The following is a 43,788-nucleotide window of genomic DNA, read 5'->3' as shown; positions in this document are numbered from 1 at the left end:
TATATTTCTTTAGCAGCTTGGCGTGACCATCAGTAAATGCTGTGCCGCAAGCTGCAACGGTGTTTGGCATGCCGCCCTGGTGAAAGCTGATCACATCGTAATAGCCCTCAACTAAAACCGCAAACTTACTGTCCCGGATGGCTTTGCCTGCCTGGTAAAGCCCGTATAAAATATTTTCCTTTTTGTAAACTAAGCTGTCGCGACTGTTAATGTACTTGGGGTTATCCTTTTTGCCATCTTCCATCTTACGGCCGCCAAAGCCAACTATCTCGCCCCGCTCGTTGTGATCGGGAACATGATGCGGTCGCGGTTGATATCATAATTGCCGTTAGCTCCCTTTTTTACAAGGCCCAACTCCTCGGCCGGCACAAACATACCGCGCTCAATCAAGCCGTCAGTTAGCAGCCGGCCTTTAGCCGGAGCATAACCCAACTGGAAATCAATTATACTATCGTTAGTGAGCAAGCGGTTACCCAGCAGCTCCTGGATCACCGGCGAAAAGGGCTCAACCGGCCAGCTTCCGCAGTTGAGCTCAAATAGCGCTTTTTGGTATTTGCCGGCAGCCCACTTATTTATGGTTCGGTAATCAACCTTTTTTGCCTTTTGCTCTTCGGGCTCCTCGTTTTTGGTTTTTGTTTCCTCCAGCGTGATCCCGAACCAATCGGCCAGGTATTTAACTGCAGGGATAAATTCCATGCGTTCTTTATCCATCACAAACTTAATGGCATCAGCGCCGCCGGCGCCGCAGCCAAAACACTTGTAAATGTTTTTAGCCGGGTTAACCATAAAGCTGCCGGATTTCTCATCATGGAACGGACAGCAGCCGTTATAATTAGCCCCCTTTTTTTTCAGGTCATCCACGTATTTTTTTGCAACCTCTACCAGGTCAATGTCGCGGATCTCCTGGATTGAATTTTCTGTGATCATATTAACCCCTCCTGTTTATCAGACATCTGCTTAAATGCCTGTATCCGCTTTTGCTCATTGGTATTTAGGTCAACCTCATTGAATTTTATCGGCACGTTATTGAACCGACTCGTATACTGCCAAAAGGCACGTTGGGCGTCTTTAAATTGTTTTTTCTGTGTTTTAGTCATGGCTTGATGCTATTTTGCATAAAAATCTATTCTGCCGAACGTTCTATGCCTAAAAGTATATTTGTCCGCTTTAGAGGCTAAAGCGTTTGTAGAGGCTTTAATTGCCGTTTCCGAGCCTACGTATTTTTCCAACTGGCCGGCGCCCACCCCAAAGCGCACTCTTATAATGAAAGCGCCTACACTTTTTAACTTCGGTTGAAATACTATCCGAAAGTTTTTGTTGATCAATTTGCGCTGCATCTTTGCCATTACACTTCCATTTTATCCAGGCATTGCTGGCAGTTAATAACTCCGTTATCTCCATCAACCGGGGTGTGCTCACAAATACTGCAGTAATAAATTTGAGGCTTCCTGCCTATAGTGTTTTGCGCTATTTGCTTATTTATTGTCTGCAAAATACCTTCAGCTTGTATAGTTTGCTGAAACCGGGGGCTAAAAATTAAGATCTCAATTTCCCTGAGCTCGTTCTGTGAGCACGCTTCAAGAAACTTCTCAGGCGTGATCACTATATTGTTTTGTTGCTGGATGGTTGGCATGGCTTTATGGTGCTTTGTTTAAATAACCGGTAATTCTTTTCAACTCTCTTTTTGTGCCGGTACGTTTTTACATCAATTGATACGCCTATGGACACAAGGATTATAAATGCTATTCCGATAATGATCATGGTACCAGGTTTAAAATATGCTTGCTACTTTACGCTCAACCAGGTGTTTTTTTATGGCATCCGGGATGCTGCGGCCATGCTTTACATAAATGGTTGTTTTGCTATTGATCATCACACCTGTTTTGCCAGGGATGGCCAATAAGCCCGAAGTGATAAGCGGGTAATTGGCAAACTCAAACTGCATAGCCTCTTCATCACCCGGCTCAACCTGTTTTTTATTCTGCAGCTGCTGCAGGCGCTCCTGATCATCCTTAATCTCCTTAAGCTTTTTTTGTGCTGCAGCTAATTTTTCAGCCTTTTGATTTGCCCGGAAGATCCTGTCCTGCTCCGCCAGGATCCGCTCCGCTGATTTCTTGCTGTTCCGGGCCTCCTGGTTAATAGCTAAATCTTCCGGCAGCATTTTTTTACGGCCCAAATTGGGGTTTACCCGCTTCGCCGGGCGCTGCATGTGCGCTGTCATTACGCCTATGCACATCGTTTCTGCGGCTTCAACGCGGTGAGTCTGCATTGTGTCAAGCTGACTTTCTACCGGGTAATAGATCTTTTCCGAAGGGCTTAATAATTGTGAGTACTCGTTCATATATTGTTTAAATTGTTTAGCTTACTTACAGGTTTTTTTAAAAGACTGCTTACCCTCGCGGTTCGCAGCCTTAACCTAAACCTTATCACAAAGACAAATTGAAATCGCCTTGTACCACCAAAACCCCGCGTTTTATGGCGGGGCAGTGGATAATACCGGCAGCGCTGACCGGACCTAAACCTTATCACGAATTTGCCGGCACAGGGTTGTAACCAGGCGAAGTGTATAAAGAACTATGCGTAATACCGGCAGGGGTTGCCGGGCCTCAAATCAGCCTTCTTTATTTGCTGATATAAAGAACTATCCCCCTATATTTTTAATAGGTAAATGCCCTATCTAATTCAAATTCCAATTCAGTATCAAGCCGGCCAATCTCCCGCCTCAGCATCCCATCGCTGAGCGATCCGTAATTGATCATTAGCTTTATAAAATAGTCCTGCCCCTTTTTTCGCTCTATCATCGCTACCTGGTGTAACCGGGTGTAAATGTTGGATACCTCAGGTTCAATACCTGCTGCACCTCTTTACGCCTGATCAGCAGACCGTTTATCCGTACCCATTCCGCGCTCAGCATGCTCGTGGCACTCCTTTCATTGACTGGCAAAATGTTACGATTGGAATAATCTCCTTAGCATATTTTTTATAGTAATCGGAGTCTTCCTTAGGCGCCAGTAGCTTGATTACGCGCTGGTTTAATAGAATTAATTCGCACATGTAGTCCAATGAAGCTTTTCGGTCTTCGTTAAACACCCGGGCAAATGCCTCAGCTAATTCCGCCCTCGCCTCCTCATTAACATGTTTAAAAACATTTGCACGGGCATTTAGCCAGGTTATGAAAGTCTCACAGATATATAACCGGTTGTAGAAATATATCGCGCGAATAGCCTCGCTTTTATCGGCTACGGTTACCGTGACCTGCTTAAAGCTCTTCGGGCCAGTAAGTACCAGTTGCAGGGGGAATTGGCTAAGTGGTAGGTCTTTTGCTAACATCATAACCTGGCAATTAACAGAAGTGTAAAAATTTGCACACAAATGCGCAGATTGCGTACAATTAAGGCAATACCATCGTTAATTGTATTGGCTATGTGGTTACTTTGTACAGTGACAGTTATAGTCATATTTTTTTCAATTAATTAGTAAAGCAAAAAGGCAGTTCAGAACTTGGCGGTGACGGACTGCTTTTTTTTTGGTTAAAGGTTATATAAGGTTCTTTTTAAATGCCAGTAAGATCAATTCAGATTTATTCATTACGCCCGATTTGGCGTAGATATGCTTTAGATGAACTTTTACGGTTTCCTCGCTGATCCCAAGCGTGTAGGCTATTTCTTTATTTTGTAAGCCCCGTGCAGCCAGGGTAAACACTTTTATTTCGCTTGCAGTCAGATAGTCGCCGTTAGGGCCAACAACCAAGGCATCGCAAAGCCTACCCTCAACCGGGCATTCACCACCGCGCTTGGGGCACGGCCACCACTCATTATGCAGAAACTCTCCGTTTACGACGTCTGCCTTGCCGTCGAAGGCTCCTGAACAGCAGCTGGTGTATTTTTCTAATTGTTCATTATCTGTTTCGTAGCCTAAATAAACAAGGGCTTCTGCTTTTACTGCATGCTTAGCTATATCCTTCCGGATGATGTTTTTAATATTTTCAGCCGCATCCTTCACCCTGGCAGCTACTCCCTTTGTAATAAAATAGCTTTTTTCCTGATCAGTAGGATCGTTAAAAAACTCTATCCGTGTGTCGGATGGCAACAGGCCGGCAGGTAGTATGCGGATCATAATGAGGCTATCGTTTGTTTTTTTACAGATAGAGCTTGCTTATATTCTGCCGCAGTTTCAATGGCGGCAAAAATCACAGCCTCATTATTTGATCTCCCGGATAAAATATTTCTTAAACTGCCCGGTTTAAGATTGAATTTTTTCGCCACTTCCTTCCGTAGATGGGTGGGTAATTCAGTTCTTAATTTTTCTAATTCTTCTTTAGTAAATGGCATAACACTATTGAGTTATTTTATAAATGCGCTATTAGTGACACTTTTGCATGCAAATAATGACACAATAGTATGCAAATAATGACATTACATGCAAATATATTCTCCAAAACAAGCAGTATTATTCATAAAGATTTGATTATAAGTGCATTAATTTTCAAATATTAGTGCAAGGATGGAGCACGTAGGAAAACTATTGCAGGAAAAGCTGAAAGAACCGGGTATGCCGAGCGCAAAAGACTTTGCAGCGTTGATGGCAATGTCTGTTCGCACACTTTATAATGTATTTAATCAAAGTTCAGATTTAACATTCCCTCAGGTTGTCAAAGCGTCTGAAATTTTAAAGTATGATCTTATCGGCCATTACTTGAAAGCGGATGATAAGCTTTGGATTTTACACGAAACTGAAGGGGCTTATCGCAAAAAGAAAAAAACACTTACAATTAGTTTGCAATTACAGGTGGCTTTTGATGATGTGGCTATGTTGCCCGATGTACTGAAAGATTTGAATGATGTGGCTCAAAAAAGAGGGTTTACAATATTAAAATAGTGCTCAAATTGCAGTTTGAGTTCCAACAATTATATATAACTAACTGAGTGATAAGGCTAAAAATTATTTCGTCGGGAGCACCCTACTGGACAAGTGAAAAAGAGCATCACTTGTCCAGTTTTTCCTAATACCTAATTTGCTGTTAATCAATAAATAGCGTCCATCACTTCGTTCCTTCGCGTAGTTCGAACCTCAAACCCGTCAAATACCATATTTTCGGGGTAGAGTGAACTAATTACAGCGTTCCGCTTCACTATGTTCTCGCTATTATAGCTGATTATCAGCTGCTTTGAGTTCGTAATACATCTCGTCACCATCTCATCCACATTTTTTACTGCAAAAGCAAGGTCGGGAAGCCTGGCCTCCAGCACTGTAATCCTGTTTTCACAATCCCGCTTAACCGCCTGAAAATCAGCGCCGGTAATTCACCCGATAACAAAAAATCCCTCGCCTGCTCAATCTTTCCATTTAGCTCCCGGATCTCCTGGAGAATATTTTTCCGGCTATAATCGCCGTTATTGGCCTTTAGCCGGAACGCTTTACGCAGCACTTCCTCATAAAAAGGCTCATAACCATCCCTGACAAAAAACTTATTGACGGTCTGCTGAAATACCCCGTTGACCTTTTCCGCATTAAACCGGCATTTGCAGCTGCCCGAACAATGGTAATAATGATAATAGGCCCGGCAGCCTTTGGACATACTGCCAGATAACCTTCTTCCGCACTTCGGGCAAATCAAGAACCCCCGCAATGGCAACGCATTTACGGACACCCTGGGCGGGGTTACCCCGACAGACACCCGCCTTTTTTCCTTGCCATCTAAAAAATCCTGCACCTGGTAAAACAACGTTTCCCCGATCAGTGCCTCAGGCTGGCCATCACCAGGTCAGCAGCTTCATCCTGGTAGGCGGGAACAATGATCTTTCCGCAATACACCGGGTTGCGCAGCAAACGCCAGAAATTATTAAAACCGCAGGTTATTCCTTGTTCCTGCGCCATCCGGTAGACCTGCCTAATCGCGTAGGTTCTCGTGGCCAGCCGTTTAAAGGCGTCTTTCATAATGGTCGCCTGCGGCACATTGGGGGCGATATATGCGTTTGCAGGATCCCGTAGTTCCTTTTGATGATCTTAAATATTTTCGGCAGGTTATCATGCGCTTTTTGTGCATCTCTGAAAGCCTTTTCCCGGTTAAACTGGTTGCGGCAGCCATCATTGCAAAAACGTTTATCCGTCCTGCCAAATAGTTCTTTGCCGCAGTTTTCACAATGTGTTATCGCTTCTGATTTTAAAACAGGCATTTACCGGCTATTTTTTAACGTACTGGCCAACTGTATGATAAACGGTATTACCGGGTAATTGTTCTTTTTACCGGGTAATCGGTTAGCCCTTTTCAGTTTTGCTGCGGACAAAATCATTAAACCATGAAAGAAGATGTGATCGCAACAGAAAGCTTTAGCCATTATGGCAAAACCTATTTTTTTGATTACCTGCGCGCTGCGAATGGAACGGACTATATCCGCATCGCCCGGAGTGACAGGCAGCCGGATGACCACTTTGAAAAACAGTGCGTGGTTATCTTTGAGGAGAATTTCCCCCTCCTGCTGGAAGCGATGTCCTCTTTGTTCCGGACAGCGGGTACCAAAGAGCGGCAGGTATTAAACCCGAACGTACAGCTGACAGGGAACGCACGACGGGTATCAAAAGCTGGGACCCGGAATGCCGCCCACGTGAAAAGCTATTGCTACAGGGCCGGGATGCCATGGCCGATGCGGAACTGATTGCTATGCTGATTGGCGGCGGTTCCCCCAAGCAGACGGCCGTTAACCTGGCAGCGCAAATTTTAAGGAGCATCGATTTTAACCTGTCGCGGCTATCCAAACTGAGCATCGAAGAGCTTTGCCGCTTTAAAGGGATGGGCCATGCCAAATCGTCGTCCATCATTTCCGCCATGGAACTGGCGGTGCGGCTGGCTAAGGATCAGCCCCAATTTTATTTAAAAGCAGTCAACCATTAAATCTATGATGCCATGTTGTATATCATGCCCCTGATCCGGCGCCTGCCCGGCATTTTTAGTATTTTAAAAGTATCACTGCTGGCATGGAGGGAAACCGGCATCGGCCTTTGGCCTATTAACGACTGGCACGAAGACCGGCTGACCCGGTACCTGGGCGAGTTGTACGAAGCCACGCAAAAACAATTGGCAGAGCAGCTCCGGCGCGAAGTTACCCTGCCCTTATGGAATGCCTGTTTACCCGCAGATGTATCCGGCGGCCCGGACCTGAGCCTGCTGTTCAGCCTGCTGTTGAATACATTTCCACCGGATCGCTGCTGTGAGGAAAGCGTTTTGCTGGAACAAATCCAATGGGCGCTCATCGCCCTGGTTTATCCTGAGGAACCCGGTGAGCTGACCGTAGAGGAAGTTTTGGAACGCGCTTAAAGCCAGCAGTTCCAGCCGCATCGCTGTCGCTCTGCCGCTTTACTGCATTGGAAAAGACCGGGCGCAGCCGTCTGCCTCGCTGCGCTTCGGAGCCGCCCGCACCCGGACTTTTTGCGGCCACCTGTAAGCCATCTATAACCGCTGTTCAACTTTTCCCTCAATTCTCCAATGGCTTTTTCGTAGCAAAGTTCTGATAAGCCGGGACATCCCGTCAAGGCCGGGCTCCAATGTCATTAAGTTAAGGTACAAATAACTGATAATCAACTACTTAGCTTGTTTTTTTTCAATATATTTTGTATATTTAATTCATAATCAAATAGTTAAAGTGCAAAAAAAAACCTCATTTTTAATCGTAGAAAAATTGAGGAAAACAATTTTCAGCCGGGAGCTGGCTGTTAAATTTAAAATGGAGGAAAAAGACTTTACCAGGAACAGGAAGCGGCCATTCAGTGCTACTTTGCTATTTATGTTCAATTTGTTGAGAAAGAGCCTGGCTATTGAAATAGACGGCTTTGTACGCTATTTAAACGACCATTTTTCCTCCAGCAATACAAAGCACTTTACCTCAAGTGCGTTTGTTCAAAACAGGAAAAAGATTAGTCCGGCGGTGTTCAATCATCTGTCGGAAGTGATCATTGAGAATTTCTACACTGCCGATAACGATTCATTAATTCTTTTAAATGGCTTTAGAATACTTGCTGTTGATGGTTCCAGGATTATGCTTCCTTTCACTGACGAATTAAAAAAGTGTTATGGAACAACAAAAAATCAGTTTGGGGGCACTATTGTACAAGGAAGGGCATCTGTTTTATATGATGTTTTAACCGGGTTGCCCGCAACAAACTGCTGTTTTTTATTTTCCTCGGTTTCCGTTTTCAGATGCATGACAAAGCGCTACCACTGGAACAACGTGGGAGCTGGTACTGCTTTCAAGCTCAAACAGTGTTCTTGCAGCGGCGTCTACTTGTCCGTTTTCAGCGGTACCAACCAGTACGCGGCAGACGTGCGCTGCATCTCCCACTTTTCAATAAAAACAGAAATCAGCTATCCTGAGGAAACCGTGATTAATACAGGCAACGTATTGAATACAGCCAACGGACGGTTCACTGCTCTTACAAGTGGCTTCTGTATGTTCTATGGAGCTACACAATTTGACAATGGCCTGGTTGCGGGTAATCCAGTTTTGGAACTGTTACTTTGTATTTGGTAAAGAACTTTGCGGGATCTGGTACAGTACTCACTCAAACCATTGCATCCAATCCGGGAACTGGTTACAAAAGTAGGATTCTAAGGAGGCTCTTTTATATGGATTACACGGTTCCTTTTACAAATATTTAAATCACCAGAAATTGATATGCCATATTGTTTGTTGACTTTAAAGGTTGACTAATTATCAAAAAAAAAATCAGGAGGGGCTCCCCCCGCCTGATCTAATTTTCATCAACTCAATTCAATTTATTGTTTATCCCACCAGATCCTGGTCAGGAAATCGTCAGGCCCTTGCCGGCTTATTGCCGCAGCATAGGATGCCGCATTAAGATTTTGTTCACTTATGGGGTAAAGCATTCTTCTGAAAATTTTACCTCCCGTAGCATTGCCAACATAATTATTAGGTACCAGGGCAGGGTAGCCTGTGCGCCGGTAAGTAGCGAAGACCTCCTCTGCGTCCGGAAATATTCCAACCCAAAACTGTGTGTATATCTGTTGCATATTTTGGTCGAGCGTACCGGCCGTATTAAATTTATGGTGCGCTATATAAGTATTGATCTGGTTATCGGTTATCGCCCCGGCGTTGCCGCCAATTATAGCCCATTGGCGCATTGAAGCGGAGATGCCGTTTTCGTACGCCGCTGAAGCGGATGAGCCACTATACCAACCCCGTGAAGCAGCCTCAGCCAACAGAAAATAGCTTTCGGCAGCGGTAAATATAAGGCGGGGAGAATTTAATAGCAATATAGTCTTGGGGTTAGGTTCCGAATATGTTACAAAATCGGCGGGTTTTGTATTCAGCCCGGCCGACATTCCTTTTTGTATAGCAAAAGTAGTGTCAGCAACGCCATTATTGTACACAATAGATATTACGCCCAGGCGGGGATCTTTATTTGTTTTAAGGTAGTTTATAAACACATCCTGGTATTTACCGCCTTCTGTATTTGTAGCGCCATCCTGCGCTATATAATCGCTGTTCCAAAGGTTATTGGCAAGCGGATTGATGTTAATATCCTGGCCGGAACCTACATAAGGTACTTTGGCTATATCGGCATCATCTAAAATAACTCCGCCTGCAATAGCTTTTGTTGCCCATGTCTGTGCACCGGCAAGGTCAACCTTTGTCATGCGCATGGCTAATCTCAACATCAGGGAATAAGCAAATTTCTTCCACTTAACGGTATTGCCGCTATAGATGAGGTCGGCATCGCCAAATGTGGTCGATTTGCCGGCATCAAGGCTGATTGCCGCCTGGTCAAGCTCTTTAAGCAGATCGGCATAGATGTCTTTTTGCGGGTCATAAACAGGTTTATATATTGCGCTGTTATAACCTTGCCCGGCCTGTGAGTAAGGAATATCGCCGTACAGATCGGTAAGCCTGCTAAAGCAATATGCCCGCCAAATACGCGCTTCGGCAACAAGGTTGCTTTGCGTTGGATCAGTACCAACTCCCTTAATAACCTCTACCAGCTCGTTGATCTGGTTTGGATAGGCGCTACTAAATTCCCCCGCCGACGCCTGGCTTTGGGCTAATATGTATTTTGAGCCAAAACCTGCTACGTCATTAAAGCTGGTTGTGTATTGCATGGTACCAAGTAAAAGGTTCAGCATGCCCGAAACACCATCGTATTCGGCCTTGGTGAATATATACCCCGGAACCGGTTTGGGCGAACTGTTTGGATCTGTATTAAACTTGTCAAAGTTTTTAGTACATGATTGTATTGTAATAATGCCAAATATTATCAGCACACAATAAATATTTTTTTTCATCGTATTCAAATTTAAATATTAGAATTTAACAGAAAGGTTTACACCAAGTGAACGGGTGCGTGGTAAACCGATTGATTCAAAGCCCTGATCATTGCTGTTGGTGAAACTTTGTTCCGGATCAAAATTATCCGTCTTTTTGTATATCGTCCACAGGTTACGTGATACCAATGAAATACTTGCCGACTGAATATGAACCGCCTTTAAATCAAACACAGGCAGGTTGTATGATAAAATAACCTGGCGCAGCTTAACAAAGCTTCCATCATGTAAAAACAGGTCTGAATAGATTTTATAATTATCATAGTACGTACGCAAACCGCTGACAGGAACGGTACGGGTGTATGGAGCCCCGGTTTGGTCAACACCATTTAATAACAATCCGTTTTCGCGGCCTGGCAGGGTCATTTTGGTTAAACCAAGGCGTGTGGCATACACCTCTGCTTCTGAAAATACTTTGTTGCCAAATTTCCCGTCGAGCAGGAAGCTAAGTGAAAATCTTTTGTACCTGAATTCGTTGGTTAAGCCCATTGTTACCGGTGCAACGCTTTTTCCGAGAGGAACATAACCCGTGGCTACCGGCAATCCGGTAGTCTTGTTAAAAATTACCTGCCCGCCTGCATTTTTTTTCATTTGCGTGGCATATATTGTACCAAATGGCAGGCCTTCAGTATTATTTAGCAAGCCGTAGTTGTTTACAGTTGCGGCAAGCTGTATGGTAGATAGTCCGGGTGCAAGCCTCACCACTTTATTATCATTATAAGCTACGTTATAACTCACATTCCAGCTAAATCCTTTTGATTTAACAGGTGATCCGTTCAACATCACTTCAATACCTTTATTATCCATCTCGCCGACATTTAGTATAACATTATTATAGCCGGATGTTGATGATATAGCGGTGTTCACAATGTCATTAGTAGTTTTACGGTTATATACGGTAATATCCAAACCTAACCTGTTCTGCAGCATCTGCAATTCAATGCCCGCTTCAGATGTTGTAGAAGTGTAGGGTTTAAGATGGCTATTGGTAATATCATTGCTGGCCACATTTTGTAATGGCTGACCGGCACTGAGGATGCTTAGATAAGCAAGGTTAATTTTATATGCATCCGGTGCCCCGCCACCTACCTGGGCCCATGAAGCTCTCAGCTTGGCTAAGTTAAAGAATTCAGGTAGTTTAACAGCGTCAGACAAGATGAAACTACCACCCACGCTGGGATAAAAAATGCTGTTGTTTTGTGGGCTAAGTGTTGAAAACCAATCTTTACGACCTGTAAATGACAAGAATAGTAAACTTTTATAATCAAAATCGGCCGACCCAAATATTGAATTAGTTACTATCTTGGCATCATACGGTGTGGTTTTTATTTTTGCAAGGTTAGTTGTACTGTAAAAGAAAGGTATTGTAAATTGCGATCCGTCAGTGGTTTGTTGGTTTGTAACATTTTGACGGCCGTTAACCCCTCCTAAAATTGATACGTTTACATCTTTTACAATTTTTGTTTTGTAAGTGGCCGTAACCAGCTCATTTGTTTCAGAAACATCTGATTGAATTCCCTGGTATTGGCCGGTTATCATGTACAGCGTACCGGAGGGCAATATGTTTGAATAGGTATAATTATAAAAGTCGCGGCTTAATGTAGCTTTAAAAGTAAGGTCTTTTATCGGGGTGTATAAAACTGAGCCTTGTCCTATAAAACGATCTTTAACATCATCCTCTTTAAATTTATTGATCACAAAGTAACCGTTTGAAGCAATGGAAGCATCATTCCAAACTATTTCCTTGCCACTGGCATCGTAGCCCGGGTTCAACCAACGTATGTCTACTGTATTAGCAACTTCAAGAGGTGTCCAATTGGGATTGCCTAACGCGTCGCCGGCGCCGGTGCGGTTATGCCCGGTTTCAATGTTATATTGAGCAAGGGCCTCAATAGATATTTTGCTGCTTAGTTTAGCGTTTAACGCAAGATTAAATGTTTTCCGGTCATAAGTAGTTCCGGGTAAAATACCTTTACTGTTAAGATCAGCTAACGAAAACCGGTAAGTAATACCCTCGTTGCCACCTACAAATGCAAGGCTGTTGGTATAAGTGGTGCCTGTTTGATAATAGTTTTTTAAATTATCTTTTTGAGCTGAATATGGATGCGTTTTACCGTCAACAGCCACATAGTCTGTTGCCCCGTCGATTTTGGCGCCCCATGACCGCCTGCCGGTAGCCTGTGCATTAGCTAAAGTCATAGGTTTAACACCAGCATCTCCCTGGCCGTATTCATACTGATAATCAGGAAAAACAGCCACATTATCATATGTTGCGGTAGAGTTAAATTCAATTCCTACGCCTTTTTGGGCACGGCCTTTTTTGGTGGTGATAAGAATTACGCCGTTTGCAGCACGTGAGCCATATAAGGCAGCAGCGGTACCGCCTTTCAGCACACTGATTGATTCAATATCGTCCGGGTTAATAGCAGCGATACCATCGCCACGGTCAACGTTATTGGTTGTTCCGTTTACAGTTGGCGCGCCGCCAGGTACGCTGTTATCAATGGGCATACCGTTTACCACGTATAATGGCTGGTTGTCACCAGCAAGGCCGCCGTTACCCCTGATAACTATCCGGCTTGAGCCACCGGGCCCGGTTGATAAGCCCGCGGCATTTACCCCCGCGACCTTACCCGATAAGCCGTTCGCCACGTTGTTTTCACGGGCCTGGGTAAATTCACTTCCCTTTACTTCAGTTACAGAATAACCGAGTGATTTTCTTTGCTTACTTATACCAAGAGCGGTAACTACAACTTCATTGAGCGTGCTGGTATTTTTCTTCAATTTTATTTGAACAGCAAGCGTCGGATTAGAAACAGTAAACTCCTGCCGGTCATAACCAATATAAGCTACTTCAAGAGTAACAGGACCATTTGCATATTTATCAGGTACACTTAGCTTAAAATTACCTGACACGTCAGTAGCCGCACCTATTTTAGGATCGGCTTTAAGAAAAACGGAAGCATTAATAATCGGCTCATTATCAGTAGCATCAATAACCTTTCCTGTAATAATAGCTACAGCCTTATTATCAGAAGTCTCTTTTATAGAAAAAATAGAGATCTGGTTATCATTGATTTTACGGTATTCGAGCTGAAAAACTGATAACAGTTGTTTCAGGTTATCGTCAAGATTAAATTGCCAGGCGTTGTTCGCCAAACTTGCCGGCACAAATTTATTGTCCAGCAGTCCTTCGTGGTAAGCAATTTGAATTTTAAATTGCTTCTTCAGGTTGTCGAGCGCATCCTTTAACGTTACCTTGTTTTCAACGACCTGTTGTACCGTAAGGTTCCGGGCTTTTAAATGGACGCTATTGCTGGCGAATGAAGTTTGGCCAAAGCCGTAAACCGACCGGCCAAGCAAAGCCAACAAGAAACAGCAACATTTCAAAAAAGCTGATAAGTCAAGTTTTTGCATAATTAAGTTGTTTAAAGGTTAGTTTGTTAGTTTTCTGTGATGGTAATATTTTTATCAGCGTGCGTAATTTTTACTGACAATGTGGTCGAGATGGTTTCCAGAAGTTCATCAACATTTGATACACTTATCTCCCCCTCAATTTTCAGATCGGCAAGTTTTGGGTCCGGGATCTCAATGTGATAGCCATAATCATCGGTCATTACCTCGCTGATCTGCGACAGAGTGGCATTATTAAATAAAAGCTGGTGGCTGGTCCATCCGGTAAGTTTTTCAGGCACAGCAAGCTTTTTCTGCGCAACCACGTGTTTCTGTGCATATTCCACATAATCGCCCTTTTTCATAACAAGCAATTGCTTACTACTTGATGCCTTGTCGAGGTATTCTAAACGGATCTTACCGCTTATCAGGCCAACGTTAGTTTTATTATGCCGGGCACGCACGTTAAATGAGGTACCCAATACTTCTATGCTTACGTCATTACAATGAACAATAAATCTTTCGGTAGCTTTTATATGGGCCGGGTTTTTGTTAATGTGCCTAACGTTAAAAAAACCTTCTCCGCTAATCCAAACTTCCCTTGGATTTTTATTCCAGTTATTCACATAACTCAATTTAGAGTTTCCGTTTAAAACTACTATTGAATTATCGGGCAGGGTGACAGTGAGCACTTCGCCAAAGGCGGTGGTAATATCTGTTTTTGCGTTATGTTTAAACGTCCATAATGCAATGGCCACCGATGAAATCAATATTACTGCGGCAGCAACGCGCATGAACGTATTTAACCTGAATATTTTTTGTTTTGCAGCAGGCTGAGATTGAAGAGAAGCCTCAATATTTCCCCAAACTTTTTGCTGGTTAGCTCCATTTGTAAAAACATCCTGCTTGCGGTAGGCGCGTATAATTTTTGAAGCCTCATCAATAGCTTCCTCTTGCGCCGGATACGTGGCCACAACCGAGCGCCAAAAATTTATATCAGTTTCTGATGGATTAATTACAAAACGAACAAAATCGTCGTCATCTAAAAAATCAGGAACGGTGTAAGTATGATATTTCGCAATCTCCATGCTATATAAGTTTCTTATTTAAAAACTATATACATGGGTAACCTTAATTATCCCTTTGAAAATGAAAAAAAATTATTTTGTGTGAATACTTGTGCCTAAACAGGAGTAAAGGCTTAAAAAAATAACAAGTTTGGATGTTTTCAATACAGCCTCCAGATTATTAAAGGCCTTATAAATAAGCTTATATGCCGAACTGGTATTTATTTCCATAATATCGGCAATTTCTTCATAACCTAAACCTTCATAAAAGCGGAGGAAAATAATCTCCTGCTGCCTGGCCGGCAGATCTTTAATAACCGATCTTAATTTAAATTGCAGTTCGCGTTCTTCTTCGTTAGCGATGATCTGATGATCAAATGAAATTTCAAAAAAAAAATTGTATTCGGGCTTATCATCCAGGTCAACAAACCGCGACTGCCATTGTATTTTGCGAAAAATTATGTTTCGTAGTGACTTATACAGATAATTTTTTACCACTACGGGGTTACCCAAAGTAGCCTTGTTTGTCCATAATTTAATAAACAAATCATGTACAGCATCCTCAATAATATTTGCGTCCCTGGTAAATTTATAGCCGTAATTATTGAGCATTTTAAAGTAATCATTGTATAACTTAGTGTATGCCTCCCAATCCCCCGCCTTAAAGGCAAGCCATATTGCAGTGTTATCTTCGTTAAAACTCACAATACTTTTTTGCATAATTTGTTAACCCTATATACTTTTTAAAAAAATCAAAAAAGTATGTTTTATCAAATATAACAATGATTTTACATAAACTTCAAATTGTACGAACTGTGTGTTGTAATAGGATCAGTATTTCACTATGAAATATTTATTCTCCTTTGAGCGGCTTGCGGTGCCAGTAATTAGCCAGTAACGATCCGGTAGTATTCATAAGAGGGCCAAATACCGCAGGTGCCAGGCCAACAGTAGCAATTTTACCCATTGCTTTTGCTAGTCCTGATGCCAGCCCGGCGTTTTGCATCCCTACTTCAATAGCCATTGTGCGGCAATCCCGTTCAGACATTTTAAATAAACGGCCCGACCAGTAACCCAATATGTATCCCATTAAATTATGGATCAGCACCAGTAAAACTAACAAACCGCCAATATTTAACAGGCTATCCCTGCCAGCAGCGGTAATAATTACGATAATAAACGCTATCCCGAACATTGATACCAGTGGCATAAGTGTTTCCAGCCATAACGCCCGCTTAAGTAGATATTTATTAAAAAGAATACCTGCCCCAATGGGTATGATCACTATTTTTACAATATCCCACATCATGCTTAGGGCATCGATCTTAATAAATTCCCCACCAAGCAGCTTCATGAGCAATGGCGTAAAAATGGGAGCCAGCATAGTAGAAACTGCAGTTATTGTAACCGATAATGCCAGGTTGGCTTTTGCCAGGTACGACATTACATTGGAGGCCATACCATTGGGTGAGCAGCCTACCAGAATTATGCCGGCAGCAATTTCAGGCGGGAAACCACTTAATTTGGCTAATGTAAAACCAAGCAGCGGCATAATTATAAAATGGCTGCCAACACCTATAAACACTCCCTTGGGCATTTTGATAACCCCGGCAAAATCGCCAAGACCCATTGATGTGCCCATTCCAAACATAATAAGCTGTAAAAGCGGGGTAATAAGCCCGGCCAATTTAAAGCCCTTAACTTCAACAAAATATTGCGGATAATATAAGGCGGTTGTTACCGCTGCAAAAATGATAAGCGTGTACGAAAAGCCTTTTGTGAGTTCTGCTCCACGAACTGCAATGGATAACATTACAAAAAAGGCTATGATAAAAGGGCCGGCAAAGGCAATCCCATCGTGGCAAATGCGCCAAACAGCAGCAAGCAGGCAAAGTGCTGCAATACCTGCAACAATTTTATAAATACCGATATTTTTCAAAACTTAAATTTAGGTTATGGTTTATTACCAGGTGCGTTTTTCCATAAAGGCATCTAACTGTGCCCTTGTTATTTTCACTTCATTGGGATTTTGGTCAAGCCATTTCATGAAAGCTTCCTTGATCTTGTCGGTCCATTGGCTGTCAATTTCACCGGTGGCAAATGTGCCTGCTTTGAGCATAGCATGTCCGAACTTGTCTTTCAGGTCAATAAATTCCGCCGTAGCTATCACTTTTTCGGCTAAATGGGCCGGGATAAAAAGCACACCTTCTTTTTCAGATATAACAAGATCGCCCGGCAATACTACCGCACGGCCAATGCGGATAGGCGTATTAAGCCCCATCAATACCATTTCCTCCAGATAAGAAGGATCAAAATCGCGCACAAAAGCATTAAACCCCTTGATCTCCTTTAATCCGCTCAGATCTCGTGCAGAGCCGTCAAAGATCACTCCATTACCTGATTTGCTGAAAATCGAGTTTCCAAGGTTATCTCCTATCAAAGTTCCGCCCCTGATCTTCCCGAAACCATCAGCTACATAAACATCTCCTTTGGTCAAAACATCTATCGGCCACGAATTGGTATTCCCCTTTCTCCCCTGTTTTGCGCCCCGGTCCTTAATGTTTTTTTCAATATCGGGACGGCTTGGCATAAACATAGCGGTAACAGCACGGCCAACAACGGGTATGGTATCATTCACCAACTTCCACCCGCCTTCAAACTGGTTATTATATCCCTCGTTTCTCAACACTGTCCAGGCTTCCTCTATGCCAATCTTTTTTGCTCTTTCAATCAGGGCGTCCGGAATTTTCGGCCTGCCATCAGGGAAACGCTCGCCTTTCCATTCGGATGTGTAAAAAACCAACTCATCCTTCGAGATGGTTTGCGCTTTAGCTTCCTTGTAGCTGCCTATGCTTGTAATAAGCGCTAAGGTTAAAAGTTTATAATATTTCATGGTTTTTATTAAAAACAAAATATACTTGATTTAATGGTCTTCGCCCTTTAATGCTGCCTGTTTGCTTCTGGCAACATTTTTAGGCGGATAAACAGGTGTTGCTATTCCGTTAAGATCATATACAATTTTTCCTGCCCTTACAGTAAGTTCGCACTCCAGTTTCTTATTGGTTTCCATCTTATAACCGGTATAGTCATATAAACCAAATTTACCTTCACGAACACTTAATATAGCCACATCAGCACCAGATCCTACCGATAGGTTCCCCAGTTCCTCGCGTTTTATTTCCTTCGCCGGGTTTGAAGTGCTGGCTTGGATTACATCATGCAGTGACATCCCCATTGCTAAAAATTTAGTCATACAGATAAGCATATCCTTCATGGCATCGTTCATACTGCCAACGTGAATATCTGTGCTGATAGAATTAGGAAAGAAACCTTCTTTCATCGCGGGCAATGCCTGCGAATAAGCAAAACTGATCCCTCCATAACCTACGTCAAAAATAATCCCGCGTTTCCTGGCTTCAAAAACAAAGGGTTTTACCTTGTTGGTTTGCAGGTCTACCAAATACTCCCGGCTGCCCAGCTGGCCAAAACAATGGGTAAAAATATCGCCCGGGCGCAGGTGTTTCATAAACAGCTCTTCAATTGATAGCGGCGGATTGCTCCCGCCAAAATCAATCATAACCGGGATCCCACCTCCAAGTGTGCCCGCTTCTACGGCACGGTCAGCTGGTGTCCAGTCATGCCCTTCGAAATGAGCCAGTTTAATACCTACCACAATGTCCTTGTATCTTTTGGCAACCAGGGCAGTCATCTTTGGGTCCATGTCGTTTACGTTCTGTTCGTAACCCCCGCGCATGCCTTCGCCAACAATATTTAAAAGCGCCAATACCCGCGTTTTTGAAACATCAATAGTTTGCGCTTTAAATGTTGGGAAAGTCCGCCAGCCCGAGCTGCCGGCATCCACAACAGTGGTCACGCCGTTTCTAAACGTAAAGCCATCAGGAGCTATACCAAGGTTTCCGTCTTCATACTGGTGATCCGGCTGGGTACCATAAAAATCATGTGTGTGGATATCTATTAATCCTGGTGTAACATACATCCCCTTTGCATCAACTACCTGGATCCCTTGTTTTGGGTCGATGTCTTTTGAGATAAGGGCTATTTTACCATTACTAACAGCGATGTCCAGATCTGCGTCGATGTTATTTTTAGGATCGATGATGTGACCACCTTTGATCACAATATCATACGACTGTGCCATAGCCAACCGGCAGAGCATGCCCGAAAGGATTATTAATAAGAAGTAGGTTTTTAGCATTTTGAGATTAATGGTTAATACACGATCAAATATTATGGTTTACAATTCCGGCTTACCAATAGTAAGTACAAAAATTTATCAGGTAGCTTGTTGCAATATAGATTTTACTCTTCCTGCTACAACATCAACCTGGTCCGGCCGCAAAAGTACTACGCCAATAGTCAGGTGTTCATCCCTGCCGTTTGCAACAATACTTGGCGTGCCATCTTTCAGGGCTTTTACTACCTCTTTAGGTTTAATTTTAATTTTACTTTGATCCCAGGTTACGTTCAGGCTCGGGAAAGCATTGGCCGGTCCCGGGTCAACTGAAAGCTCGGTTTTAACACTCGGTAAACTTTCCAGCTGCGAGCCAATAGTTTTGGTGCGCTGGATCCAGTCTTCCCATTCTTTCTTATGATCCCTTTCCAGGTAAGCTTTCAGGGCGGCGTACATGCCAAACATTTCTTCCTTATTTACCTTCATTGGCCTGCCTATGGGCGCTTCGTTAGGGCTATGATTAAGGCGGGCAGCAGTGATCAGGTCCTTACGACCAAAAAGCAGGCCCGCGCTTTGAGGTCCGCGAATCATTTTACCGCCCGAAAAAGTCACAAGGTCAAAACCTATTTTCTGAAACTTAAACAGATTTTCAACAGGCGGCACGTCTGCAGCGGCATCTAAAAGCGTTGGGATATTATGCTTTTTGGCAACAGCCACAAAATCGCTGTGCGAAATACTGCTCTTTTCTGCCGCATTAAAAAACAACGCCATTACTGTTTTTTCATTAATAGCCTTCTCCATTTCCTCCGCACCTTCTACCTCAATAATTTTGGCGCCGGTTGTAGTTACAGCCTGGTCAAAAAGATAACGGTGTGTTTTTTGCATGATCACCTCGGGCCGCGGGCCGGGCAGGTTTGGCAATAGTTTGATCTTTTCAGGGTCTGTACCTGTTATGGCGGCCGCGGTGCTCAGCAATATAGCACATGCTGCGCCCGAAGTAACCATAGCTGATTCCACCTGCAGCATTTCGGCAATTTTAGCGCCTATTTTATCCTGCACTTCGTACATGTTGGCAAAATCGTGCGAGGTTGAATTAATAGCCTCCAATACTTCCGGGAGCATTAACGAACCTGATAAAAAAGTCATGGTTACCGATGCATTAATTACCGGTGTAACGCCGAGCTCTTTAAACAGGTCGCGCGCCGGCGCCACCGGCCGGGTAGGTGTGGTTTCTCCAATTGAAGCTGCCTTGCTCACCAGGCCGCTTGCCAATGGCAATAGGGTAAGGCCTTTTAGTATATCTCTGCGTTTCATTTTAATTTGTTTATATGTAAGCAATACAATCCATTTCTACCAATGAGTTGCCCGGTACACCACCTTTGGCCACGGCAACTGTGGTACGTACCGGTGGGTTTTTGCCAAAGCGGCCTTTATAAACCTCGTTCATACCCTGGTAGTCTGCAATATCATTCAGAAATACGCCTACTTTAAGCACTTTTTCCATTGACGAACCGGCCTTTATCAACTCTTTTTCCAGCTCTTTCAATACAATTTCGGTGTGCGCCTTAATTTCAAATGGTTCAACATGCGCGCCCTTACCGGCTATAAAAACCATATTACCAAGTTTGGTTGAACCGGAAAATAAAGGTACATCCTGCAATGTTGTTACATTGTTAACTACCTTTTCATCAGCAGGCGCCGCTATTGCATCCTTGCTTATTCCGAATATGGATAATCCAACTGCTGAGGCCAGCATTTTCTTTAAAATTGATCTTCTTTTTTCCATGATGTTTTAGTTTTAGTTTGTATGATGTTTTCTTGTTATTCCTGGTTATTTTGAGTTGGCGGGGGGACTTTTTGAATTTAACGTAAGAATGTATTTTACAATCTTATTAGCGTCGGCCAGGGGAATCGCCGGATGAGGAGCCATAGGGACAGCGCCCCATACACCGCTGCCGCCATTAATTACTTTTTGCGAGAGCATATTTACCGTGTTTTGGTCCTGCGGATATTTTTCTGCAACGGCTGTATATGCGGGCCCAACCAATTTTCTGCTATTTTATGGCATGCCAGACAGTCAGACTTAGCAATAAGCGCCTTACCGTCTTCAATTTCAGGCACTGTGGCAAACGGTGGCGGCGGTATTACTTTAGCTGGTGCGGCTGTCACCTTCTTTTTTACGACAGCTTTTTTCTTTACCTGGGCTGATACATTGCTGAAGCATGCAGTAAACGCAATGCATAAAGCAGCTATTAGTATTTTTTTGATCTTCATATTATCATTTCTGTTCTTTAGCCATCTTCCATTCGCGGCCCGGGTCATCTACCCTGAAAGTTTCAAGATTGCCCTGGTCCTGTAAAGTAATGTATACGGTCCTGCCATCCGGCCCGCCAAAGGCAACATTGGTTGGCCGCTTACCGGTGAGTGTTATTTCTTCCAGGATCTTTCCTTCAGGCGATACTTTGGCCACTGTTCCTTTACCAAACCGCGCCTGGTAAATATTGCCTTTTATGTCGCATCGTAATCCATCCATTCCAAAATCAGTAAATTCTATCACCAGCCTTTTATGGCTTATTTTACCTTTGGATGAAAGATCATAAGCCCAAATTTTTCGCTTTTCATTTACATATAAGGTATGATTATCAGGGCTTACATCAATCCCGTTAACGGTTGCCATGGTGTCTAAAAGTGTCACTTTTCCATCCGTGTCAATGCGCCAGATCTTACCTGTTCCGGCCTTCCAGTTTGGGTCGCTGGCATAAAGTCTGTTTTTATTGTCAATGGCAATATCATTTGGCTGGCTCATTCCATCCTCATGCGCAAAAACACTTTGCTGTTTGGTAGCCATATCAACCTTAATAATATTGTGCCCGGTATAATCTGCAATAAACATATTGCCATGACTGTCAAACCTGATCCCGTTACCAACGCTTCCTTTTGGCAATTCAATAAATATGCTGGCTTTTCCATCTGGCGTCATTTTACCAATGGTACCATCATGATCAAAATTAACAGCATAAACATTGCCGTCTTTATCAACTGCGGGCCCTTCTACCCCGGTAGTGAAGCTTTTAACAGGTGTAAACAGCGACGACTTAAAAAGTGCACTATCTGCGGATTGCGCATTTGAATTTATTGCAATAAACATTGCAGGTAGTAATAACCGCCCGGATTTAAAGGCCGAATAAAAAATTGATTTAGTCATGTGTTTGTTTTGGTGTCATTTTTCTAACGGCACTAACTTGTGCCGGGGTCACAATTTCAGGAATATTAGCAAAGTTCGATTTGATATAAGTGAGCACTTCAGCTATTTGCTCGTCAGTCAAAAAGCTGCCGTGTGCCGGCATTACTTCGTTATACGACTGGCCTTTTACCTGTACCGGCCCTTTAAGGCCATTAAGCACTACGTTTATCAGCCTGTTTGTATTATAATTTACCCATTCTGACTGCGCCAAAGGGGGGAAACGATTTCCATCGCCCTTGCCATCGCTTTGATGACATGCCACACAATAAGTACTGTATACCGCCGATGTTGCCGGTAAATCTTTAAACAGGTTATCTTTGATCTCGTCGGGTGTTTTAATGTTAGATGCCGTCAGCTTGCGATTCTCCATTGCTGCCAGCTGGGGTGTCCCGAAGCTTTTTTTATCGCCCCGGTACATAATGCGCCAGATCTTCCCTTTTTCGGTATCGCTTACATACAGCGAGCCATCAGGCCCTTCAGCCAAACCCATCGGGCGATATACAACATTACTTACATTTACAATAGGGTCAATGCCGGCAAAGCCATCTGCAAATACCTCCCAGGGACCCGAAGGTTTGCCGTCTTTAAACGGAACAAATGCAATAATATAGCCTGCCTGCGGATAAGGGGCGCGGTCTGTAGAACCATGAAAGGCAACAAAAGCGCCATTTTTATAACGGGCCGGGAATTGTTTCCCTTTATAAAACAAGAGGTCATTGGGTGCAAAATGAGCCGGAAAGGCTACTATTGGCTTAGCTAGTTTTGTGCCGTCGCCTTCTTTTGTGCCGTCGCCGCCAAACTCGGGGTTAAGCAGCTTTTTATCTTTGATCTGGTCGTAGTAATAATAAGGCCAGCCGCCGTCAAGGCCTTTATTTACTTTAAAAAACTCTTCTGCAGGCTGCATCGCGCTTTGCCAAGGCGAATAAAGGTCGGGCCAAAGCATCCGGAGATCATCGCGGCCATGGCTTACCGTATAAAGCAATTTACTTTTTGGGTCCCAATCCAGGGCGACGAGGCTTCTTAATCCTGTTGCATATCTTACCCCATCAGATTGATGCTGGTTAGTTTTATTGGCGTCAAACATCCAGATCCCGCCATGGTCTTTTAACCAGGGGTTGCTTTTATCAGGCGAACCCGGATCGCCAACACCGGGAGAACCCGGTAAGCGATTTTTTTCCTGACCTGCATTTGATCCGGCACCCCAGCCTACAAAGATGTGCCCTTTATTATCAAATGTAATCGGCTTGGTCTGGTGTTCGTGATAGGGCGGGTTATCGATAACAATAGTATCCATTTTACTATCCGGAGCTAATTGCCCGCGTTTAAGCTTCATCCTGTACACCATCAACTCTGAGCTGAAATACAGGTAGCCGTCGTGGATGCGCATGGCAGTTCCGTAAGTATGACCGTCATATTTACCAAAGGGGGTTATGATATCAGCTTTACCATCGCCGTTGGTATCCCTGAGCGCAATATTGCCATAGCCTCCATTTGTACGATGATTCCTTGCTTTTACATAAATATCGCCGTTTGAATTAACAGCAATATGCCTCGCCTGCCCCTTTAAGCTATCAATAACAACTAAGGCCTTAAAACCGTCGGGCAAAAAAAGGCCGCCATTGTTTGCATCAGCAGCTAACCTGGTATTATTCAGCGAAAAACCCATCACGATAACCAATATCCCGGCAATAATAAATTTCAATGAATGCGAATGAAAATAACGTAAGGCCTTAGTAATAGCTTTTCGGGTGTTATTTGTAATCTTCATTTAGGTAAAATTTATATATAACAATAATTGGTCTAACGGAAATGGAATGTTTGTTTTAATACTTTCAACCTGTTAAGTTAAATATACTAACAGATTCATACTTTTTAATAAATATTAAAAACGAAGCCAGGCAACATGCATGCTCATGCTATTACGCTGACCGTATATGTCGGATTTACCGGTGGCAGACATAATATTTGCTATTGGTTTATACAGGCGCTTTATTTAATATTTAAATGTGAATACTAATAACCAAGAAACGATAATTCCAAATTGCGGCAGCAATGTAGTAGGAAATATTTGCTTTCTTTTAAGTCAAATACCCTACAACAGCACTACAGATAACCTATATACATGGGTGTCCTTAAATTATCCCTTTGAAAACAAAAAAAATATTTTGTGTGAATACTTGTGCTAAACAGGGGGTAAAGACTAAAAAAATAAAATTTTTTTTCTTTACTTGGAGTGCCAGTTGCCGGGCTGGGCATTTGCTTCTTTGTCCTGGAATTTCGGCGCTCAGGCGGGGACATATTCATCATATGCAAAGACAAACAACAAGCCTTCAAAAAGATCGCTACCTGGTGTAATGATGTAGCAGCCGAAGAGATTGATGCTTTTAAAACGGTTGCAACATCTGTAAAAACGCATTGTGACACTATCTTGAATTTCTTCGATAACAGGAGTATCAATGCATCCGCAATGTCATTCAACGCTAAGGTCAAAGCTTTTAGAGCTACTTTGAGAAGCAAAAGAAGTATTATGTTCTTTTGTTCAGGGTGCTTAAATGGCTTATTCCCAGACTTTTAACCTCATTTTTATTTGTGCCCTGCGCCGATGCTATCCATCTTATTGTATGTTTTAAATCCTGCCTTTACCGTAAGGGAAGTTGTATTACCAAATCAAAAAAAGATGATGGAACTTGGAATTTAAAAATCAGAGTTACCCACAAAAGAAAAACAAATTACATCAGCACTCAGCATTTTGTAGTGTCAAACAATTAAGAACGGATTTTACTATTAAAGATCCGATCGTGTTGAAGGCTATCAACCCTTTTCTGGATGATTATCGAACTAAGATAACCGACCTGAAATTAAAGCTTAATCAATATGATGTAAACAACTTGATCAATTTTCTAACAGATCAAGGAATTAAATCCGCTGAAGAGATTAATATTATCGAATTTGATTGGAACAAATTGGCGTTTAAAAGCCTTGAACGTGGGACGGATTAAATGGTCAAGTTAACCGGAATATACAGTTTGATGACATAAAAAAGTTATTGGACACTTAACGCTCCGCAAGGAACCCGCCTGGAATTTGGGCGACCTAATATAGACGCAACCGGCTATCCGAAAATGGCTTGACAGCGATCCGTCAGGAAAGTAATACACACTTAGCCATACCGATAAATTTTATTGATCTACCTTGATTTAGATACCTCAGATATTACCGTCCAGCTTTTAGCGTATTGGACAATATCATGCTTCCGGCATTAAAGCTGAAGAAAAAAAGCCGGCCGGAGATTGAGGAAAAGGCTTATCACCATCTCCAATTGCTGGGAATGCAGGACCAGGCGCTAAAACCGGCCAGCCGTTTATCCGGCGGGCAGCAACAGCGGGTAGCTATTGCACGAGCATTAATTAATGATCCGTCAATCATTATGCGTGATGAGCCTACCGGTAACCTGGACTCGAAGAATACAGGAATGGTGTTTGATATTTTTAAACAACTATCTGTTGATAATGGCTAGACGATCATTGCGGTTACACACGATGAGGATTTTGCTATGAGAAGTGACCGGGTAATTGAATTAAATGATGGGCAATGCATACCTGGACTTATGGAATGAATTATAGTTACGGCGTTGCGGGTGGCTGTTATGGACTGTCCGTTTATGGCAGACAATTCAAAAGCCGTCCGGAGGCACTTTCGTGTGCACTAAATGAACTTAAGATTATGATGACTAAAAAGATAGGTAGTACTGATACGACCAATGACAAACAGCCGGTAATTTTAGCGACTTTGCGGGATATTGAAAAGGAACTGGTAGGTGCGGTGCAACTAACACTATTTTAGCGAGGATATATTTTTATTAAAAGATATTCTTATTTACCGGCCTTAGCCAGGTTACTACCCCTTTACCCGCGTTGGGAATCAGGGAAATATGTGTCATTGAACTGCCCGGTGCAGTAAATGAGACGGTTTTTTCATTTTCAGTATCGGTTTTTACTATGGACTATGGTCTATCGATCATGGACTAAAACCTATACACCAATAAGTTGGTAAACCACCCCTTTAGGGTGATAGGTGACGTGTAAATAATATGTATTTTTATAAAAAAACCAAGCCAAGGGAATCGACTTAACCGTGGCTTTTTTGCGAAACTGAATTTCAATTTTTAAATGTGCATTATAAACGTTGTGCCGCTTGTTTATTATTAACGCTGAATTTCTTTTCTGCAGCTGCTCAAAAAGCGGAGCAGCATTATCTTCATCATTCAGATACCGTTAATAATGTAGTGAGGTTATGGAAGGCATCCGGCAATACAAAGCTGGTTGTTTTATTACCGCCTTACGGAGGCGATCAGAATTATTACAATTCTTCAAAATTACCGTCGCTGCTCAATGTAAACAACATCGATTTTGCTGTAATTCATCCCGGCAATGTCGGATACACCAGGGATGACGATATTAAACGGCTTGATTCTTTAATTGCCTTAATCGTTAAAAAATATCATTATAGTCCTGATGGTATAATAATCGGGGGATTTTCGGCAGGCGGGTATGGGGCAATGAAATATGTGCTGAAAAAACAAAAGGGCGAATTAAATTTAAGCTACGCGCCAAAAGCGGTTTTTTCTGTCGATGCTCCTTTAGACATGGAACGATGGTATACGTCGTTAAACCTTGTCAGGCAGCGCGTCGACACGGCCAACATGATGTATGGCGAGGCGAATTACCTGGTCGGGATGTTTAATGAGCTTTATGGGAGCCCGCCGGCTCAAAATGTGGATATATACCGGAAAAATTCGGTTGTTTCTGTTTTTTTACCCGATGGCGGAAATGCCATATATTTCAAAAACATTCCCGTGCGGCTATATACCGAACCCGATATCAATTGGTATATCGATCATTTGAACCTGGATTACCTGCTGATCAATGCCATTGATCAGGCAGCGCTTGTAAGCATTTTGAAACTGCAGGGCAATAAAAATGTCTCGCTGGTAACCACTACCGGCAAGGGCTACCGACCCGAACTGAATAATATACGGATGCCGCATTCCTGGCAAATTGTTGACGAAAATGAGCTGGTTAACTGGATTGTGAGATATATAAAGTAACTATAACTCTCCGAGCCAGGAATACCTTTCTTCCAAAGTGGATACGGTCACTGTCCGCCTGCTCGGGTCGGTGGGCCTGGTGAGTGCCGAGACTACCGTGGTAGGCAAAGCGAACGGGCAGATCAGTACGATCCGTACCTGTTACCTGGATGTGTATGAAAAAAGAAAAAGGTGCTGGTATGCCGTGGCTTCGCAGGTGGCTTTGCTGAGCGAGAAATAACTTTACCTAAGCATAAAATTATTTAACTATCAGCCATGAAAAAGACCTTTTACCTTATTGTATTACTGGCGCTGACCCTGGGCACCGCCCGGGCACAGATCGATACGACAGCCAATTTACCCGCTGCCGACAAGCTGTATGGGTTGAGCAAATTCTGGTCGGAAGCCAGTGATAATTTTATGTATTTCGATCATGCGAAGATCAAGTGGGACAGCGCTTACCGTGCCTATATCCCCCAGGTGCTGGCCACAAAAAATACCTGGCAGTATTACCTGGTGATGCAACGTTTCTGCGCCCTGTTAAAGGACGGGCATACCGACATCGAATTCCCCGGCGCCCTGGTAGTTCTCGGGATGTCCCGTTACCGCTGGATCTATATCGAGGATTTTAACAAAAAGTTCATCGTGACCGGTATTCCGGTGCAGTTCAACGGACAGGTGCCGCTGGGGTCGGAAATGGTCAGCGTAGATGGCATCGAGGCAAAGGCCAGAAGAGGTTGATGAGTTGCTTTCCCGCAAAGCAGGAGCGGCTATAGCTGGCGAGAAGCTGCGTGACAGGGCCCTTGTATATTTAGAATCTAGTGACAACGCCAACGCCATTAAAATACTGCACGAATTAAAACTCAAATGGTTTAATCAGGATACTGTAAGAGGAATGATATTGACCTGTCTGCTGTTGGCGAATACCTATCAAAAACAAGAGCTTTTCTTTGCTTCAAAGTACTTCGGCCTAGTGGCCGCCTACTTAGCATATAAAACGAAAGACACCTCACTAAACGCATAGATAATTATAAATCGAAGACTACTTTAGAAAAGACTGCCTAAGCGTTGCGAAAAAAGCATTGGAATTATTGCTCATCAACACTTTGGCCTGGCAGGAGTTCGTGGCGCGATGTTTGAAACAAAAAATTTATAAGTCTAAATCTGCTATTAGACGCAAATCAGGCAGGAAATGGTTCGAAATCTGTACAGTAGCCAGCACCTTACTGGACAAGTGAAAAAGAACATCACTTGTCCAGTTTTTTCTTACACCTAATTTGCTGTTAATCAATAGAATTGCCTCCATTGCTTCATTCCTTCGCGTAGTTCGAACCTCAAACCCGTCAAATACCATATTTCCGTTGATGTACCTGTATGGCTATGATCAACTTGATCGCCTGACGAAACAGACAGCATTTAGTGGACTGAACCCGACAACGAATGTATGGACCCCGGTTTCATTAAATGACTACAAGGAAAATGTTAGCTACGATGGTAACGGAAATATTAAAACTTATGTAAGAAACGGCAATTATCTGGCTACTAATACAACTGCCGTCATGGACAACCTTACCTACAACTATTCAAAGGATATAAATGGGGTGTTGGAGAATAATCGGTTAACTTATCCTTCCGAATTGAGCAAAAATGGGAATAGCGAAATTATAATACAGAAAAAAAATTGTTTAGATGCGCTATCTAAATTTGCGGATACTTTAAAGGTATATAAAGAAGGATTGCTCAACGATACTAACAAAGAAAAAAATAACGTAATAAAAAACTGCCATTTAAAGGACTATAGGCATGAAATTAAAATGCAGTCAGCCATAGTATTGATTATGCTCAAATTTTATAACTATGATTTAAAACAAGGTTGGGCGCATGAAAGGGGAGCAGTTTTGGCTGATATGTCAAATCTTACCAACCAAATAATTTTTGAATACGCTTATTTATATTATGGTAAAGAAAGATATTATACAGAAGATTTATATGTAGAAGATGTTATTAGCTTTATTAAAAAGAACCCTGTATTCCTAAAAAATTCGCAAAACAAAAAGCAGTATGATGATTCGTTTAAATTTAATAGAAAGAGATAAAATATTCAGCGTTGAAAGGAACATTACAACTTAACTGTACAATTAATCCTACTGATTATGTTCCCACCTAAAAAATAAACTCAATAGCAATGAAAATTAAAATAAGTTTGAATGTAATCGTTTTAATATCGTTTTTTATTACAGCATGTGGACAAAATAATAAGCTGGCATGAAAATCGCAGGAATCCGGGCATGAAGATAATTACCTGCGGGAAAATAAACCTTTGTTTTGCGGAGACTGGTGCAAACGCAGTTAATTAAAAAAAATAATAAATATCGATCGCTGGCACTGGATTTTTGAAGAACAACCCAATATTCGGATATAGGCCGATGGGATCAATCGCGTAATCATTGTCGGGTGTCTGGACAATACCCGAGTGAACATTAGGCTAACGATCGTAAACTGTTCGAGTTAGGAAAGGAGCTATAAGACCATCAACGAACTGCTCGAACATTAGCCAAACAATAGAAAAGGGAAGCATTCATTACATGGGGGGATCCGAAGGGCCTGCGGGTTGAAAATTGCTACAATAAAAAGGGGCAATAAAATATTAGCGGGGGCAATTGGGAGAAGTGCTGCAGATGCCGAGCATATCGCCGCTGAATTTTGCGGGTGTTTGTTAAGGAACGTTTCTCCTTATGGGGAACTGCACCGATCCTGGGAATCTGTTTATCGTGATATCAACGAGCGCGAGCAGTCAGGGTTTAGTAATGCCATTAAAATGGCCCGCGGGCTAAATTGTAGTACTTTGGAATTAACGGATAATGACGGGGATGTTTTTAAAGACTTGTGTGACCAGGCTCAGATCATTTCTTCCGATAAAACCGCACGGATACAGGAAGGGCATATTTTGATCGGACGTAATTTAGGTAAAGCAGTCGACGATCCGTATTAAGCGGTGTAAAAAAATGCAAGTAAAAAAACAAACAGGCAGGTAGCTTATATAATGCTGTAATGCGACACAGGTCTGATGTTTGCTGCCCGGTCTTCGTTGCCGCACCGCAAAAGCGGCTACTATATAAAATATAAATGAGCCAATATGATTAACTTAAGTCCATCCCGGGTAATATCAAAAAAAGCCGTTGCTAAGGGGTTAAAATTGGTTATAGCCGATGGCATGGCAGCCGAGGCTATGGTTGTTTTCACCAGTGGCACGTTTCTCACGGCAATGGCTATAAAGCTGGGCGCTACTAATTTCCAGCTGGGATTATTTGCCGCACTGCCTACTTTCACCACTATGTTTCAATTATTGTCCGTGTGGCTGGTTCGTAAGTTCAATAACCGCCGTGTGATAACGGCATTATTCAACCTGCTGGCACGCTTGCCCATACTGACCATCGGTGCGATCCCCTTTCTGTTCACCGGCGGCACCACAATAGAAGTATTATTCCTGTTGCTATTTTTTCAGCATATTTTTGGCGACATCGCCGGGGCTAGCTGGAACTCATGGATAAAGGATTTAGTGCCCGCAGGTCAAATGGGTGCGTTCTTTTCGCGCCGGACACGCATGTCACAGACCCTGAACGTGACCTTGAGCCTGGCAACCGCACTGTGTATCGATTATGTGAAGGCTCACGATCCGAAAGCAGAGATCATAATGTATCACCTCATGTTCCTGGCAGGTGGCGGGCTTGGGCTGCTGAGTGTTGTTTTTTTATTGGGTACGCCCGAGCCGAAGGCTAGGCGGATCAACGACAAGCTGCTCACTTTATTTGCGATGCCATTAAAAAATGTAAACTTTAAAAATTTATTGATCTTTAATTCCTTCTGGGCCTTTGCGCTTAACCTCGCTACCCCTTTTTTTGCGGTATACATGTTAAAAACCGTAAAATTGCCACTCTCTTATGTAATCTCGCTGGGCCTGCTCGGTCAGCTCAGCGGTATACTGTCCTATAAATTGTGGGGAAAATACACCGACCGCTTTAGCAACAAAACAATCATCGGTATTTGTGCGCCGCTTTATATAATTTGTATACTGGCGTTTGCATTCGTTGCGGTTCCGGGCCAAAAGTTGTTGACCATTACCCTGCTGATCGTCATTTACTTTATAAGTGGTTTGTCGATCGCAGGTATCAACCTGTCGCTAAACAATATTGGGCTTAAACTGGCTGCTGAGAACGAAGCCATTGCTTACATATCCGTCAAAAATATGTTCGTCGCTTTCTTTTCCACCCTTGCACCGCTGATTGGGGGGGTACTGGCGGACTTTTTTGCAACGCACCAGTTCAGCGGCAACCTCCGGTTTAAGAGTGCGCAGGGGATAACCAATTTCACGCTTATTAATCTCCAGGGATGGAATTACTTCTTTATCATAGGAGGGCTGCTCGCCTTGCTGTCTTTGCGGTTTTTAAGCCGGGTGCAGGAATCCGGCGAAATTAATAAAGGCCGTGCAGTCAATTTTATGCGCGCCCAGGTGCGCAGCGGGTTAGAAGAGAATCTAGGCCGGCGCATCAGCCAGGGGATCCTGCTACCATCAGATCTGATCAGAAGACGCTTAAAGAAACGGGCCAGGCAACGTCGGTCTGTCGCTGCCCGCAAGGGCAAATAGCGCTTTGATTTTATTATTTCGCAAAAAGAAATAATATGTCTTTATGAATTAAATTTTATCGTATTAAATTACATACACTCCCACATACACCCTGTAGTTTTACTTGAACACTTCTGTAAAGATGTCAGAAGCGTTTCAATCCGACACAAGCGCTGCTGACATTTTGGTGTTGTATTTGTCTATTATGAATTAATAAAGGCAATTATGGACAATCAACTTAAAATTTTCACATGGCATATTCATGGTAGTTACCTTTACTACTTATCGCAGGGTAATTACCAAATCTGCATTCCGACCAAGCCCGTAAGAACGGAAGGCTATTATGGGCGCGGCGAAACCTTTCCCTTTGCCGAAAACGTAATCGAAATCTCGTCGGAGGAGGTTAAAAACCATCATTTCGACTGTATCCTGTTTCAAACCAATCAAAATTTCCTGGAGGATCAATTTGAAATATTGTCGGCAGCGCAGCGTGCCCTGCCGAAGATCTACCTGGAACATGATCCGCCAACCGGGCACCCGACAAATACCAAACACCTGGTTGATGATCCGGAAATTGCCCTGGTGCATGTTACTCATTTTAACCGGTTGATGTGGGACAACGGCAGAACCCCAACTTACGTGATCGAGCATGGCGTATCGCGGCCGGCCGCAGCTTATACCGGTCAACTGGAAAAGGGTATCGTGGTGATCAATAATTTGCCCTCCCGCGGGCGCCTGCTGGGACTGGATGTATTTAAGGAGGTGTGCAAGCATATTCCTATCGATCTGGTTGGCATGGGTACCGGCGAACTGGGCCTGGGCGAAATACTGCATCCGCAATTGCCGGAATTTATCAGCGAATACAGGTTCTTTTTTAATCCCATCCGCTATACTAGCCTGGGTTTAGCGGTGTGCGAAGCAATGATGCTTGGTATTCCGGTCGTCGGGCTGGCTACTACGGAATTGGCTACAGTTATCGCAAACGGCAGCTCCGGATATGTACACACCGATGTTGGCTACCTCGTAGAAAAAATGAAGCTGCTGCTCAATGACCCGGAACATGCCATGCGGCTTGGGCAGGCCGGCCGCGAAACCGCGTTGAAAAAATTTGACATCAGCCGCTTTACCGGCCAGTGGGAGCAGCTTTTCCGGAAAGTTGTCAATAATAACAAACACCTAATAACACAAGACCTTTATGAAAGATAAAATTAAATCCATAGCGTTTATCAGTGATCATGCGTCCCCGCTCGCAGACCTTGGAGGTGTAGACACCGGGGGGCAAAATGTTTATGTAGCGCAACTGTGCCGTTTCCTGGCCGGTCAGGGCTATGCGATCGATCTCTATACCCGCTGGGACAACGCCGAAATGCAACAGGTAGTTAATTGGCTTCCCGGGGTAAGGGTGATCCATGTAAAGGCCGGGCCGGTGGAGATCACGCCAAAAGAAGAGCTACTACCGTTCATGCGCGAGTTCCGGGAGAATATGATGGCTTTTATGCGGCAGGAAAACCGGAATTATGAGCTCATCCACGCTCATTTCTTTATGTCGGCATTGGTTGCGGCCGGCATCAAACAACTGCTGGGCATACCCTATACCGTAACATTCCATGCGCTGGGCGCTATCAGGCAGATCCACCAGGGCAGCAGCGATAAATTCCCATGCGACCGTATCCAGATTGAAAAAGAGGTAGCCTTACTGGCCGACCGGGTGATTGCCGAATGCCCGCAGGACAGGGACGATCTGATGATGCATTATGGCGTGCCCGCCTGCAAAATCTGCATCATTCCTTGTGGTTTCAGCAACCAGGAATTCTACCCCGTGGAAAAACATCAAGCCCGCGAATTGCTCAAGCTCAACGCCGACGAACCTATCGTTCTACAACTTGGCCGTATGGTACCGCGCAAAGGTGTGGACAATGTAGTTAAAGCCATTGCCAAATTGAAAGCAAACGGCAAAAAAGTAAAGTTGGTTATTGTCGGGGGCGAAAGCGAATATCCGGATCCTCAAAGCAGCCCTGAACTTTCCCGCCTGTATAGCATTGCCCAGGCACATGATGTGCTGGATCATATTCATTTCGCGGGACGTAAAGGCCGGGATGAGCTGAAGTATTACTATTCGGCTGCTGATGTTTTTGTGACTACGCCATGGTACGAGCCTTTTGGCATCACGCCGCTGGAAGCCATGGCCTGCGGCACACCAGTTATCGGTGCGAATGTGGGCGGCATTAAATATTCGGTTGTCGATGGTGAAACCGGAGCGCTCGTTACACCGGATGATCCTGATGAACTTGCTGATAAGGTAAACGAACTGATATTTGATAAGGACCGGTTACAACGGCTCGGACAAAATGCCATCGAACGCGTAAACCGGTATTTTACCTGGACAAACGTCGCTGAGAAGGTAAGCAGCGTTTACGAAAATATTATGGATCAGAAATTAATGCAGGCCGGATGAATACTGCCCGGAGAGCCGTTTTTATAGACAAGGATGGTACGCTGATAACCGACCTTCCTTATAATGCAGACCCGGAAAAAATCGCCTTCAGCCCGAATTGTCTAATTGGTTTGCAGCAATTGCAGCGACAGGGCTACCGCCTGGTGATCATTACCAATCAAAGCGGTATCGCGATGGGCTATTTTAGTGCACAGGCATTGATAGCGGTCGAAGCCCGAATAAAAACGATGCTGGCTGCGGCCGGTATCCGGCTGGATGGCTTTTATTTTTGTCCTCACCACCCTAAAGGTACTGATCCTTTGTATGCAACCGTCTGTAACTGCCGCAAGCCGCAGCCCGGACTGTTACTGAAAGCTGCGCGTGAACTGGGTATTGACCTGGCGGAGTCCTGGATGATCGGTGATATTTTGAATGACGTGGAAGCAGGAAACAGAGCCGGCTGCAAAAGTATTTTAATTGAGAATGGGAACGAAACAGAATGGCTGCGAGGCGACTTTAGACGGCCAATAGCCCAAGCAAAGAATATTAATGAAGCAGCAGAATTTATCTTGAATAAAGATGGAGAATAGTTGGCAGGGTTGTAAAAATATACTTTGTATCCGCCCGGATAACATGGGCGATCTGCTGATGACCGGCCCTGCGCTGCGTGCGCTTAAGGAAAGTCTGAACTGCAAAATAACAGTGCTTACATCGTCTATGGCGGCCGGTATAGCCAGACTGATGCCCGGCATAGACGAAGTGATGATTTTTGATGTTCCCTGGGTTAAAAATAACGTAGCAGCGGAGGCCGGCGCTGTTGAGAATGCCGTACAAGAGATCAGGACGCGAAAATTCGACGCCGCGGTAATTTTTACGGTATACAGTCAGAATCCTTTGCCCACCGTAATGCTGGCCTACCTGGCCGGTATTTCAAAACGACTGGCTTTTTGCCGTGAAAATCCTTACCGGTTATTGACAGATTGGGTGCCCGACAAAGAGCCTTATTCGATTATCAGGCACCAGGTGAGGCGTGACCTCGAATTGGTTGCAGCTGTTGGCGCCACTACGTTAAACGATAGGTTACTATTGACCATCAACACCGAGCTGAAAGAATGTATTCTGCAAAAATTAAACAATATCGGGATAGCAACGGATAAATCCTGGTTGATTATTCATCCGGGTGTAAGTGAGCCTAAGCGGCAGTATCCTGTGGAAAAATGGGCCGCCGCCGGAAAAGAGCTGATTAAAAGGAAAGGTTACCAGGTGATAATTACCGGAGCTGCAGCCGAGCGGGCGTTATGCGAAACCTTAAAGGAACAGACTGGTATGCAGAGCTTTAACGTAGCAGGAATATTTACGCTTGAAGAATTTATAACGCTGATTGGAATGGCGAAGGTGGTGGTATCTGTGAATACCGCCACCGTCCACATCGCGGCGGCGACAGGAACGCCGGTCGTTGTCCTTTACGCGCTTACCAATCCGCAGCATACGCCGTGGAAGGTACCTTGCAGGGTTTTGCCTTACCAGCCTCATGCGGCACCCCAAAGCAAAAATGAAGTAATCAGGCAGGTCAATACGTTCCTGTATCAGCAGCAGATACCTATGCCGGACGAACATGCCATTGTTTGTGCGATTGAAGAACTGACGGATTCCGATTTTTCGCCTAATGCGGTGTTTGCAGCAGCTCCGCCGCCTGCTCGAACACCGTTTGAAGACCGGGTTGATCCAGCCAGTTGATGGTGCGGTGAATTTTCTTGTTAATGGGCCCCCAGCGTTCGGGCTCACCATCCATACTGATAACGATGCTGGGCGTTTTAAATGCGGCAGCCATGTGCGACACACCAGTGCAATTCGAGATAAGTGCACCGGCATTTTTTATTAATATGCCGATTGCACCGAGGCTGGTTTTTCCTGCCAGGTTTATGGCCGGCTTTTCCATGCAGCTGATTACCGCGCTTACAATTTCCGTTTCTTCGTTTGTGCCGGTGAGCACCACCTCAAAACCACCATCAGCGACATAATCGGCCAAAGCCGCAAAGTTGCGGGCAGGCCACTGTCGCCAGGCGCCGCGTGACCCGGGATGGATGCAAACATATTCCTTATAGCGCAAATGCAATTTCAGGTCATCGTAATCCTGCTGATCCTGCCGGCTTATCGGAAACTCCAGATCAATGCCTTGTGAGGAAATGCCAAGGAATTCCATTAGCTTAATGTGCCGCTCAATTTCGGAGCCTTCGTTGGGATAAGGCATAAAGTAATCAACGTTAGGCGCATAATCACCCGGTAAGTAAAATCCGGCAGTATAATGCGCTTCAAACAATTCAACCATAGCATTAACGATGGTTCCGTCGCCCTGCATTTGCAGCGCCAGGTCGAAATGTCGGCTTTGCACCTTGTTCAAAAACGAAGCGAACACTACAGGGTCAACCGGTTGTTCGGGCAAACCGGGATAACCCGGAAACCAGATAAAATCATCAAAGTAAGCGGAGTATCGCGCCGTAAACGATTTTCCCCAGGGTAAGCCTGCCAGCGTGATATGAGCTTGCGGATAAGCATGGCGTAAAGCGCGCATGGCCGGCACATGGCACAACATGTCCCCCAACTGCAACGCCCGGAAGACGATGATCTTTTTGATATCGGCCGGTACTTTCATAAAAATAGTACCCGGTATTTAAAAGCACCATAAAATTGCCAGTAAACCGACAGGAAGGGGATCAGCAACGATGTAACCGCCATTTCCAATAAATGACGCGGCTTCCGGCTGGTGAACTTCAGCCTGCGGAAGGCAAAAAACACTGACAGGGCAAGCCAGCCGGTCAGTCCGGCGGTAATCAGTAAGGGCGTTTTTAATAGCCCGCCGGCCGGCATTAGGAGGAAAAAGCTGAGCGTTGCATAATAATAAACCGGTGGATTTGGCTGTATTTTTTGCCTGTAAAGCTCCGGCCATTTTTTGTACAGCAATGCATTATACATGGTCTTTTTTTGCTCTTTGATGCTAACGCCCCATTTGGCTGTCCTGACCGGATGGGTAACGACTGCTGATTCCACCTTTTCGATCCAAATGCCGGCTTTAATCAGTTTGAATTCCAGGTCACTGTCTTCACGCCACGCCGTGGCGAATTGTTCATCAAAGCCGCCCGTTGCCAGCAATATACGTTTTGAACAGGCGCAATTGGCGGTAATGAAATCGGCTTCTTCCAAATGAGCGACATTACGTTCATAGTCGGTCGGACAGGCTGGAAGCGGGACAATGGTTTTGCCTGTAAATACTTTGCTTTTATCAGTAACAAAACGCTCGTAATAAGAGCAGAGCCAATTATTGGCAGGCTGGCAGTCATCATCCGTAAAAACGATCAGTGCTCCCTTTGCCAAAAGCCAGCCATAATTACGAGCGGCGGCAGGGCCTTTTTTGGCAGGCAGCGCATAATATTGCACCGGAAGTGCCCTGTGTTTGTTAAAAGCCGTGACAGCCTTTTCGGAAAGCGGATCGGCGCCGTCGGAAACAACGATAATTTCAAAAGCGCCCGCGGCGAACCGCTGTGTATAAACTGCGCGGAGGCAGTTAAGCAATAGTTCCGGACGCCTGTAAGTAGGAATTACTACGGATAGTTGAATGTTCATTTTTTTCAATTAAAAAAGATCCGATAATCAGTGCATCAAAAGGGGAGGTCCAGAAACATTCAATAGCATCACGCGGCGAGCAAACAATAGGTTTGCCGAGGGTGTTGAATGAGGTATTAACTAAGACCGGAACACCTGTTTTTTTGTAAAAAGCCGTTAACAAGTCATAATATTGAGGATGCTGCCCGCGGTTAATGGTTTGGATACGGGCCGTTCCGTCCACATGCCGCACCGCAGGTATCTGGTCTGCTTTTTCCTCCTTCACGCTGTAAACAAATAACATAAACGGCGAATAAACGGCATTTTCAAACCAGTTGCCGGCTTCCTCTTCCAGCACCACCGGCGCTACGGGCCGGAAATCCTCGCGGTCTTTCACCTCGTTGAGCCGCGACTGCATTTGAGGACTGATGGGAGATGCCAGTATAGACCGGCTGCCCAAAGCACGCGGTCCATATTCCATCCTGCCCTGGTACCAGCCGATAATCTTGTCCTGCGCCAGTATTTCAGCAGCCTCTTCAGCAACATTGCTCAGCTTTTTATAAGGGACCTTAGCCCTTTTGATGAATTTTTCGATCTCGTCGTCGCTGTATTCAGGTCCCCAATAGGCATGATCCATAACAAAACGCTCCTTCAGGCTATTGCGTTTTTGGGCGTCGATCCACAAAGCGGCGCCCAGCGCGGTGCCATCATCGCCCGATGCCGGTTGCACCCATATGTTTTTAAACAAGCCTTGTTCGCGGATCCGTCCGTTCAGGACGCAGTTCAGTGCTACGCCGCCTGCAAAGCAAAGGTTTTCGTCCCCTGTTTTGCGGTGCAGCCATTCAGTAATCTTTAAAACCGTTTCTTCCAGTACCAGCTGTAAGGAATGCGCGATGTCAAAATGCTTGCCCGTAAATTCTTCATGCCGCAGCCGTTTGGGGCCGAAACGCTCTTCCAGATTTTGGTTGCTAACCGTATAAAGGCCGTTTTCGCCCAACCGGATCATTTCCCTGAAGTCATTTGCATAAACTGGATTACCGTAAGAGGCCAATGCCATAACCTTGTATTCGTCGGATGAGTGCAGAAAGCCCAGGTGGGTAGTAATTTCTTCATAAAGCAGTCCAAGCGAATTAGGCATGTTGACCTGGCCTATGCGGTACAAACTATTACCCGTTCCAATGCTGTAGGTAGCCGTTGCCTTTTCCCCGCGGCCGTCCATGGTCATGACAGCCGCATGCTCGAAGGGCGAGCAATGGAAGCAGCTTGCAGCGTGGGCGATATGATGCTCTACAAAGTGCCATTCAAAGTCGTTTACCGAGGTTCCGATGAAGCGCTGCTGCAAATGATGTGGGTACCCATCAACCAATTGCTGCGGGGCATTGACGATGGATGACAGGAATAATGGGTCCCAGGGGCTGAACCATTCTTTTGCCAGCTTGTCATCGCCTGGTTCGAGTGGTATTCCGATTTGAGTTTTTCCGGTATGATCGCCCAAGAGCAGGTGAGGATCAAAGGAATAAGCGATATGATCAATGTCCTTTAAGTGAATGCCCGCTGCCTTTAAACAATAATCAATTGCATGAAAAGGCAGTTCCCAGGTAGAAAACGGTACCGGGCGTTTGCCATGTTTGATATGCGTAAAACGTTCATCTGCTGCAGCTGCAAGTAATTGTCCGTCTTTTAATATGCAGGCTGCGGAATCGTGGAAGGCTGCGTTGATACCTAATATATACATCTCGTACTTGATTTTAATATTTTGATTTTTTTTAAGTTGCTGATAGCTGTCCCTATCGAACTTTGGTAAACAAATAACAGCTAACAGTTTATTAATTTAAATCGTAGTTAATTTAATAAACTTAAAACTATAAGATCAACAGAAAATCTAAAGACTGGTTTAAAAAATTTAAAAAAAATCACCACCGCAGTTAAAGGGTGCAGAATGGCCAGCTGCACCATGATCTCAGGCGGTGTTATAATCGCAGACATAGGCATTAAAATACTCATGGCTGTGAAATTGCGACCAGCAGCCGGTATTGTCTTTGAGATCCTGGAGGCCATTATCAACGATCCCGGGCCAATTATGGCAGTTAGTGGAGGGTTTGAAAAGCTGTAAATAAGCCGCAGCCAGCATATCCAGGTATTGCCGGCTCACCGTGGAGAAATAGATTGTGGACGAGCATTTATTGCAACATTGTCAATAAGGGCATCACCATCCATGCGAACCAGTCCTCCGTCAAACGGCTGTTGCCAAAGCTGATCGATCATGTCCAATCGGGCGGGTTAGACCCTATGGGTCTGATTACCCATCGCATACCATTAGAAGAAGTATCAGACGCCTATCGCCTGTTTTCGTCGAAACTGGATAATTGTATTAAAACCGTATTGATCCCATGAAAACCAACGAAGACTATAAAAAAATTCCCGGCTGGGGCATGGATGCCGACCTGGAAAATGAACCGACCTACCCGATGAAAAACTATACCGGGGACGATCACAACCGGATTAATTACGAACGTTCGGAAGATGTGAAGCTGCATGTTTCTGAACAACAAATAGGAGCCTGTCCGAGTCAGGCTTTCCGCCCGTCTGTTTCTTTACTGCTCTGATTTTCAGTTGATTACATCGATTTTGGTTGAAGTGTTGATTGCTTATCAATTAAAGGATTCAAACCCTGAATTTTAATAAAGTCATTACTTAATTCTGAAACTTTAGCCTCTAATATGTTTATTCCTGATTCTAGTCTATTATAGAATTTGCAGCGGAATCGGGTGTCAACCGATCCATGAATCAGGTGGTCAAGATCAGCGGAATATCCACCTTGATCCGTATTTTATGAAAAATTGAAAGGATAAGGCTTTCCCGGCCTCTGCATCTCGCCCAAGGGTTTTATTGCAGCGTATAATAATATATTGCAGCGTATAATAATATATGTGCTTAATAAGTATAATCCTATAGAGCTTACCTTTATAATATTGATAATGTGCTATTTACGAATAAAAACGGCAATTATTTTACCCATATCCCAGATATTCCCCATTTTGGGAAATATCTGTAAGTGATTGATTTTTAAACAAATAATTTATTCCATAAATATAATTATAAAATAAATTATACGGCAATTTATCTAACTAACGACGCAAAAAAGGGAATTAAAGACGAAAATACCTTTCGTTTTAATGTGAATGGTATAATAGTTGGCATATCCGTATCTACCACATACGGGGATTTAATTTTCTGGTAACCAGAACGATAAGTTATAAAAATGTGAATGCCTTAAATAAGTATTCACAAACCAAATATCAACCTTAAAATACTTTACCATGTCACAAAAAGGAATCTTGCAGGCGATTTTATCTTTAAAGGACAAAGTTCTTTTATCAACAGGAATTAATTCCCTTAGATCAAATTCAACAGAATTCAGTGTATTATCACTGGATAATGATTTTTATGCCGAAGTGGGTGTACCCATTATCAATGATTTTCCAGGGGAAAAGAGACGGTTAAAAGGTTTTATACCGAAGCCCGTCGTAAAGGCAATTACTTTCGCTACACGTTTGTTTGCTGCCAGGGCGGTAATGATTTTCTGTTTGCTATATTTTATTTCACCTTACGCATTTTCTCAAACCACCCAACCGGCGACTGTACAGACCGATCAGCAGGATTACGCCCCCGGCACTACGGTATATATTACCGGCGCCGGCTTTGCTGCAAATGAAGCGGTAACACTGCAGGTGCTGCATGCGGGTACCCCGACCGGCGACAACCAGACAAGTCAGGCGCACCTGCCCTGGACAGTAACAGCGGATTCTACCGGAAACATCACTGCAACATGGTTAGTGCCGCTTGACGAGGATGAGATAGGCGCAACACTGCAGTTGACTGCGGTGGGGCAGACTTCAAGAACAACGGCTCAGACAACATTTACGGATGCTGCTTCCTCTAACCTAGCCATTACGAGTTCCCCGAGTCCCGGAACATATGGTGGGACAATTACGCTTACAGCCACTTTGACTAAAGGTGGTGGAGCTGGAATTGGCGGTGAGCCGATAACTTTTAAATTTAATGGCAGTGGAGGTACCACGGTGGGGACTGCCATAACAAGTAGTTCAGGTGTAGCATCAATTACGGTTTCGTTAACTGGTAATGGCACATCTGGTGGGACAAGGATCAACGCAAATACTTATGCGAATTATATATATGCTACTTATACCGGGGCAGACGGAAACTTTCAAGCAAGTTCGAATACGAATAATTTAACAGTTAATCCGCTAGGTATTACTGCTGGTATGACCGCTCCTAATAAAGTGTACGATGGCACGGCCGGTTCAACGTTTACATTAGGAGCCCTTAGTGGCGTGCTCTCCGGGGATAATGTCACAGCAAGTGGCGGCACGGCTACTTTTAGTGATAAAAACGTGGGCACTGGAAAGACTGTAACGGCAACAGTGATTGTGTCATCAAATGCAAACTACGTCATAACCGCTAGCACCACTGCCAATATTACTAAGGCTTCGCTGACAGTAACGGCTACTGGTGTCAACAAGGTTTATAACGCCACCACTGCAGCCATAGTAACGCTGAGCGATAACCATTTCGGCACAGACGTGATTACAGAAGCCTATACTTCGGCGGCATTTTCGGATAAGAATGTTGCCAATGGCAAGACTGTGAACGTATCAGGAATCTCGATCAGCGGGGGAGCCGATGCGGGTAACTATACTCTGGGTAATACGACCGCTGGCACCACAGCCAACATTACCAAAGCTTCGCTGACGGTTTCGGCCACTGGGATCAACAAGGTGTATGACGGAAATACAACAGCCGCGGTAACGCTGAGTGATAATCACCTGGGCACAGACGTGGTTACAGAAGCCTATACTTCGGCGGCATTTTCGGATAAGAATGTTACCAACGGTAAAACGGTGACTGTAAGCGGTATATCGATCAGCGGCACCGATGCAGGTAATTATACCTTCAACTCGAGTACTACAACGATAGCCAATATCACATCCCGGACATTAACTGCAACAGCTTCGGCTTCAAACAAAGTTTATAACGGAACAACGGCGGCTGCGGTAATACTAAATGATGACAGGATAAGCGGCGATAATCTTACTGTCCATTTCGCTACCTCTACTTTTTCAGATAAAAATGTAGGCACCGGAAAGATTGTAACTATAACACCTCTCTCTATAACGGGCCCTGCCTCCGGCAACTATACGCTCGCCAGCACTACGATAACTACAACAGCGAATATCACCCAACTTCCGCTCGCAATAACAGCAACCGGCGTAAATAAGGTTTATGACGGCACCACCTCAGCAACAGCGACGCTGAGCGATAACCGTCTGACTGGTGATGTTTTCACTGATTCTTATACCACAGCTAACTTTGCAGACAAGAACGTAGGCATAGGCAAAACTGTAAGCGTATCGGGTATTTCGATAACTGGTACCGGCGCGGGTAATTATTCATTTAATACAACAGCGGCAACTACTGCCAATATTTCTGTTGCCAGCGTTACAGTAACAGCTGATGCGCAAACAAAGACCTACGGCAATACGGACCCATCGCTAACCTATAAGGTTACCACCGGAGCGGTGGTATCCGGGGATAGTTTTACCGGCGCGCTGAGCCGCACATCGGGCGAAGCCGTGGGCAGCTACCCGGTTGGGCAGGGCACGGTGGCCCTGGGCACGAACTATACGCTGAGCTATGCGGGCGCCAACCTTGACATTACGGCAAGGCCGGTAACCATAACAGCAGACGCAAAAACCAAAGTCTACGGTGACTCAGACCCCTCGCTGACCTATCA

At 44.2% G+C, this 43,788-nt stretch carries 49 protein-coding genes and 1 pseudogene; 22 read left to right on the top strand and 28 right to left on the bottom strand.

Annotated features, from left to right (window positions below; all coding sequences use genetic code 11):
- From JWQ54_RS13550 to JWQ54_RS13510, 9 genes and pseudogenes are all read right to left on the bottom strand, one after another.
- A partial coding sequence (locus tag JWQ54_RS13550; RefSeq protein ID WP_299585526.1) for a hypothetical protein occupies nt 1–70 on the bottom strand: 70 nt, incomplete at its 3' end.
- Between the two features lie 138 nt (nt 71–208).
- A pseudogene (locus JWQ54_RS13545) lies at nt 209–927 on the bottom strand (CHC2 zinc finger domain-containing protein); the annotation flags it as partial.
- Nucleotides 924–1,097: a hypothetical protein gene (locus JWQ54_RS13540; RefSeq protein ID WP_299585522.1), complete on the bottom strand. Its 174-nt coding sequence runs from the start codon at nt 1,095–1,097 to the stop codon at nt 924–926. The gene JWQ54_RS13540 and the pseudogene JWQ54_RS13545, both read right to left, overlap by 4 nt.
- Nucleotides 1,098–1,345: 248 nt before the next feature.
- Nucleotides 1,346–1,633, bottom strand: a complete 288-nt coding sequence (locus JWQ54_RS13535; protein WP_299585520.1) for a hypothetical protein — start codon at nt 1,631–1,633, stop codon at nt 1,346–1,348.
- A gap of 138 nt (nt 1,634–1,771) precedes the next feature.
- Nucleotides 1,772–2,341, bottom strand: a complete 570-nt coding sequence (locus JWQ54_RS13530; RefSeq protein ID WP_299585518.1) for a hypothetical protein — start codon at nt 2,339–2,341, stop codon at nt 1,772–1,774.
- Nucleotides 2,342–2,657: 316 nt separating this feature from the next.
- Nucleotides 2,658–2,801 (bottom strand): hypothetical protein, encoded by a 144-nt coding sequence (locus tag JWQ54_RS13525; RefSeq protein WP_299585516.1) that lies wholly within the window; start codon nt 2,799–2,801, stop codon nt 2,658–2,660.
- A gap of 106 nt (nt 2,802–2,907) precedes the next feature.
- Nucleotides 2,908–3,333, bottom strand: coding sequence for a hypothetical protein (locus tag JWQ54_RS13520; protein ID WP_299585514.1), 426 nt, complete (start codon nt 3,331–3,333; stop codon nt 2,908–2,910).
- A 204-nt stretch (nt 3,334–3,537) separates the two neighbouring features.
- Complete coding sequence (locus JWQ54_RS13515) at nt 3,538–4,116, bottom strand: response regulator transcription factor (RefSeq protein ID WP_299585512.1); 579 nt, start codon at nt 4,114–4,116, stop codon at nt 3,538–3,540.
- On the bottom strand, nt 4,113–4,331 hold the full coding sequence (locus JWQ54_RS13510; protein WP_299585511.1) for a hypothetical protein: 219 nt from the start codon (nt 4,329–4,331) through the stop codon (nt 4,113–4,115). Before JWQ54_RS13510 ends, JWQ54_RS13515 begins: the two co-directional genes overlap by 4 nt.
- Nucleotides 4,332–4,524: 193 nt before the next feature.
- Between JWQ54_RS13510 and JWQ54_RS13505 the strand changes: the two genes are divergently transcribed.
- A complete protein-coding gene (locus tag JWQ54_RS13505) occupies nt 4,525–4,878 on the top strand; it encodes a hypothetical protein (RefSeq protein ID WP_299585509.1) in 354 nt (117 codons plus the stop codon).
- Nucleotides 4,879–5,209: 331 nt separating this feature from the next.
- On the opposite strand, the gene JWQ54_RS13500 is transcribed toward JWQ54_RS13505, so the two are convergent.
- The 3 genes from JWQ54_RS13500 to JWQ54_RS13490 all read right to left on the bottom strand — a co-directional run bounded on the left by JWQ54_RS13500 (nt 5,210) and on the right by JWQ54_RS13490 (nt 6,176).
- Nucleotides 5,210–5,650, bottom strand: coding sequence for a zinc ribbon domain-containing protein (locus JWQ54_RS13500; RefSeq protein WP_299585524.1), 441 nt, complete (start codon nt 5,648–5,650; stop codon nt 5,210–5,212).
- An 86-nt stretch (nt 5,651–5,736) separates the two neighbouring features.
- Nucleotides 5,737–5,937: a recombinase family protein gene (locus JWQ54_RS13495; RefSeq protein ID WP_299585507.1), complete on the bottom strand. Its 201-nt coding sequence runs from the start codon at nt 5,935–5,937 to the stop codon at nt 5,737–5,739.
- Nucleotides 5,934–6,176, bottom strand: coding sequence for a hypothetical protein (locus tag JWQ54_RS13490; RefSeq protein ID WP_299585505.1), 243 nt, complete (start codon nt 6,174–6,176; stop codon nt 5,934–5,936). The genes JWQ54_RS13495 and JWQ54_RS13490 overlap by 4 nt, the downstream gene beginning before the upstream one ends.
- Nucleotides 6,177–6,299: 123 nt before the next feature.
- Here JWQ54_RS13490 and JWQ54_RS13485 point away from each other — a divergent pair, with 123 nt between their 5' ends.
- The 4 genes from JWQ54_RS13485 to JWQ54_RS13470 all read left to right on the top strand — a co-directional run bounded on the left by JWQ54_RS13485 (nt 6,300) and on the right by JWQ54_RS13470 (nt 8,525).
- A complete protein-coding gene (locus JWQ54_RS13485) occupies nt 6,300–6,656 on the top strand; it encodes a hypothetical protein (protein ID WP_299585503.1) in 357 nt (118 codons plus the stop codon).
- Nucleotides 6,617–6,892 (top strand): UPF0758 domain-containing protein, encoded by a 276-nt coding sequence (locus JWQ54_RS13480; protein WP_367187098.1) that lies wholly within the window; start codon nt 6,617–6,619, stop codon nt 6,890–6,892. The genes JWQ54_RS13485 and JWQ54_RS13480 overlap by 40 nt, the downstream gene beginning before the upstream one ends.
- 24 nt (nt 6,893–6,916) lie before the next feature.
- Nucleotides 6,917–7,315 carry a hypothetical protein gene (locus JWQ54_RS13475; protein WP_299585499.1) on the top strand — a complete coding sequence of 133 codons (399 nt, stop codon included), beginning with the start codon at nt 6,917–6,919 and terminating at the stop codon, nt 7,313–7,315.
- 361 nt (nt 7,316–7,676) lie between these two features.
- On the top strand, nt 7,677–8,525 hold the full coding sequence (locus JWQ54_RS13470) for a hypothetical protein (protein ID WP_299585497.1): 849 nt from the start codon (nt 7,677–7,679) through the stop codon (nt 8,523–8,525).
- A 245-nt stretch (nt 8,526–8,770) separates the two neighbouring features.
- On the opposite strand, the gene JWQ54_RS13465 is transcribed toward JWQ54_RS13470, so the two are convergent.
- From JWQ54_RS13465 to JWQ54_RS13405, 13 genes are all read right to left on the bottom strand, one after another.
- Nucleotides 8,771–10,294, bottom strand: a complete 1,524-nt coding sequence (locus JWQ54_RS13465) for a SusD/RagB family nutrient-binding outer membrane lipoprotein (protein ID WP_299585495.1) — start codon at nt 10,292–10,294, stop codon at nt 8,771–8,773.
- A gap of 18 nt (nt 10,295–10,312) precedes the next feature.
- Nucleotides 10,313–13,750, bottom strand: coding sequence for a SusC/RagA family TonB-linked outer membrane protein (locus JWQ54_RS13460; protein ID WP_299585493.1), 3,438 nt, complete (start codon nt 13,748–13,750; stop codon nt 10,313–10,315).
- Nucleotides 13,751–13,776: 26 nt separating this feature from the next.
- Nucleotides 13,777–14,814: a FecR family protein gene (locus JWQ54_RS13455; RefSeq protein WP_299585491.1), complete on the bottom strand. Its 1,038-nt coding sequence runs from the start codon at nt 14,812–14,814 to the stop codon at nt 13,777–13,779.
- A 72-nt stretch (nt 14,815–14,886) separates the two neighbouring features.
- Nucleotides 14,887–15,513, bottom strand: a complete 627-nt coding sequence (locus JWQ54_RS13450) for an RNA polymerase sigma factor (protein WP_299585489.1) — start codon at nt 15,511–15,513, stop codon at nt 14,887–14,889.
- A gap of 133 nt (nt 15,514–15,646) precedes the next feature.
- Complete coding sequence (locus JWQ54_RS13445; RefSeq protein WP_299585487.1) at nt 15,647–16,732, bottom strand: bile acid:sodium symporter family protein; 1,086 nt, start codon at nt 16,730–16,732, stop codon at nt 15,647–15,649.
- A 24-nt stretch (nt 16,733–16,756) separates the two neighbouring features.
- Nucleotides 16,757–17,686 carry an RraA family protein gene (locus JWQ54_RS13440; protein ID WP_299585485.1) on the bottom strand — a complete coding sequence of 310 codons (930 nt, stop codon included), beginning with the start codon at nt 17,684–17,686 and terminating at the stop codon, nt 16,757–16,759.
- 30 nt (nt 17,687–17,716) lie between these two features.
- Nucleotides 17,717–19,009: an amidohydrolase/deacetylase family metallohydrolase gene (locus JWQ54_RS13435; RefSeq protein ID WP_299585483.1), complete on the bottom strand. Its 1,293-nt coding sequence runs from the start codon at nt 19,007–19,009 to the stop codon at nt 17,717–17,719.
- A 78-nt stretch (nt 19,010–19,087) separates the two neighbouring features.
- Nucleotides 19,088–20,299: an aminotransferase class V-fold PLP-dependent enzyme gene (locus JWQ54_RS13430; protein WP_299585481.1), complete on the bottom strand. Its 1,212-nt coding sequence runs from the start codon at nt 20,297–20,299 to the stop codon at nt 19,088–19,090.
- A gap of 10 nt (nt 20,300–20,309) precedes the next feature.
- Complete coding sequence (locus tag JWQ54_RS13425) at nt 20,310–20,771, bottom strand: RidA family protein (RefSeq protein WP_299585479.1); 462 nt, start codon at nt 20,769–20,771, stop codon at nt 20,310–20,312.
- Nucleotides 20,772–20,816: 45 nt separating this feature from the next.
- Nucleotides 20,817–20,969: a hypothetical protein gene (locus tag JWQ54_RS13420; protein WP_299585477.1), complete on the bottom strand. Its 153-nt coding sequence runs from the start codon at nt 20,967–20,969 to the stop codon at nt 20,817–20,819.
- A 2-nt stretch (nt 20,970–20,971) separates the two neighbouring features.
- Nucleotides 20,972–21,259, bottom strand: coding sequence for a hypothetical protein (locus tag JWQ54_RS13415; protein ID WP_299585475.1), 288 nt, complete (start codon nt 21,257–21,259; stop codon nt 20,972–20,974).
- Nucleotides 21,260–21,263: 4 nt separating this feature from the next.
- Nucleotides 21,264–22,190 (bottom strand): SMP-30/gluconolactonase/LRE family protein, encoded by a 927-nt coding sequence (locus tag JWQ54_RS13410; RefSeq protein WP_299585473.1) that lies wholly within the window; start codon nt 22,188–22,190, stop codon nt 21,264–21,266.
- Nucleotides 22,183–23,997, bottom strand: coding sequence for a c-type cytochrome (locus tag JWQ54_RS13405; protein ID WP_299585471.1), 1,815 nt, complete (start codon nt 23,995–23,997; stop codon nt 22,183–22,185). Before JWQ54_RS13405 ends, JWQ54_RS13410 begins: the two co-directional genes overlap by 8 nt.
- A gap of 465 nt (nt 23,998–24,462) precedes the next feature.
- Between JWQ54_RS13405 and JWQ54_RS13400 the strand changes: the two genes are divergently transcribed.
- The 15 genes from JWQ54_RS13400 to JWQ54_RS13330 all read left to right on the top strand — a co-directional run bounded on the left by JWQ54_RS13400 (nt 24,463) and on the right by JWQ54_RS13330 (nt 36,110).
- Entirely contained in the window at nt 24,463–24,804 is a 342-nt protein-coding gene (locus JWQ54_RS13400; protein WP_299585469.1) for a transposase, read from the top strand.
- Nucleotides 24,805–24,916: 112 nt separating this feature from the next.
- Nucleotides 24,917–25,228, top strand: coding sequence for a hypothetical protein (locus tag JWQ54_RS13395; protein WP_299585467.1), 312 nt, complete (start codon nt 24,917–24,919; stop codon nt 25,226–25,228).
- 236 nt (nt 25,229–25,464) lie between these two features.
- On the top strand, nt 25,465–25,746 hold the full coding sequence (locus tag JWQ54_RS13390) for an ATP-binding cassette domain-containing protein (RefSeq protein WP_367187097.1): 282 nt from the start codon (nt 25,465–25,467) through the stop codon (nt 25,744–25,746).
- Nucleotides 25,747–25,820: 74 nt separating this feature from the next.
- Nucleotides 25,821–26,072 (top strand): hypothetical protein, encoded by a 252-nt coding sequence (locus JWQ54_RS13385; RefSeq protein ID WP_299585463.1) that lies wholly within the window; start codon nt 25,821–25,823, stop codon nt 26,070–26,072.
- A gap of 328 nt (nt 26,073–26,400) precedes the next feature.
- Nucleotides 26,401–27,336 carry a hypothetical protein gene (locus JWQ54_RS13380; RefSeq protein ID WP_299585462.1) on the top strand — a complete coding sequence of 312 codons (936 nt, stop codon included), beginning with the start codon at nt 26,401–26,403 and terminating at the stop codon, nt 27,334–27,336.
- Between the two features lie 79 nt (nt 27,337–27,415).
- The gene (locus JWQ54_RS13375) at nt 27,416–27,556 is read left to right on the top strand and encodes a hypothetical protein (protein ID WP_299585460.1); all 141 of its coding nucleotides are present in this window, start codon (nt 27,416–27,418) and stop codon (nt 27,554–27,556) included.
- Nucleotides 27,557–27,591: 35 nt separating this feature from the next.
- Nucleotides 27,592–28,056: a hypothetical protein gene (locus tag JWQ54_RS13370; protein ID WP_299585458.1), complete on the top strand. Its 465-nt coding sequence runs from the start codon at nt 27,592–27,594 to the stop codon at nt 28,054–28,056.
- Nucleotides 28,025–28,339 carry a hypothetical protein gene (locus tag JWQ54_RS13365; RefSeq protein WP_299585456.1) on the top strand — a complete coding sequence of 105 codons (315 nt, stop codon included), beginning with the start codon at nt 28,025–28,027 and terminating at the stop codon, nt 28,337–28,339. The genes JWQ54_RS13370 and JWQ54_RS13365 overlap by 32 nt, the downstream gene beginning before the upstream one ends.
- 337 nt (nt 28,340–28,676) lie before the next feature.
- Nucleotides 28,677–29,411, top strand: coding sequence for a hypothetical protein (locus JWQ54_RS13360; protein WP_299585454.1), 735 nt, complete (start codon nt 28,677–28,679; stop codon nt 29,409–29,411).
- A 515-nt stretch (nt 29,412–29,926) separates the two neighbouring features.
- Entirely contained in the window at nt 29,927–30,307 is a 381-nt protein-coding gene (locus JWQ54_RS13355; RefSeq protein WP_299585452.1) for a hypothetical protein, read from the top strand.
- A gap of 144 nt (nt 30,308–30,451) precedes the next feature.
- Complete coding sequence (locus JWQ54_RS13350; RefSeq protein ID WP_299585450.1) at nt 30,452–31,960, top strand: MFS transporter; 1,509 nt, start codon at nt 30,452–30,454, stop codon at nt 31,958–31,960.
- A 204-nt stretch (nt 31,961–32,164) separates the two neighbouring features.
- Complete coding sequence (locus JWQ54_RS13345) at nt 32,165–33,145, top strand: glycosyltransferase family 4 protein (RefSeq protein WP_299585448.1); 981 nt, start codon at nt 32,165–32,167, stop codon at nt 33,143–33,145.
- Nucleotides 33,135–34,394 carry a glycosyltransferase family 1 protein gene (locus JWQ54_RS13340; RefSeq protein WP_299585446.1) on the top strand — a complete coding sequence of 420 codons (1,260 nt, stop codon included), beginning with the start codon at nt 33,135–33,137 and terminating at the stop codon, nt 34,392–34,394. Before JWQ54_RS13345 ends, JWQ54_RS13340 begins: the two co-directional genes overlap by 11 nt.
- Complete coding sequence (locus JWQ54_RS13335) at nt 34,391–34,963, top strand: HAD family hydrolase (RefSeq protein ID WP_299585444.1); 573 nt, start codon at nt 34,391–34,393, stop codon at nt 34,961–34,963. Before JWQ54_RS13340 ends, JWQ54_RS13335 begins: the two co-directional genes overlap by 4 nt.
- On the top strand, nt 34,953–36,110 hold the full coding sequence (locus JWQ54_RS13330; protein WP_299585442.1) for a glycosyltransferase family 9 protein: 1,158 nt from the start codon (nt 34,953–34,955) through the stop codon (nt 36,108–36,110). The genes JWQ54_RS13335 and JWQ54_RS13330 overlap by 11 nt, the downstream gene beginning before the upstream one ends.
- Here the strand turns inward: JWQ54_RS13330 and JWQ54_RS13325 are convergent.
- From JWQ54_RS13325 to JWQ54_RS13315, 3 genes are read right to left on the bottom strand one after another with little or no spacing between them, the layout of a single operon-like run.
- Nucleotides 36,037–37,026 carry a glycosyltransferase family 9 protein gene (locus JWQ54_RS13325; RefSeq protein WP_299585440.1) on the bottom strand — a complete coding sequence of 330 codons (990 nt, stop codon included), beginning with the start codon at nt 37,024–37,026 and terminating at the stop codon, nt 36,037–36,039. The two genes, JWQ54_RS13330 and JWQ54_RS13325, sit on opposite strands and share 74 nt — an antisense overlap.
- Entirely contained in the window at nt 37,023–37,994 is a 972-nt protein-coding gene (locus tag JWQ54_RS13320; RefSeq protein WP_299585438.1) for a glycosyltransferase, read from the bottom strand. Before JWQ54_RS13320 ends, JWQ54_RS13325 begins: the two co-directional genes overlap by 4 nt.
- Nucleotides 37,936–39,708, bottom strand: a complete 1,773-nt coding sequence (locus JWQ54_RS13315; protein WP_299585436.1) for a carbamoyltransferase C-terminal domain-containing protein — start codon at nt 39,706–39,708, stop codon at nt 37,936–37,938. The genes JWQ54_RS13320 and JWQ54_RS13315 overlap by 59 nt, the downstream gene beginning before the upstream one ends.
- 655 nt (nt 39,709–40,363) lie before the next feature.
- Between JWQ54_RS13315 and JWQ54_RS13310 the strand changes: the two genes are divergently transcribed.
- Nucleotides 40,364–40,579, top strand: a complete 216-nt coding sequence (locus tag JWQ54_RS13310; RefSeq protein WP_299585434.1) for a hypothetical protein — start codon at nt 40,364–40,366, stop codon at nt 40,577–40,579.
- 714 nt (nt 40,580–41,293) lie between these two features.
- Nucleotides 41,294–43,788: S-layer family protein (locus JWQ54_RS13305; protein ID WP_299585432.1), on the top strand; the 2,495-nt coding region annotated here is incomplete at its 3' end.

The sequence above is a fragment of the Mucilaginibacter sp. genome, from assembly GCF_028288225.1.
Lineage (GTDB): Bacteria > Bacteroidota > Bacteroidia > Sphingobacteriales > Sphingobacteriaceae > Mucilaginibacter.
This window is presented reverse-complemented; position numbering and strand designations above follow the sequence as displayed.

What these genes read in the sequence shown, in the direction of transcription:
- JWQ54_RS13540 (WP_299585522.1), bottom strand. Translation starts at nt 1,097, where the DNA reads ATGACTAAAACACAGAAAAAACAATTTAAAGACGCCCAACGTGCCTTT.
- JWQ54_RS13310 (WP_299585434.1), top strand. Translation starts at nt 40,364, where the DNA reads ATGAAAACCAACGAAGACTATAAAAAAATTCCCGGCTGGGGCATGGAT.
- JWQ54_RS13525 (WP_299585516.1), bottom strand. Translation starts at nt 2,801, where the DNA reads ATGATAGAGCGAAAAAAGGGGCAGGACTATTTTATAAAGCTAATGATC.
- JWQ54_RS13330 (WP_299585442.1), top strand. Translation starts at nt 34,953, where the DNA reads ATGGAGAATAGTTGGCAGGGTTGTAAAAATATACTTTGTATCCGCCCG.
- JWQ54_RS13490 (WP_299585505.1), bottom strand. Translation starts at nt 6,176, where the DNA reads ATGCCTGTTTTAAAATCAGAAGCGATAACACATTGTGAAAACTGCGGC.
- JWQ54_RS13420 (WP_299585477.1), bottom strand. Translation starts at nt 20,969, where the DNA reads ATGCTCTCGCAAAAAGTAATTAATGGCGGCAGCGGTGTATGGGGCGCT.
- JWQ54_RS13325 (WP_299585440.1), bottom strand. Translation starts at nt 37,026, where the DNA reads ATGAAAGTACCGGCCGATATCAAAAAGATCATCGTCTTCCGGGCGTTG.
- JWQ54_RS13455 (WP_299585491.1), bottom strand. Translation starts at nt 14,814, where the DNA reads ATGGAGATTGCGAAATATCATACTTACACCGTTCCTGATTTTTTAGAT.
- JWQ54_RS13485 (WP_299585503.1), top strand. Translation starts at nt 6,300, where the DNA reads ATGAAAGAAGATGTGATCGCAACAGAAAGCTTTAGCCATTATGGCAAA.
- JWQ54_RS13510 (WP_299585511.1), bottom strand. Translation starts at nt 4,331, where the DNA reads ATGCCATTTACTAAAGAAGAATTAGAAAAATTAAGAACTGAATTACCC.
- JWQ54_RS13335 (WP_299585444.1), top strand. Translation starts at nt 34,391, where the DNA reads ATGAATACTGCCCGGAGAGCCGTTTTTATAGACAAGGATGGTACGCTG.
- JWQ54_RS13385 (WP_299585463.1), top strand. Translation starts at nt 25,821, where the DNA reads ATGCATACCTGGACTTATGGAATGAATTATAGTTACGGCGTTGCGGGT.
- JWQ54_RS13345 (WP_299585448.1), top strand. Translation starts at nt 32,165, where the DNA reads ATGGACAATCAACTTAAAATTTTCACATGGCATATTCATGGTAGTTAC.
- JWQ54_RS13405 (WP_299585471.1), bottom strand. Translation starts at nt 23,997, where the DNA reads ATGAAGATTACAAATAACACCCGAAAAGCTATTACTAAGGCCTTACGT.
- JWQ54_RS13435 (WP_299585483.1), bottom strand. Translation starts at nt 19,009, where the DNA reads ATGCTAAAAACCTACTTCTTATTAATAATCCTTTCGGGCATGCTCTGC.
- JWQ54_RS13535 (WP_299585520.1), bottom strand. Translation starts at nt 1,633, where the DNA reads ATGCCAACCATCCAGCAACAAAACAATATAGTGATCACGCCTGAGAAG.
- JWQ54_RS13315 (WP_299585436.1), bottom strand. Translation starts at nt 39,708, where the DNA reads ATGTATATATTAGGTATCAACGCAGCCTTCCACGATTCCGCAGCCTGC.
- JWQ54_RS13530 (WP_299585518.1), bottom strand. Translation starts at nt 2,341, where the DNA reads ATGAACGAGTACTCACAATTATTAAGCCCTTCGGAAAAGATCTATTAC.
- JWQ54_RS13460 (WP_299585493.1), bottom strand. Translation starts at nt 13,750, where the DNA reads ATGCAAAAACTTGACTTATCAGCTTTTTTGAAATGTTGCTGTTTCTTG.
- JWQ54_RS13365 (WP_299585456.1), top strand. Translation starts at nt 28,025, where the DNA reads ATGGCATCGAGGCAAAGGCCAGAAGAGGTTGATGAGTTGCTTTCCCGC.
- JWQ54_RS13430 (WP_299585481.1), bottom strand. Translation starts at nt 20,299, where the DNA reads ATGAAACGCAGAGATATACTAAAAGGCCTTACCCTATTGCCATTGGCA.
- JWQ54_RS13370 (WP_299585458.1), top strand. Translation starts at nt 27,592, where the DNA reads ATGAAAAAGACCTTTTACCTTATTGTATTACTGGCGCTGACCCTGGGC.
- JWQ54_RS13415 (WP_299585475.1), bottom strand. Translation starts at nt 21,259, where the DNA reads ATGAAGATCAAAAAAATACTAATAGCTGCTTTATGCATTGCGTTTACT.
- JWQ54_RS13320 (WP_299585438.1), bottom strand. Translation starts at nt 37,994, where the DNA reads ATGAACATTCAACTATCCGTAGTAATTCCTACTTACAGGCGTCCGGAA.
- JWQ54_RS13425 (WP_299585479.1), bottom strand. Translation starts at nt 20,771, where the DNA reads ATGGAAAAAAGAAGATCAATTTTAAAGAAAATGCTGGCCTCAGCAGTT.
- JWQ54_RS13495 (WP_299585507.1), bottom strand. Translation starts at nt 5,937, where the DNA reads ATGAAAGACGCCTTTAAACGGCTGGCCACGAGAACCTACGCGATTAGG.
- JWQ54_RS13520 (WP_299585514.1), bottom strand. Translation starts at nt 3,333, where the DNA reads ATGATGTTAGCAAAAGACCTACCACTTAGCCAATTCCCCCTGCAACTG.
- JWQ54_RS13450 (WP_299585489.1), bottom strand. Translation starts at nt 15,513, where the DNA reads ATGCAAAAAAGTATTGTGAGTTTTAACGAAGATAACACTGCAATATGG.
- JWQ54_RS13465 (WP_299585495.1), bottom strand. Translation starts at nt 10,294, where the DNA reads ATGAAAAAAAATATTTATTGTGTGCTGATAATATTTGGCATTATTACA.
- JWQ54_RS13475 (WP_299585499.1), top strand. Translation starts at nt 6,917, where the DNA reads ATGCCCCTGATCCGGCGCCTGCCCGGCATTTTTAGTATTTTAAAAGTA.
- JWQ54_RS13410 (WP_299585473.1), bottom strand. Translation starts at nt 22,190, where the DNA reads ATGACTAAATCAATTTTTTATTCGGCCTTTAAATCCGGGCGGTTATTA.
- JWQ54_RS13440 (WP_299585485.1), bottom strand. Translation starts at nt 17,686, where the DNA reads ATGAAATATTATAAACTTTTAACCTTAGCGCTTATTACAAGCATAGGC.
- JWQ54_RS13350 (WP_299585450.1), top strand. Translation starts at nt 30,452, where the DNA reads ATGATTAACTTAAGTCCATCCCGGGTAATATCAAAAAAAGCCGTTGCT.
- JWQ54_RS13515 (WP_299585512.1), bottom strand. Translation starts at nt 4,116, where the DNA reads ATGATCCGCATACTACCTGCCGGCCTGTTGCCATCCGACACACGGATA.
- JWQ54_RS13340 (WP_299585446.1), top strand. Translation starts at nt 33,135, where the DNA reads ATGAAAGATAAAATTAAATCCATAGCGTTTATCAGTGATCATGCGTCC.